Source organism: Faecalibacterium sp. 7 (assembly GCF_049562865.1).
GTDB classification, from domain to species: Bacteria; Bacillota; Clostridia; order Oscillospirales; family Ruminococcaceae; genus Faecalibacterium; species Faecalibacterium wellingii.
On the sequence record NZ_CP186911.1, the window covers coordinates 163,913 to 219,796 of the forward strand.

The window sequence follows — 55,884 nt, forward strand, 5'->3', positions numbered from 1 at the left end:
TTTTTCGTCATGCCGCAGCTGCATCACCATATAAACATCGCACCCTGCGTTCAGAAACTTCTGCGGGATGTCTGTCATGGGTTCACCGTCAAAATTCTGGTTCCATTTTTGCTGCATCGTCCACCTCACAGTTCCGGTACAGAATGTGCAGAAGATTTTGGCGCAGACGTATCACTTGCCAGTTCTGCCAGCTTTTCCAGTGTGGAAGGGCGATGGTCTGCACTCAGTTCCTCGGCTTCCGCAACTTTATCCATGACTGCATCGTAGTCCTGCAGTAGCCGCCGGCCCTTTTCCATGTGGTGTGCTTCCAGAATCTGCTCACGGGCTTCCTGAATGGTCAGTTCCGGGGCATCCAGCTGCCCACCGTCCATCACAGAATAATCGCTGTGGTAGAGGGTGTAGTCCCATCCATCCTCATAGGACTGGATTGCAAGGTAGCCTTTGCCGCCCAGTTCCCACGCCGCCTGCTCGTCCTGTGTCTGAATCTCCGGGTAGAAGTCGGCATGGTTCCGCTCCATGACCTCGGCAAACTGGCAGATGTGGAACACATTGCCCAAACCGCCCATGTCAAAGTGGTAATCATCCAGATGTTCCACCCGTGCCGTAAAACTGCGCCCATCCGGGTAATCCACCTGAATCACGCCGCCATCTGGAATGCGATAGAGGTCATCATAGTGGCTGTTGATGAGACGAATATCCTTCGGCAGCGTTTCCGGCTCCCAGATGCGCCGCCTGCCAATGCCCGCCTGCGGGATGTTTTCGAGGATCTTTACGCTTTCCTGTTGGATGGCCTTGCGGTCATCGTCCGAAAGTTCGAACAGATACCAGTTCCGGGCAGCAGGAATGGCGTTCCTGCCATCGGGCGGCAGGTTCTTTTCGGAAATCTGCCCACTTTCCAGCGGCTCGCCGGTCACCTTGTTGTAGGTGGCAAAGCCGACTCCTGCACCGTTTTCCCGGAGGTGGAGATAGCGTTCATCGTTGATAAGGTAGACCGCTTCTTTTATCTGCTCCATCAGCAACCACCCTCAAACTCCAGCGAAAACTTGCTGCGGCCATCGGATTCGGCAGACAGCAGAACCGTTGCATTGTAGGTCTTGCCCTTGGCACTCTTGCAGTCCTTCAGGCGCACCCGGCCATCCCGCAGCAGCTTGTCCACCACACGGCCATCCAGATGCTTACCCAGCCGCTTGAAGTAGGCGTTGTCTTTCCAGAGCGCAAAGCGGCACTCGCGGTTCTCACAGAACCAGCCCTTTTCCCTCTCCACAACATTCGTGCCGCAGTTCGGGCAGGCACCAATCACTTTGTTTTTCATAAGCGCATTTGCTCCTTTCACTGCCTCGGTGGTATTCACCAGCGAGGAAACCATTTCTTTGATCTCAGTCATAAATTCTTCCGGCTCCATTTCACCGCGTTCGATGCGCAGCAGCTTGTTTTCCCAGTCTGCAGTCATTTCCGGCGATTGGATTTCTTCGGGCATCACGGTGATGAGGGCTTTGCCCTTATCCGTGGGCAGCAGCACCTTGGTTTTCTTGGTGCCCTTCCGTTCCAGAAAGCCCTTCTGCACCAGTTTTTCAATAGTTGCGGCACGGGTAGCCGGAGTGCCGATGCCCTGACGCTCCACGCCCTCCGGCATACTGTCCGCACTGGCGGTTTCCATCGCATGAAGTAGAAGATCCTCGGTGAAATGCTTTGGCGGGGACGTTTGCCCCTCCTTCAGTTCGGCGTTGAGAATGCCACACTCGTTTTCCGCTGCATTGGGCAGGGCAGTGAGTTCTTGTTTCCGGTTCAGGATGTCTGCCAGCACCTTGCGCTCCACTGCTTTCCAGCCTTCCTCCAGAATCTCCTTGCCCTTGGCAGTAAATTCCTCCCCGGCACATTCGGTGGTCAGCAGGGTTTCCAGATAACGGAAGGGCTTGCTTACCGCCACCAGCGTCCGGGCGATGATGAGCTTCAGGACGTTCTGCTCCCCCTTGGGCAGTGCGTCCAGATTTGCTTGCAGCATACTGCGAGTGGGCAGAATGGCGTGGTGATCGGTGACTTTTTCCCGGTTGACGGTGCGCCGTGTCCGGGGCACAGCCTCGTCCACATCTGCCGAGGTAATGTCGAGAAAATCCTCCAACTCCTCAGTCAGTTCCTCCAGCATTTCCTCGTCATCGTCAGTGATATAGCAGCTATCAGTTCTGGGATAAGTGGTAAGTTTCTTCTCATACAGGCTCTGTACATAGTCCAAAGTCTGCTGTGCGCTGTACCCCAGCAAGCGGTTAGCGTCCCGCTGAAGGGTGGTCAGATCATACAGCGATGGTGGATTCTCGGACTTTTCCTTGCGGGTGATGCGCTGGATCGTTGCTACCATCTCCTTTCGGCAGGCTTTCAACAGGTTTTCAGCAACGGATTTTTCAGGAATGCGGCGACTGGATGCCGTGCAACCGCTGGTCAGTTCCAGATCCACCGTGTAAAATTTTTCCGGGGTAAAGGCCGCAATGGCGGCTTCTCTCACCACCGTCATGGCAAGCACCGGGGTCATAACACGCCCTACCGCCAGCGGTTGACCGTACAGGCACGAAAAAAGCCGGGACGCATTGATGCCGACCATCCAGTCGGCACGTTCCCGGCAGAGTGCTGCGTTGTACAGCGCATCGTATTCAGTTGACGGTTTGAGGTGGGCAAAGCCCTCCCGGATGGCAGATTCCTCCATGCTGGACAGCCACAGACGGGAAAAGGGCTTTTTGCACCCAGCCTGCTGGTACACCAAGCGGAAGATCAGTTCTCCCTCGCGTCCGGAATCGCAACTGTTCACAATGCTGTCTACATCCGGGCGGTGCATCAGTTTTTGCAGGATGCCAAACTGCTTTTTGGTGGACGTAGACACCAGATACTGCCACTTTTGCGGCAGAATGGGCAAATCTGCGATACTCCACTTGACGTATTTGGCATCGTAGACATTAGGCGGAGCCAGTTCCACCAGATGACCCACACACCAGCTCACCAGATAGCCGTTGCCCTCAAGGTAGCCGTCCTGACGGCTGGTGGCACCGAGGACTTTGGCATAGGACATGGCGACGGACGGTTTCTCCGCCACGATCAATTTTGCGATAAGAATCCCTCCAATCTGTTTCGGATTGCAATATGTAAGGCGGCAAACGCCGCCAATAGAATTATTCTTCTGCGTTATCCTCCTCGCCGGTCTCCTCCGGCTCATCCTCCACAGGGATTTCAAAGTCGCCCTTGTCCTCAGTGTAGTTTGCATCGGGGTCAAGGGCTTCTTTTTCTGCCTGCTTTTTCTGCTTCTGCTTCATAAAGGTGTAAATGCCACCGCCAGCAACCAAACCGACCAGTGCCAGTACGCCTAAGAACGTAGCAGCATACTTCGTAACTTTGTTGCCACCAGTCTGTTCAGAACCGGATGCCACCGCTTCTTCCGCAGCCTTTTTCGCATCCTCCTCGGCCTGTTTGCGCTCCTGTTCTGCCTGCGTCGCCGCTTCTTTTTCAGCGGTGTAGGCATCGGCATCTTCATCTTCCATCAGGGAAAGAAGGTCGGCTTCGTCCACAAGATTCATGAAATGAACGGTGTTTTCCCCCTTGTCGTTACGGTCGATGACCAGATAGAATGTGTTGCCAGACTTCGACACCAGCGTGATGAACTGCTGGCCAGAGCCATCCGAATAACTGGTGTGGTAATCGTCCACCATCGTCAGATTGCCCTCCGGGGTCAGAGCACCGGTTTCCTCATCGGTCACGGTGACCACATCTTCTTCATCGGTGGTAGAAGTCAGGACGGGCTGTTCCACTTCCTCCACAGGCTCACCGCCATAGGCAAAAGCAGGAGCCGCCATGCCAGCGCACAGTGCCACCGACAACATCAGGGCACAGAACTTATTCATCATCTTCATTATCAGATTCCTCCTTGTTGAACGTAGCACCGACTGCGGACAGCGCAGCCGGGGTCGGGGTGGAAGTTGCAGACTGGCGCAGCAGGGCGGCAAGCTGTTCCGGCGTGACCTTGGCGGTGCGCACCATCTCGTTGACCTCGGCAGCTTCTGCTTCCTGAATCCGCCGCTCAAGGCTTTCAATGCGAGTGTTGATCTTAATGCGACGCTCCCTTTCCTTTTCCAGAGAAGCGCGCAGTTTATCGAGTTTTTCGCTCATTTCTTCCTCCAATCATTTTGAAAGCCGTCCAAAACCGGACAGGTATTTCTGCCAGTAGGACGAGTGAATATCAGCATACTTTATGGGGTCTCCGGCAGACACCATCTTGCCGTTTCCAAGGTAGTAGAGTAGGAAAGTGCCGCCTTATCGTATTTCTACGACAGGTTTGCACAGACCTCTCCCAGAACCGTGCTTGCGCCTCTCAACGCACACGGCTCCCCATTTTTTGCTCCATTTCAAAAGTTATTCCGTTTTAGTTCCATGATGAATTCTCATGTGGCATTTGTGGCACACAACGATTGTCTTGCGCCTCTTTGCCAGCATGACTTTTTCCCAATCAGCTTTACCTTTCAGGTTTTTGACCTTGTTTACATGGTGGATTTCATAGCTATCGCTGTCTGTACAGCCGCAGACTTCACAGACTTTGGCCTTCAGACGTTCCTCGAAGGATGTTGTGTTGTGCGAATAGCGATACGCCAAATCGGGCACTTTTTCCGTCAAATCTTTGCCTTTGCAATCGCTGTACTTAGCGAACATCATACGGCGTTTTCCCTTTTTGGTTTCATACGGAACACCCCATGCGCCAGTCCCATCTCTGTATTCATAACGAACCTTAGCAATTCGGGAGCGATGCTTGTTTGCGAGTGTTTTCAGACAGCTGTATTCCATCAGATAACCAAAGTAAACGAGCTTGTTGAAGTTGCTTGCAATGGCATAATAGTTACAGAGTCCTCGGAGTTCCGCATTATAAATCATTACGATTTCCAAATCCGTGCGGTTCAGCAGAATTGGGCGATGAATAGGAATCAACCTCTTACCATCCCTTTTAGCGATGCTATGGGACAGCAAATAGGTCTCCACCTTATCTTTCAGTGGAATATTGAGTTCCACTTTGTTGTTCATAGTGCGCATTTTTCGTTTTCCAGAGCGTTTGACACTGGCATCCCTGCGCACCCGAACATCAAAACCAAGGAATCGGGCAGGAGTATTGCTGTGCGTAATAAGGGTCTTTTCTTGACTCAACTCCATTTTCAGAGTGTCCCGGACAAAATCCGCGAGTTTTGCCTTAATCGCTTCGCATTCCTCTCTTGTCCCATTGACTGCAATCAGAAAGTCATCTGCATAGCGAACATATTTCAATCGCTTATCGGTACACGCTTTTGCAGGTGTCCGAAACAACTGCTTTGTCAGTTGCTTGTGCTGAGCAATCAGCTGCTCCCGCATTGTTCCTTCAGCTTTCTTGATTTTCTCATGCAGTGCATCTCGTTTGCGCCTTATCGTGTTGTATTCTTCCGTAAAGTTTCTCGGATTGTATCCGTGGTCAAATTCCTTCTTCAGCTGCATGATATACCTGTCTAGTTCGTTCAGGTAGACATTCGCAAGAATCGGGGAGATGATTCCACCCTGCGGGCATCCGCTATAGGTTTCATGGAAATCCCAGTCTTCCATATAGCCGGATTTGAGAAACAGACGAATCAAGTTCAAAAAGCGAGCATCCTTGATTTTTCGGTTCAGCACACCAATCAGCGTGGAATGGTCGATGTTATCAAAACATCCCTTGATGTCGCCCTCAATGAACCACTTTGCTCCGGTAAACTCATGCTTGATCATGGCAAGTGCTGTGTGGCAGCTCCTGCCCGGTCGAAAGCCGTGGGAATAGATAGAGAAAATTGGCTCGTAGATGGCTTCCAGAATCATACGGATAGCTTCTTGCACCAGCTTGTCAGCGAATACAGGAAGTCCCAGCGGGCGCAGCTTGCCGTTCTTCTTTTGAATATAGGTTCTGCGTACCGGCTTGGGTTCATATGACCCTGTTCTCAATGCTTCAATGATGGCTGTCACATACTGCTCGCTAAATCCATCAGCCGTATCATTATTCACGCCCTTCGTTCCTGCACCCTTATTGGAGTAAAGATGCTGGTAGGCGATGAAGTAAATATCCGGCCTCAAAAGATAGCGGTACAGTCGTGTGAACACTTCATCTTGGTTCTTTTGGGAATTCTCTTGTAATTTGGTTAAAATCTCCATTGTTGACTTCATTGAGGCTTTCCTCTCTAATCAATTTCTGATTTTAATGCGCAATAAAACTGCTTCTCTTCGCCATGTGAGCGGCTTTCCCGCATCCGATTTTACGGCTTTTCCTGTCAATTCAGGATTCTCGGACTACTACAGAAGCTCCGTTGTCATGCCGGATTTTCAGTGTCATCTTTCTAGCATAGCTTTGAAATTTATCACATTGCTGCATTACACATAGCTTTTTCAAGCGCTCCGGTTTAGACAATCTCCAGTTGACGATAGTAGTAGGTCAATGTGAATTATCGGATATGCTTTTGTTCCGTTACTATCGGTTCTCCGACGTGCCGTACAGGGGATTAGCAACCCATAGGAAGGAATTTATTTCCTATGGTCCCTGTACCAAAGGTTTCAGACAATTTTCCTTTGCCCACACGTAACAAGGGCTTGGAACTCACCTTAAACAATTCAGTTTTATCCTTGTATTCACTTATCCTTGCGGTTCAGTCGTGCCCGATTGTCTTTAGGCAACTTGCCGCTTTCCTGCCGTGCTCTTTTCCCGTACATCTTTCGATTTTCGGTAAAGCAGGTGGATTCCCGCGTTGCTTTGCGGGGTAGTACCTTAGCCACAGCCTCCTTTCTCTACTTCTACTATCGTCCTTACTGGACGCACGATGCCCACATGACTTTTCCCCGGCGTATCATACGTTCCTTCAAAGAAAACAAGGTCGCCGGGCTTTGCTTCGGCTTCGGAAATGTGCTGGCTCTTGTTCCACAGACCGTTGGCGGTGGTGCGCCCCACATTGTAGCCGTTCTGGTTGTAGACCCAGCAAACGTAGCCGGAGCAATCAAACCCGGTTTCCGGGGTAGAACCGCCCCAGACGTAGGGCGTGCCCACATACTTTTGCGCCTCCTTGTAGATAGCGGCAAACTCGCTGTCCGTCAGGGCTTCCGCAGGAACCTGATAGTCGATGCCGGGTGTGCCGGAGCCATCGGAGCCACCGGGCGGCAGACCGCCGTTGAACAGATAAGGCCGACCACCCAGCGTATCCTGAAAGATCTCATAGCGTTTCCACTGGTCGTTGTCCAGTTCCTCCCGGATAACCACTTCCAGCCCTCTGTTCACCAATTTGGTGTGGAAGATGCGGTACTCATAGGGCACCTGCGTAGGGACTGGGATTCCTGCCGGACTGATGACCCAGACGGTCTTATACCGTATCTGCACCTCCACCCATGTGGTCAGCTTGTACTGCTTTTTGAAGGTCTCCTTCAACTTGCCCTGCACCTCTGACCGGGTGTAATCGTCATAGAGAGTCGTGAGAAAAGAGGTCAACTGCCATGGGTCATGCTCGATGGGTTCAAGGTGATACTGGTACTCGTTGTAGCCGGGGTGGTCGGTGGGGGTGCGCTTGATCTTTTTGTCCAGCTCCTTTTCCAGCTTCTTGTAGTCGGTTTCGGCTCCCCGGATGTCCCGGTCCTCTGCGGTATAGATGGTCTGCCCGGATACCTGCGTCGTGCCGGAAAACAGAATGGTACAGGACGAAAATGCTGACATGACCAGCAGCAAGAGCAAAAGAAAAACGCCCACGATCAAAAGAACGTGCGCGTTGTTTTTTGCAAAATTGGCAATGCCGTTGACTGCGGTGCTGACCACCGATTTTCCTTTGTCGATGACCTGCTCCATACTGGACTTTGCAGCAGGAACACCACTGGATGCAGCTTTCTGACCGCCTGCGGTCTGCGCCGCTGTGCCCGAACGGGCGGCGGCATAGTGACTTTTACGGATTTCTTGCCGCTGTTTCCAGCGTGAAAGCCAGTTGGAACTGCCCTCGCCGGTGCCGGATGCGCCTGCATCTTGTGCCGCAGTCGGCTTCTGCGGGGAAGATTTTGCGGTTTTGGCACCCTTCTTGCCCTGCATCTTGGCTTTCTTTTTCAGTTTTCTGGCGTATCTGCTCTTGGAAATATCACGGACATTTCCTGCCGCTTTTTCGCCTTCGCTTAACGCCTGTGTGCCCACATTGTCGTCCTCGTACTGGTCAACCTCCCGATGCACCGCAGACCGGGCGGCAGCGGCGGCATACATAGCACGTTTCTGCTGCTTTGTCATGCGGGATGCTTCATCCGGGGTAATTTCAGCTTTACCAAAACGCAGGTGCTGCGCCTTTTCCGCAGCTTTATCTGCGTCCAGTTTCAGCTTCTGCTTTTGGGTCTTAGACTGCTCCACTTTGGACTTTTTCGGAGGGGAGCGCGTGGCCGTGCGCTCCTTGTCCTCCTCAAATTTCAGCTTTGGCTGTTTCTCACTCATGCTTTTGAGCCTCCGCAACTTCGGAAAGGCGGGTCGTGAGGATGCGGTAGAGTTCAAGGTTTTTCGGGAAGTGGTCAACAAAGGGCAGGATCACGTTACCGAAAAACAGCAGCCCTTCACCTTCGCCGGAGTGGGTCACATAGGAAAGCTGATGGGGCGAGATGTTGAGCTGCTTTGCGAGAATCTGTCGGTCTCCGTTGGCCTGATTGAGCATATACACAAAGTCCGAGTTCTCAAAAATGTTCGATACTTCAGGGCTTGCCAGCAAATCTTTGACGTTCTGCGTCAGGGCTGTCGGGATGCCGCCCCACTTACGGAAACGCTTCCAAATCTCCACGGAATAAGCAGCAGTCTGCTCTTCCTTCAAGAGCAAATGGAACTCGTCTGCATAGTACCGGGTGGATTTTCCGGCACTGCGGTTGGCGGTCACACGCCCCCATACGGCATCCTGCACGATGAGCATACCCAGCTTTTTGAGCTGCTTGCCCAGCTGCTTGATGTCAAAGCAGACGATGCGGTTATTGATATCCACGTTGGTGTGGTGGTTAAAAATGTTCAGACTGCCCTTAACGTAGATTTCCAGCGCAGCCGCCACATGGCGGGCTTCCGGTTCGTCTTGCGTCAGCAGGGCGTTGTACAGATCTTCCAACAGCGGCATATTTTCCGGGGTGGGATTCTCGAAATACTTGCGATAGATCACATGGACGCAGCGGTCAATGACCGTCTTTTCCACTGGCTGCAAGCCCTCCTTGCCGCCCACCACCAGTTCGCACAGGGACAGTACAAAGTCGGCTTTCAAAGCCAGCGGGTTATCCTCTTCCGAATAGTTGCTGTTGATGTCCATCGGGTTGATATACTGGGTGCTGGCAGGGCTGATGTGGATGACCTGCCCATGCAGACGCTCCACCAGCGGAGCGTACTCACATTCCGGGTCACAGATGATGATATCATCGTCCGTCACGAGGAACGCATTACAGATCTCACGCTTTGCGCTAAAGGATTTACCGGAACCGGGAGTGCCCAGAATCAGACCGTTGGGGTTCTTCAGCTTTTTGCGGTCAACCATAATCAGGTTGTTGGACAGGGCGTTCAAGCCATAATACAGGCTTTCCTTGCCGTTGTCGAACAGCTCCTGTGTGGTAAACGGCACAAAAATCGCTGTGCTGCTGGTGGTCAGACCGCGCTGGATCTCAATCTGGCAGTCTGCCAGTGGCAGGCTGCTCATCAGCCCCTGCTCCTGCTGGAAGTCAAGACGGCACAGTTCGCAGTTGTGCTTCTGCGCAATGCTGACCGCCTGAAACACGTTGGTTTCCAGTTCCTGCTCGGTTTTTCCGGTGTTCAGCACCAGAAAAGTGACAAGGAACATCCGCTCGTTCTGGCTCTGCAATTCCTTCAAAAGTGCCTTGGCATCCCTGCCATAAGTCGCCAAATCAGACGGCAGAACGTCCATATCATATCCGGCGCGGACGGCTTTCTTCTGCTCTTCGATTTTGCTGCGGTCGAGTTCGGTAATGGTGTGCTTGATGGTTTTGATGGCCTTGTTCTGGTCAACGGACTGGATGTGCATGGTAACGATCTGGCTGGAATCCATATCAAGGAAATCCTTCAAAAGCTGGTCGCTCAGGTCAGAAGCCGTAATATTCAGGAAGCTGACCGCCCCGAAGATGCCGCCCATCTGAAAGGTACGGCTGTTCTTAAACGCCAGCGCAGTGGGGGCAATGGCATCCTTTACGGACAGACCACTGGGCACAAGGTCTTTCCAGTTGAAGTGGAACTTGTTGGCTCCATCCATGTTCAGCATCCCATGCATCAGCCGCAGACGCTCCGTACCGTCCAGCGGCTTTGCCAGAACGCCTAACCTGTGAAAGTTGTTCATCAGGTCGTTCTGGATGTGCTCCAACCGGGGTTTGACCTGTTCCATGCTGTCGCCCTCGATGCCGTAGGTCAGGAATTTGGTCTTGGTCAAGCCGTTGTTGCCCTTGGAAAGCTGCTGCCGCAACATCTGGCTGTACTCGGCGCGCACATCGTCAAAGCCATCCTGCTGGTACGGGATGCGGATGGACTTCTCGAAGTCTGCGGAATCGGTGGCGGTGTTCACAAAGGACAGTTCAAAGTGGATAGAGCTGTCGAAAAAGTTGAGAAAACTGCACCATTCCTCAAAGATGGCGGTCTTGTCCTCCTGCTGCGCAAGCTGATAGTTGATATCCTGATACTGGATGGTGCGGGTGTAGTAGCCGGGACGGACACGGCAGGTGCCGTCCTCAAACATCCGCTGGAACGGGATGCTCTCTTGCGCCGTGCGGGGCACCGTGGGCTTGGGCGGCTTCTTGCCGTCCTTATTCTTTTTCAGAAACGGAATCATGGGCGTCATCTCCCTTCATAAGCAGTGCATAGTAATTGCGGGTCTGGTACGGACGCACCTTCGGGCGAACAAAGCGCGCCTGAAGGTAGTACCACAGGATCTTTTCGGCGGGCTGGCCGTTCTTCTGGTACATCGCCAGAAAGAACATGGGCAGCATGACTGCCATCATGCCGAGGGTAGCACCGGAATTGCCTGCGGTATCCCGCAGAACAAAGAACAGCGGCACGCCCACGACTGCCGCTGCACCAAAACAGATAAGCTGCCGAGCGGTCAGATTGAAAGCCACTTTGGACTTCACCTTGCTGAAATCGCGCGGCACGGAAATATAAGCTGCCAAATTTTCACCCCCTCAGTGTGCGCCCAGAATGCTCCGGGCAACGGAACCAGTCTTGAACAGCGTAAAACACAGCAGCACCGTGTACCCCACGATGCTCCAGATCGAGTTGATGGCATCCCCGGATATGGCAACATTCTGAAGCAGAACAGCGTAAATCGCCACGCAGATCAGGATCAGGAAGCCCTGAAATCCCAGCGCAAACAGAGAACGAAGGTAGTTCTGTCCCACATGGGATTGCTCGTGGTTGCCGAAAGTTGCCATAGGGATGGGTGCAAGGCTTACCATGCAATATATCTCAATCATTCTTCCGTAGACGATGACAAAAATCACGATAGAGAGGATGCGCATGGTGATGCCGATGAAGAAGGACTGCAAGAACAGCCCAAACAGGGGTCCTACGTCCATCTGCATCATGCTGGATTGCAGCATGGAAAGCCCGATGTCGTTGACCCTTGTGTTGCCGGAAATAATGCCGCTGGAATTTGCCACCACCTGCTGCGTCACGTCGAACACCGCCATGATGATGTCAAACGTATTCGAGATCATCCAAACCGAAATGGCAGTTTTGAAGATCCATTTCATCAGCAGCGCAGGTTCAAATTGTGCCATGTTGTTGTGCTGGGTGATCATCTCTATCAGCTCATAACAGGCTATAAAAGTCAGAATCACGCCTGCAATGGGCAGCACCACATTCCGGGAGAGTGCTTCGATCATAGCGAAAACGCGCGGTTCAAAACTGGATGGTTTGGTGCCGACCTGCTGTGCAATGTTGCCCACTTGGGTGTTCACATCATCAAACAAGCCGGAGAGATTGGACATGATCGCCGCTGTCAGCAGCGACTTGATCCAATCAGAGATTGCTTTGAGAACGGTTTCCACTCAGCGCCACCACCCATCAAGAAAAATGGTTGATCAGGGTCTTGAGCAGGTTGAGCAAAAAAATAAGGTGAGTCAAAATCTGCATAAAAATCGCCTTCCTTTCAGGTAACAGTGAATATTCGTTTTGCAATGCGCTTCCTTTATAATAATAAATCCGTTTGCCACGGAGGGGCTGGAAATGCTTGCAAGTAAATATGTACGGGGCGGCAATCGCCGCCCGGAAAAGATTAGCCGAAAAGACCGCTCAGCAGGGGGATCAGGGTGATGCCAATCAGGGCAACACCGCCGCCAGCCATGAGCTGTTTTATCCCCAATTAGGTGTAAAACTCTGCTCGATGGCGGGCGGCGGCGTACAAAAAATCTATATGGTGTTTTTAAGAGAACCGTCCCGGCGGGACAGGTCAGGCAGTGACCTGTTCCACCTCTGGGATGGGTTTGAGATTAAAATGAATTTCGATAGAAATGTGTCTTGTTTTATCTTCGTCAATGCGCTCATGCACGACGATTTCTTTGATTAAGCGGTTGAGGGTGGCTGCGTCCAGCTCTGTGATATTGGCGTATTCCTGAATGGCTTCCACCCATTGTTTTGCGTCATTGGCAAGCTGGACTTCATCGGACAGCCGCTTTCTGCCCTCGGACACTTTTGCTTTAAGCTCCGCTTGCTCGGTCTGTGTCTTTTCCAGCATGGTGTTGAAATTCTGTTCACTGATACGCCCTGCAATCATATCCTCATAAAGCCGCATTACCATTTTGTCCAGAACCTCAATCCGTTCCTCGTCCCTTGTGAGGGAGCGTTCCATTGCTTCCCGCTGTTCCCGCTGCTCGGCTTCACAGGTATTGGTCAAGCGGTCGGCAACCGCTTCCCCGTCCATCAGGGCGGCTCTGGCACATTCCCGGATTTTCCGCAGCACATGGCTGTAAAGGGTGTCATAATCAATCCGGTGCTGGGTGCAGTGGTTCTTTCCAAAGGCATTGTAGGTTTTGCAGGAGTAAATCTGCTGGGGATGTTTTGCGTTTGTGTAGCGTATCGTCAGTGACTTCCCACACTCACCGCATTTTATCAGTCCGGCAAACAGGCTGATTTCATTGGTCTGCCCCGGACGCTGGCGGGATTTCAGCTTGTTCTGCACAATGTCAAAGCTCATGCGGTCAATCAGCGGTTCATGCTGTCCCTCCACCACAATCCAGTCCTCCGGCTTCTTTTCCCCAATCGTGCCGATTTTGAAACGGTAGTCCTTTTTCTGGGAAGCAATCGCCCCGGTGTAGACGGGATTCATCAAAAGGTCTTTGATAACGGAGAAGTCCCACATATACCGCCCGTTTTCCGGGTCTTTCTTTTCCCATTTGGTGCGGGTATTGCGAAGCCCCCGTTCCCGGTTCCACCATGTGGGGCAGGGGATTTTTTCTTCCTCCAGCCGTCTGCGGATATAGTTCGGACCATGACCGTTCAGGGCATATCCGAAAATCAGTCGCACAATCGGGGCGGTTTCCTCGTCAATGAGCAGATGGTTTTTGTCCTCCGGGTCTTTCCGATACCCAAACGGGGCAAGACACCCGGTAAACTGTCCTTTCTGCGCTTTCAGAAGATAAGAGGAATGGACTTTCTTGGAAATATCCTTGCTGTACATCTCGTTCAGGATATTCTTGAACGGGGCAATATCGTTGTTATCCCGCAGGGTGTCGATACCGTCATTCATGGCGATATAGCGGACACCGTTTCTTGGGAAAAAGTCCTCAATCAAATGCCCGGTTTGCAGATAGTTCCGCCCCAGTCGGCTGAGGTCTTTCGTGATGACAAGGTTGATTTGCCTGCGCTCAATGGCTCTCAACATTCTCTGTAAATCAGGACGCTCCATATTAAGACCTGTGAAGCCATCGTCCTGATAGACTGCCACAACCTCCCATCCCTGCTTTTCGCAGTATTTTTCCAGCATATCACGCTGGTTTGCGATACTGGCACTTTCGCCTTGCAGGTCATCGTCCTTTGACAGCCTGCAATAGACCGCTGCACGATAGCCCCCGGCAAGTGCCGAACCGATTGTTCTGTATTCCATTTCGTTCATCATAGCCATTTACCCACACAATCCAGACGGTATCTGGCTCTTTTGAACCTCATCTTCATTATACTTCAAATCTTTCTTTTTAGCAAGATATTCTTTTGCATTTGTCTTTCCATATTTCTGGGAAATCAGGCTGACGAACACATCGGTTGCGTCAAGCTCCCCGTCAAACACAGTAGTCACATGAATCTCTGTTTTGTTTTTTGCCATAGGCAGTTATCCTCCATACATGAAAATAGCCAGACAGAGGGTGTCGGCAACGAAGTCCGGCAACGGGCTTCAAAAGACCTTGCAAACAATCTCAATCTGGCGATGATTACTATTTATACTTTTCTTTTATTTTTCTGTTGTTTTGGTTGTTATAAGGGAGAAAAGCCCGGAAATAAGGGGTTTTCCCCGGCAACCGGCTCGGCAACGGGATAGCAACAGGGGGTGCAACGGGCTGTCATTTTCAGAATGGAAGCTCCATCTGTTCTGTGACCTCCACAAAGCCATCCATTGCTTTTTCAGACGGGTTGCATAAGTCCGTTGCCGGGTTTTCACGCTCCCAGCCCTTTTGTCTGCCATATTCGGAAAACATTCTTGGATTCGGGAAGTACCGCCAGCGGTCAATGCATTGGTTCATAATCTCGTTGATTTCCCGTATTTCCCATTGCTTCGGCTCGTCAAAGGCATGGTTCAAAGCTTCCTTGTAGAGCTGCTTGGAGCAGACCATGCTCCCGGTGTACCTATCAAGATACGCCTGTATCATTCCGGCTTTGGTGTCCTCCGGCATAAAATCCCGCTGGTGTTCTTTGAGATACCGCTGCATGTCGGGGCTGAAAGCCAGCTTGAACCTGCCGCTTCGGTAAATCTCCATCGCTTCCGCCCACATCTGCTCGATATAGGCTCTGGAAGCAGCTTCGTCCTCCAAAATGTGAACCTCGGCTTGCTCCGGGTACACCATGACGGGGATAAAGCGGCGGTTGCCGGAACGGTCAAGGGGAAGAAAATCAAGGGCATTGGAAGTGCCGCCAAACACGCACTGACGGGGGCGGTCTGCCGGGTGGGTTTCATAGGGTATCTTGTAAACCTCTTTCTGCCGGCTTAAAAATGACTTGATTTCCTCAATGCTCTTGGCGTTGGCGGTTGCCATCATTTCCGACATTTCGATAATCCAGTGACCTTGCAGCTTGCGGTACACATTGTCATCGTCCAACTTCCGCAAATCATCGGAGAACCACTCGTCCCGGACTGCCAGCAGACGGAAGAAGGTGGACTTGCCAGCCCCCTGACCGCCTACCAGACAGAGCATGATTTCAAATTTGCATCCCGGCTGAAAGGCTCGTGAGATTGCACCCAGCAGGAACAGCTTCAACGCTTCATAGGTGTAATCGTCTGTGTCAGCCCCCAGAAAGTGCCGCAGGCAGAAGCGGATTCGCTCTGTCCCGTCCCACACAAGGGAACTTAAATAGTCCCGGATGGGATGGTACTTGTTTTCATTCGCCACAATCCCGATGGCGTTATCAATCTTTTTCTCATTGGTAAGCCCATAGGTTTCTTCCAGATAAAGAAGCAGATACTTCATATCCGTATCGTTCAGGGCGGTGCTTTCCCTGTGGAAGCCGATGGGCTTTATGATGTCCTTGCGGTCGGTCAGGATGTTGTATGCGATAGTCCCGGAAAGCAGCGGGTCACGCTGGAATACGGTCAGGCAGTTCCGTATGCTCTGACGGACACCGCCTTTCTCGGTAGTTTCCAGCCCCGCCTTGATTTCCTCAATGCTCTGGGGCGGCTGCATGGCGTTCATGGTGTTTTTTAGTTCTTGCTGCGTTTGCGGCGGCAAGCTCTGCCATTCGCTTTTCAAGCTGTATCACATCCTTTCCGTAGTCCGTAATCAAAGCTGCTTTTTCCTCTGTCTCCCCAAAGAGCAGCACATCCAGCAGATATTCCACATGGTCTTGCTTCTGTAAGGCTTCCACAAACCGGGGATGAAAGGCTTCCTCCGGGGAGTGCGGGGCATATTCCTTTCTCCATGCCCGAAGCAGATGGAGATAATCGGCAAGAATACGGAAGCAGCGGTTCTTTGCTTCCTGAAACTGTTCTTCCGGGGATTTCTGCCGGGGCTTGGGCTTTTTTGCCTTTCCCGGCGGTTTCCAGTCCTCATAGGAAAGCCCGAAGTCCTGTGCCAGCTGTACGGCGGCTTCTTTCTTTCCCAGCCCATACAGGGCGGCGGCAAAATCAATCACATCCCCATCCGCACCGCAGCCGAAGCAGTGGTAACGCCGATCCAGCTTCATGCTTGGGGTTTTATCGTTATGGAACGGGCAACAAGCCATCCCGTTCCGGTCTACACGGATTCCATAATGCTCCGCAGCCTGTCTTGTTGTGACGGACTGCTTCACAGCTTCAAATACATTCAAATCTATCCCTCCTTGAAAAAAAGAAAAGCACCTGACATTCTCAATCTGAAAATGGCAAGTGCCTGTTAAAGTTCCATATCCTGTTGTTTGTGTTTTGTCTGCACCGGGGCAGTTCTTTGTGCTTTTTTCTCGTCCGCCTTATCCTGCAAGACTTCTTTGATAGGCTGCTTCTTGGGCGGCTCTTTGCTTTCTTCTGTGCCGGGGGTGGCTTTCCGTACCCAGTAGCGGATGTCCCGCAGCTTCTTCAAATCCTCCTGTACCTCGGTCAACGGTATTTTCAGGGCTGCAATTTCTTCCAGAAGCGTTTCCTGCTCCTCTTGCAGTTCCTTTTGGGTGCTGTCCTTATCGTCCGGGTGCTTGGCAAGGTAGGCGGTGGCTTTCGCATACCGGGCAACCTCCGGGTGTTCCTGTTTGAATTTTTCCTTTGTTTTCTTAAAAAATATCTTCTGGTACTTCTCATAGACAGCCTTACATTCTTTGCAGTCTGTCCGGCTGGCAAGAATCCCGTCAATCACTTTGCTGCGAGCTTCCTTTGGCTTCATCTGATTGCGGTAATCTGCGGCTGATTTCCCGGATGCTTCCAGAAATGCTTCTAAGTCCTCCACAGTGGAAAGCTCCTTTTGCCGGAGATAGGACAGGGCTTCGCTGACTGCCTTTAAGTCCTGTGAAGTCCCCCGGTTCTGTCCAGCCCTTGTCCAGTCCTTCCGTTCTTCCTTTCGTATCTCCATATACTTCATCAGCAGATTGGGAAGAAGTGTTGCTTCCTCCGCCGCTTTTTGTGCAAGCAGCTCTTTCCGTTTTTCTCCCAGCTCGGTAATCCAGCCTTTGAGGTTTTGGATAAGCTGCCGGATGGACTTCATCAGACTGTTGGCGGCTCTGATTTCCCGGTTCAGGTTTCCGATATTCGTCTGGATACCACGCTTTTCCATCTGCCGGACAGCAGCCCCCTCATGGACAGTGGGGACTATATCAAGCCCCTGTCTGGCATAGGAACGCAAGTCCACACGCTCCGGGCGGTCATTGGCTTCCAGATAGCGGTTCTGGATGACTTCCCATTCATGCCGCCAGATTTCACAATATTTCTGGTCGTTCCAGTCCACCGTATCTTCCTTGTGGCTTTTCCACCTGCCGGATGGCAGTTTTATCCGTTCCCCATTCTCATCAAGGTCATAAACCTTGCGGCTTTTGGGAAGCCATTTCCCATGTTCGTCCATTGCCCGCATGGTCAGCAGGACATGGGCGTGGGGATTGTGCCCAGGCGGATGGGGGTCATGGATGGCAAAGTCAACAATCATCCCTTTGGAAACAAACTGCTGTTCACAAAACTCCCGGACAAGGGCGGCGTACTGGTCGGGCGGTATCTCTCTGGGGATGGAAAGCACCCACCTCCTTGCAAGCTGGGAGTTCCATTGTTTCTCAATAGCTTCGGCGGCGTTCCAGAGGGTACTGCGGTCTGCGTACTCCGGCGGAGCGTTTGCCGGAAGCAGGATTTCGTTGTGAACGATACCACGCTTTTCCGGGTAATGCTTTACTTCTTGATCGTATTCACAAAACAGCTTTTCGCCGCTTTGGTAGGCAGCGGCGGCAACCGCAGACTGCCGCTGGCTGCGCTGAACAATCGTGATTTCGTTGTGTGGACAGGGCATTTCGTGTCCCTCCTTTCGGTAATTGGTGGATGGGGTGGCGTTTTACCACCTCATTTTGGGCAGAAAAAAAGCAGGAGATCTTTTTTCAGATTTCCTGCTCGGTGTGCCGCTGTGTGGGCGGCGGGTATTTAGTTGTAAAAGTTCGGGACAAGTTGACCCGATGTGAAGCTGACAAATTGGAAGTTATTTTACTTGCGTTCCATAAATCCTATGATTGAAAAAATCAATCCTACAATCCCAATCCCGATAACGAGCAGCCCCATTCCTGATGAGCAAAGAGAAATTATAATGGCAAAGAGTAGTATTGCAATACCTAATCCAATTTTCTTCATTGTAAATCCTCCTTTACAAATGTCGATTTGTTGTCATCTTCATTATACTTCACTGCCTATCAAAAAGATAGCATATTTTATGAAACTTGTCGGCTGGGAACAGCTTGCAGCGCAAGGTGTCCCCAGAGGGCAAGTCCACAAAAGGGTAGCTGGCGGCAGCCAGCGCAGGGGAAGCGTAGCGTCCCCTGTATGATTTGGAGCAGACTATGACTGCGGAAAATCACAGCCCTCCGGCGAGGAGCCTTCGGAGAACGCAATGCACCAACTTTTGGGTGGTGTATAATTGCGCCCTTAGTAAACTAAGGGGTTTCCGGCTTCTCCCGTTCCAGCATTTTTTTCAATAGTTCCTGCGTGTCCTGCCTGTGAAAAATGAGTTTCAACAACAGCATGACATCATCATCTGTTAGGCGTTCCGGCTCTTGCAGAAAACTTTCCAGCATACCGCCACGAGTGCAGAGCCGGTGCGTCCGTTCCTTTCGGGTAAGCTGCTTTAACTGGTGCTGCAATGCCTTTTCATCATTGATGGCTTTCCGCAGTTTCTTTTCGCTTTTCTCCAGCTCCCGGTTGAGCTTTTCCAGCTTCGAGGTATCAGGCAAGGGCAGCGTCCTCCTTTCCCGGTATCAGCACATAAATCCTATTCGGTTCTCCCACGCCCTGACGCACCCGCATGATAAGTCCGGCGTTTTCCAGTTCATTCAGAGAACGCTTGACCGTCATGGGACTGCGGGACAGGACTGCGGCAATGGCTGTGACAGGGAAGCAGACAAACAGGATTCCGTTCTCGTCCTCCTGCTCTTTGGATAGCATAGCGTCCAGCATCCGGCAGTACATGACCTTTGCGGTGCTGCTGACTGGAAATCCTGTCAACGCTCTGGGAAATGGCATACAGGGCGGCAATGGTGTGTCTATCGTCATAAATTCAAAATTCATTCGGTGTGTTCCTCCTTTTTCTTTGATCGTTTGGATAAATAACGGGGGCAGTCAATCACAACCGCCCGGAAGCTCTGCTTGCACCCATGCTGGCATTTCCGGCATAATTCGTTGTAAGTGACACGCCCCCGGTCATTGAGGTAAAAGGAAAGCTCATGCTTCCTCTTTTTGCTCATTCTCGACATATTGTATTTCCTCCCGTTTTAGTGTATGGTTTCGGGGCGATTTTCGGCAAAATTACGGTCATAGAGCCGATTAAAATCTCCCGAAGTATCAGCGATAGGGTAGACTATCCCCCTATCAGATTGTCGTGTTTCGGTATCATTTCGGTGTCAGTTCGCCAGTTCTCCCCGGTGTCGTTCCTCCCCTGAATCTCACAGCGGCGTATCGCTCCCTTTGGTACGCTCGTTTCGGTCAGGGTTCCTCCACATCCCTGCCAAAAGTCATGGCGCTACATCGCCGGGGAAGCATATCCCACACAGGCTGGTCATTCGATTGGAATAATCCATCGATGAACTACCTGTATCATAGAACATTTTTGTGCCCTGTGCCGTATGTCCACAAAGTAGGAATTAGGGGTAAAAATCAGAAATTTCCACGATTGCGGAAAGTGTGATATAATCCAGATAAGCGGCAGCAATGAAACCATTGGAAAGGAGCGTGCGCCCATGAAAGGAGCAACAAGCATACAGGAACGCCTTTGGGAACTCCGCAAGGACAAAGGCTTAAATCTGGAAGAACTATCAAAGCTGACAGGCATTTCCAAATCAGCTCTTGGAAGTTATGAAAAAGAGGATTTTAAGGAAATCAATCATGGCAACCTTATCACGCTGGCAGACTTCTATGGGGTCTCTGTTGATTATCTACTGTGCCGGATAGAGAACAGGGAGCAGATCAACACACCATTGACGGAGTTGCATTTGAATGATGAGATGGTGGCACTGCTGAAAAGCGGTCGGATTAACAACCGTCTGCTCTGTGAGCTTGCTACACATAAAGATTTTATCAAGTTTCTTGCAGACATTGAGATTTATGTGGACGGGATTGCTACCATGCAGATTCAAAACCTCAATGCACTTGTCGATACCGTCCGGCATGAAATCATTGAACGGTATCGCCCAGGCGAAGATGACCCGCATTTGAAAGTGCTGCAAGCCGCCCATATCAGTGATGATGAGTATTTCAGTCACATGGTTCTGGATGACCTCAACCTGATTATCCGGGATATTCGGGAAGCCCACAAAAAGGACAGCGAGAGTGCGCCCCAGACCACCGTTGCTGATGAACTGAAAGAAAATCTGGAAGCAGTCAAAAATTTCAAGGGCAGTCGGGATGAAAAGCTGGTTGTCCTTTACTGTAAACAGCTCGGTATCAACTATAAAAATCTGTCAGACGAAGAATTTCGCTGGCTGATTCGGATTCTCAAAAAATCAAAGAAAATGGGAACGCCTATCAGCCAGAGGAAAAAACGGTAAAAAAAACCGCTGTTGCATGGTTGGGGTGCCTTCCATGTAGCAGCGGTTCTTGCTGTGGTTATTATTTCATTCGTTTTCTTAATATCCGGCGATAATTTGTTTCTCCCTTTGGTGCGTCCTGTATAATTTCCAACACACCATCTTCAAGCATTTTATCAATGCGATTAGAAATCCATACATCACTAATTCCAAGTTGATATTTTCCTAAAACATTACCTATAACAATAGCCATTTTGAATTGCTCTGGCTGTTCCGCAATTTCACGAAGAATGAAACTATCATATATATCTTCTGAAACACTTTGCAATTTACCATTTAGCATTGCACGCAAAGGTGCATTTTCATTTTGAAGTTGATTCCATTTCATAGCACAAGCTGAAAGAAATACAGGCTTAGCTTTTTCTTGTAGAGTTATATATTTTCCCCATTCGCCAGGAGAAACCTCACCCCATGCTATTTTGGATGTCATAGTATTTTCTTTTCCATATTCCCAGGCAGGTAACTTAACCAAATAAATTGTTGTCTGACAGTTTAATGGTCGAAGTTGTTTCATAAGCCAGTACATACCGCAAAGTTCATCCGGATTATAGCTATACCAAATACGAACTTCTTCCCCAGCTACATATCGTTCAATAACCGAAGACAATGTAGTTTTAATTTTCTGTATTTTTTCTTCAACCTGATAGTCTAAATCCTCTACAAACCAGACAGACAGCATTTTCTTGAGAACATTTTTCCGCTGTTCGCCAATTCCATTATCAGAAATATCTCCCACACTAAGAGCCATATCAAAACAATAAACATCACTGCTCTTGCCTCCCAATGGAATAGCATTCTCCCAAGCAATATGTTCTTGTTCCTGTGCTTGAATTTGTGCTTCTTTCATTTCATCTGAAGATGGAACACTCCCATCTTCGTGCCTCATAAAGACCGAAACTGCACTTCCTCTATACTTTCCCTTACCGTAAGTTTGGGCAATTTTCAAACTTCCACAGGCACTTTCACCAAATACAATTTCAATCATCTTATATGCCTCCGATTTAATTACTCCCGTATGAATAAATTATATCATGCAAAACAATTTCTTCTGCCCGGTTGTGAATGTTATTACAACGCTGCACCCATTCCATTTGTTGAGTTCGCTTCAATTCAATTCCTCTGTCACGCCCTCGGTGGCTTTCATCTGCTCCATGATAGTGTCTAACCGTTCCTGTGCCTGTTCGTTCAGGTCTGCAAGATATGTCCACAATTCTCCGGTCAGTATCAATGTATTCAATCTGGCTGGGTGGACTTCCCTTAAATATTCCCGGTGCATCCGTCCGTACTTTCCGATAGGGCGGTGTTCCTCCGGCAGTTTCAAGTCCGGGATGTAGTAATCTCCGACAAGGATATAATCAATTCCGTTTTCCGTTATTCTTGGTTTCAATTCTCTCATGTTCCTTACCTCCTGTGGAAGCAGGCTCGTCTGGTACTAACTCAATCACATCGGTAATCTCACAATTCAGCGTTTCGCAGATACGGGCTAATGTATCCATGCTGATGTGCTTTCCCTCTTTGCTCATGTTGGCAATCATATTTGTTGTCATACCAGCAGCAAGCCTTAAATCCTCTTTCCTCATATCACGCTCTAACAGTGTGTGCCAGAGTGGTTTATAGCTGATGTGCATATTGTTTTCCTGCCTTTCTATCCATACCACCGGGGCGGCTGCCCCGGCAGGAGCTTTTCTCTTATTATAGCACCAATCTTGTGAAATCACAATTTATTCTTGTATCCTGCCGCTGATACCGTCTGGATTGGTTTTTCCTTTCTTTTTGTTCCCTTTAATTAGCCATGAACTGCTTCATGCCCTGACTCTTGGCGGAGGGGTTATCGCCGCCGTAACCTTCCAGCAGGTTGACAGCACCCCACACGCCGAGACCGGCACCCAGAGCCACAACCAGAGTCTGAAGAACTTCGATAGCAGAGTTAAAGAATTCCATAGTCGTTTCTCCTTTATAAATGAAAGTTGTAGACCGTCCGTACACACCTGAAGCCGTTGTTGTTAAGTCGTAAACTGCGGCGGAAGTGGACTTGCTGGTGTACCTCTCCGGTCAAAAACAAAACCGCCTACCGGGTCAGGCAGACGGGAGCGAATCAGCATCCACCATGACGAAGGCATCGTCCGGGTGAATTTTTTCTTTTCGGTTCAAGAACTTCTCGATATCGAGTGCGTTCTTGGGGTCATAGTCGGAGGTGTACTTGTAGTTCGGGTGCTGGGTCAGGTCGTACTTGTCGCTCAAAAATGGGCGCACACCACGAAGCTGCAGGATGCACTTGCCTCCATCCAGCACCGCCAGTTCATCCCGGCTCATAAGCTCGTGGCCGAGTTTTTGGTAGTTGGTGCCATAGCTTGGGCTATTGCCACGGGTATCAGAATTGTTGTAGCTGTCGATAGTTTCTTTTCCTAGTGCTTCGGCAAGATCTTTCAGGGTGGTAGGCTCGCTGCCGCCGAGGAAGATCTGCGAATCCATATTGCCGACAATGGTGTCGGCGTTGTCCTTGTAGATGGCTTTCAGCTGGCTGCGGGTCTGCAAAACTAGACACGCCGAGATCTCACGGCTGCGAATGGTAGCCACCAGCTTTTCCAGCTGCGGAATCTGACCGATGTTAGCACACTCATCAATGAGGCACCGCACATGGATGGGCAGCTTACCGCCGTACACATCATCGGCTTTGTCGCACAGCAAGTTGAAAAGCTGGGTGTAGATCATGGAGATCAGAAAGTTAAAGGTGCTGTCCGTATCGCTCATGATAAGGAACAGCGCCGTTTTCCGGTCACCCAGCTTGTCCAGTTCCAGCTCATCGTACATGGTGGCATCCCGGACTTCCTGAATATCGAAGGGTGCGAGTCGGGCACCGCAGGAAATAAGAATCGACTTGGCCGTTTTGCCGGCAGCTAGCTTGTAAAGTTTGTACTGCCGCACGGCAAAGGATTTTGGCTTCTTCTTGCCCAGATCCTCAAACAGTAGGTCAACTGGATTCTGATAGGTTTCATCATCTTCCGAAACCTGCATAGTGTTTAGCATTTCCAGCAATGTTGCGAAGTTTTGCTCCTCGACAGGGGCTTCGTAGTGGAGGTACGCGATCAGTGAAACCAGCAAAAGCCGTTCAGCCTTGTCCCAGAAAGGGTCGCCACCTTGACCCTCACCCTTGGTGTTGGTCATCAGTGCGGTGACAAGTTTCAAAATATCCTTTTCGCTGTGGATATAGGCCATCGGATTGTATTTCATACTCTTGGAAAAGTTGATGGTGTTGAAAATCTTTAGCTTATAGCCCTTTTGTAACAGGGCATTACCGCACTCGATCACGATACTACCTTTCGGATCGGTGACCACATAGGAACTGTGACATTGTAAAAGGTTGGGCTTGAGCCAAAACCGGGTCTTGCCGCTGCCGGAGCCGCCGACTACCAGCACGTTTTTGTTCCGGGCATTCTTCGGATCAGGTGGGCGGTTGGACATCATCAGCCGTTCTGTTTTGGTCAGGATGATATTGTCCTCGAACTTTGGAGCCATAAATGGCTCTATATCCTTCGGAGTGCCCCACCGGGCGGAGCCGTACTCCATGCCGTGACGGTACTTCTTGGCGTTTTTGCCTTTCAGATACACCGCCAGCCGCATCGCGGCTCCGCAGCATAAACCCACTAGCAGATCCAGCGGATGCAGGCTGGGCAGCGGATTGGCAAACGCTGCCGGGATAGTTCCCATCAGCGACATGATCTTATCGCCCAGTTCCTTGCCCACAGCCAGCCGCCATGCTTCACCAAAGTTGGTCGCTACAAGCCCCATCAGGATATAGGGCAGATAGAGCGCCAGCAGCTTGGAAAGCTTCTTTTTACTCATAGGCCGCGCTCCTCCTGCTTGTGCCGCACTTTGTCCGGCAGATTTGCAACGGACTGCGCCAGATCATGCAGCTTTGCCAGCACGGAAGGACGCTTGGTTTTATCCAGCACCGATGCCGAATATTCCTTGAACGCTGCGCTCAAGGCATCCGTGTCCTGTGCCTTGAAGTAGACCAGATACCGGGGCGGCTTGCAGGACAGGTCTTTCTGGATGGAGTAGTCGATGTGATACCGCTTAGCATAGCGGTCAAAATCCTTGATGCCGGTTTTCTGGATCTCCACATTGGTCACGCCACGGTTCTGTCGCACTAGCCGCTTCATGGACTGCTTGCCCTGCGAAGCGTGCTTGTCGTACTGCCGCAGCAGAAACTGCATCCCACGCAGCAGGGTGCGGGCAGACAGTTTTGTGGTCGAGATGGCAAGGTTGACCGTCTTATGCTCGATTTCTTCCTGCATCGTTACCACCTCCTGTGCAGAAAATCGCCTTAACGGTCATGTTCCACCGGGGGCTTACTCACAGCCTTTTTTGCATCACTCTGAACTGATTCATCCGAAACCGGAATGACCATCAGGCGACGCCCCAGAGGGAGAAAGGCTTCGGGTTGATGGAATTCTTCTTCATACTTCTGCGCCAGCTCCGGGGAGAGCGATACAAAATCTTCCTCGCCCAGACCTACCACCAGAAAGGTTCCGGCAATAACATCGTACATCAGCCCGTCCTCGTCCCATAAAGCCCGGTTCAGCGGCAGACCCATGAGCTTGCCGTCATCGTTATAGACGATGGCAACAGGATCTTGAAAAGGGTAGCTTGCGCCGATGGAGCCGCCCACCGCCTGCTGCAAGGCTTTCAGGTCGTTATCGATCTCGACCTGCTGCGGATACTGTCCCGGTGCAATTTTCAGCACCGACAGAGTGTTCTCGTTCTGTTCCATTATCTTCCTCCTCGAATTTGATAGTGATTTCCTGCCCAGCACGGGCGGCGTTCAACAGAGCTGCCACAAAGAAGCCGAAAAAAGCGCCGGCTTCAAACAGCATAAACTCAAAGACAACTCGCATCAGTCAACCTCCGACAGTTCCACACCGATATACCGTTTTCCGTCTTTGTCGTAGAAAAACAGGTGGGCCAGAAGCCAGTCGTCCAAATCCAGCTTCTCATAAACGCTCGGCAGAATAAGGAAGTGGTCATTATCTTTCCGACAGAGAAAGGCAGTATCCTCTAGGATGCGTTTGCCATCCACAATGCGAATCTGCTCCGGCTGATAGCGGATCTGGAAATCCGTAAAAGGAATATTGCAGGCTTCGTAGGTGCCTCCATAATACGGAAGCTTTTTCTGCATTTCCACATCGTAAGGCACATAATGGATGCCCTCTGCGGCACTGATGGTCACAACCTCCGGGCCGTGTTCAAAACCGTATATGCTGGCTTTGATAAGTTCATCAATGACTTCACCATTGGACAGCCCCGGATACATACTCTGGAAAAATTCCGCTCTCGTTGACATAGCGGTACCTCAGTCGATGCAGATGCAGGGCAACTTCTGGTCGTCTGCCATCAGGGTGATGCTGTGGCTTGCCAGATACTTCTGGAACAGGTAGACCTCATCAATGGTCAGCGAGATGACCTCGCCGTCCATGTTGGTGCGGACCAGAATCACCGGGCCGGTCAGGTAGTGCTTGCCGCCCATCTTCAGCACCTGCGCCGGGTTGTAGCAGAGCAGCAGTGAGGTATCAGGGAGGTTCAGGCAAACATCGTCCTCGTCAAAGCAGGGCAGGATGCCGGGAGCCTCGTCCAGCGTGATGACGGTCAGCTCCATATCCGGGGCAATGGCTGCGAGGTAGACCTCGCAGCCCCGGTTTGCCGCCAGTGCAGCGCAGATACGCACGTCAATGGTGATCTCCTCGGAGCGGATGGTACAGGTAGCGTTGTTTTTCATAGGCTTTTCTCCTTTTGATTGCAAAAGAAAAGACCCCATCGGGTCTTTCGTTACGGTATAAGTCAGCGTTCATTCTGCCGCTGCTGTTTGCGTTGCCACTGATCCAGCAGCTTGATGATAGTGTCCTCCATCTGTTTCGGGGTGAAGCTGCGCGGGAAATATTTCCGCAGGGTGTCGTTTTTGATGACAACCTTGTCCAGCTCGTCCTTTTTCTCTTCTCCCATGACCGCAAAGGCAACGTCATACGAGAAGTGCCCTTCCTGCGCCAGCTTTTTAAGCCGCTGCGCTTGGGATAAAGATGGTGCATTCTGGGTGTCGTTCATCGCTTCTAAAAAATCCCGCTGTTGGTTCGTGTCGAGATGCGACAACTCCACAGCGGGATTAAAGGCAATTTTCTTTTCGTCTACCATGTCCAGCAGTTCGGGGATGAGGTTGGTCAGGCGGATGAATCGGTGCACCTGACGTTCACTTTCGTTTGCGTCTGCGCTCACTTGCGATACGCTCCACAACTTCTCGCCAACTTGGCGAGAAGTTAAATCTGACCTAGCACCTTGATTTTTTAGAGCCTCCAGCTTCATTTTGTAAGCAAACGCCCTCTCGCTGGGCAAGATGTTCTCACGTTGGAGATTGCTATCCACCATGAGCAAAACTGCGGCATCATCATCCATGTTGCGGACAATGACCGGCAGGGTGTCCAGTCCGGCAAGCTGTGCAGCGTGCTGACGGCGGTGCCCGGAGATGATTTCATAGCCACCCTCCGGGCGTGGGCGGGCGATCAGCGGAGATAGTACACCGTACTGTTCTACACTTTCCACCGTGCGCTGCATGGACTCGTCATCCAAGACCTTAAAGGGATGGTCTTTGAAGGGGAACAGTTCTCCAATGGGAATCTGCTGCACCTGCTCCCGCTGCTGTTCCTGCCGGGATTCCTCGGTGGAGAAAATGTCATCTGCCCCTTTCAGCGACACGTTTAAGCTGTTTTTCGGCATTCGCCATCACCTCCCTTGTCAGAGATTTATAGGCTTCTGCCACCTTGCCTTTGGGGTCGTGCTGGAAAATGCTTTTGCCCACTGCGCTGATTTCCGCAGCACGGACAGACCGGGGAATGGTCTGGTCGAACACCTTGATCTTGCTGCCATAGGCACCTCGAATCAGGTTGTCAATCTGCTGCCCGTAGTTGGTGCGGCTGTCGGTCATAGTCAGCAGGATGCCCTCAATTTTCAGCTTGGGGTTGATCTGCCGCCGGACTTTCTGCACAGTCTGCAAAAGCTGCTCCAGACCCTTTGCAGACAGGTACTGCGCCTGCACCGGAATCAGGGTGGTGTCTGCCGCCGCCAGTGCATTTACGGTCAGCATCCCAAGGGAAGGGGTGCAATCCAGCAGAATGAAATCGTAGTCGCGCTTTGCGCCTTCCAGCACCTGTTTGAGCATCTTCTCCCGGTTCATGCAGTTAACGAGAGACACTTCCATCCCTGCCAGTTCGATGTTTGCCGGAATCAGGTCAACGCCCTCCGCATGGTGCAGGATACCTTCGCCGGGCGGAATACTTTGGTCGTTCATGGCTTTCTGCATCAGGGTGGAAAGGGTTGTGGGCAATTCATCGGGCTGCTGCCAGCCCATGCTGATGGTCAAGCTGCCCTGCGGGTCAGCGTCCACCAACAGGACCTTCTTGCCCTCCATCGCCAGACCGATGCCCAGATTTTCACAGGTCGTGGTCTTACCGGTGCCGCCTTTCTGGTTGACGATGGCAATCGTAGTTGCTTTCTTTGAAATTTTTATCACCTCCGCATCGCTAAGTCGTGGTTGGTTTGGTTCTGGTAGGAAAGCTGCATCGTGGTGGGTGCGTTGTACAGAGAAGCGAGCAGGTATTGTTTCATGTTTCGGATCGGGCTGCTGTTCTCTGCAAGGCACTTCAGCACAAAGCGGATATGGTCAGCGTTCAGCTTCATAAAGCGGCTGCGTACCACCTCGGCAGGCTTATCGTCCCCGGCAATGCGCAGCAGCTTGCGGTTGGTGACACAGGTATCCACCAGCAAATCTACGATTTGATAGATGGTATCCTCATCGTCCGGGCAAAGCCGGAGCAGAAGGTCTATCTCTAAAGACTGAGAAAAATATTCTTCCAGTTGGGTGCGTTTGCTCATCCCATCCGCTTCTTCAGAATAGAATGGATCAGTCTCACTCATTTCAGTATCATTCTCTTTAGTCTTATTACATCGTGATTTTGAAGGGTCTTGACTTGCGTTTTTGAAGCCTCCAGAATCGTGAAAATCACGATTCTGGAATATTGATTTTGACGATTCTGCTGAAAAGTTCTTCACATACACCAAACTTGGCTTTCCCAGACCTCTGCGTTTTCGTTCAATCAGACCAAACTTTTCGAGTTCCCGGAGCAGCTTGGTCGCTTTGTTGTCTGCGCAACACAACGCCCTCTTGACATCCTCTATCGTGAAGATAATGAACACCCGGTTCTGCTCGTCCAGCCAGCCGTTTTTCACGGACAGGCTCATGCGGTCCAGCAGGATACCGTACAGGGTCTTGGCATCGGTTGACAGGTTCTGGAACCGTGGCTCCTGAAACAGAGCCTTTGGAATGCGGTAGAAGGAGAACAGCTCTCCGGCTTGTCCGTAGAAGTAGTCAAGGGTCATGTGGCTTTTTCAACGTTTTGCTCCAGCTTGTGTTCAAAAAATCGACCGCCTTTCGTTTGAAAATAAAAAGCGCACTCTTTTCTTGTTGAAAAGTGGTGCGCTATGTAATATAATGGCTGTATAATTTAGCTATCCAAAAGATAGTCGATGAGATATTCTTTCGGAATCATGAAAGATCGTCCGACTTTCAGGCAGCGAATTCTATGTTGATGGATTCTTCTGATGATGGCAGTCTGGCTTTTGAAACCGAGTAAGGTTGTTGCTTCTTCGACAGACAGTACATCAGGATAGTTCACAAATAATTTTTTATAATACTCTTTTGCTTGATTTTGATTCATTATCCTTGACTTTCCTTTCGTTTTGTGCCTAAGCAGAGGAGCGTTTTGCCCTGCATCCCTCCTGAACATCCCTCCAATTTCCATTTGGGCGGTCCAAACCGAAAAAACAGAGTAGAGGAAAAACGCATCGAAAAATCGTGGATATTTCAAATTATTGTTCGTTGAGGCGTGAATTTTTCCTTTGCACAGTGGGAACCAGATATCACTAGATATCACTGGATGACACCAGATGGAAGATGAGGATAAAAACTCAAAATCTATTGGTAGCAATACCGTGTGGGTTCGACCCCCACCATCGGCACTCGATAAACCAAAATGATCCGAACCGGATCTCCTTTATGGGGTGACCGGTTCGGATCATTTGTTTTTTCCGGGAGAGCCGCGGATAGGCCGGCCCTTCTCTTACAGCATCTTCACCGCCAGCGCTTCGCTGGTGCGGTCCTGTGCATCCATGACGTTCTGGGGGTCATCCATGGTGTAGCGCAGCACAAGCACCTCTGCTACGTACAGCAGTGCCACCTTGATGGGGATGTTGCCGGAATCCAGCGGGCTTTCCTGTGCACCGCACAGCAGCACGACATCTGCCAGCTTTGCGCCGGGCGAGTCCTCGTAATGGGTCAGCAGGATGATCTTTGCGCCTGCCGCCTTGGCTGTACGCAGGGTCTCCAGCATATCCCGGGTAGCACCGGAATAGGAGACGAACAGCACCACATCCTCCGGCGTCATCAGGCTGGCCGTGACCAGCTGCAGATGGCTGTCGCCCGCCGTGCGGAACTTGGTGGAAATGCAGGCGAACCGTGCGCAGATATCGTTGGCGATCAGCATGCTTCCGCCCTGCCCCAGACAGTACACCTGCCGCGCCTTGCGCAGCAGCTCCGAGGCTCTGTCCACCGCTTCCGGAGAGAGCGCATTCTGTGTGCCGTTGATGGTGGTCATCAGCAGGGCACTGGCGTGCTCACACAGGGTGGCCGTGTCGGCGTCCGGTTCCGGCACACGCTGGTTGACCAGCGCACCGGTGGCATTGGCCTGTGCCAGCGCAATGCGCATTTCGTGGTAGCCCTCAAACCCCAGCGCCCGGCAGAAGCGGAATACGGTGGCCTCTGCCACGCAGCATTCCTTTGCCAGTGAGGAAATGGACAGGTACTGCGCTTCCCCCGCATGCTGCAGGAGGTACTCTGCCACGGTGCGGCCCGATTTTGTCAGGTCGCCTTGATGCTGCTGCAGCAGCTCCCAAAAATTCGTTGCCATTTTTTCTTTTTCCTCTTTTCCGGCGCAGCAGTCCACAGACCCGGAACCGCTGCCGACCGTTTCATTCACCTTCTATAAAAAGTATAAAAGAATCACCCCCGCTTCGCAAGAGACGCATTGCCCACATTTTGGCCCGCAGTTCTGTGCAGAGCACACAGTTTTGATGGAAAAAAAGGCCATTTTATGAAAAACCTTTTCAATTTTACATTTTTGTTTGGAAATTCTTTTTCGCCACAGAAGTGATGGGTTTGTACCATTTTGTAATAAATTCAGGAGAGTAAAGGGAGTTTTCTTTGCATTTTATCATATATCCCACATTTTTGTGCATCATGCATATTGCTGTTCTGAAAATTTATGAAACCCGTGAATGGACAAAATGAAAATATTTTTCTATAATGGAGCCATCAAGAGCGGCCGCTGGCACGGCAGGCCGCCATCAACGTGAAGCATCTTGAATGCGAAGGAGAAACTACTATGAAAAACTGCATTTCCCGCCGTTCGTTCCTGAAGGCCGCTGGCATTCTGGGAGCAGCCGGCGCTCTGGCCGCCTGCGGCGGTTCTTCCAGCTCTACCACCACTGCTTCTTCTGCACCCGCAAGCTCCGCTGCAGGCGCAGCCGCTTCCTCCACCAGCATCAAGCTGTGGACATACCCCATCGGCGGCTGGGGCAATGACGAGACCGTTCAGAACCTCGTTTCCAGCTTCAACGCCAAGTATCCTGACATCAAGGTCACTGTGGAGTATCTGGACTACACCAACGGCGACGATCAGGTGAACACCGCCATCGAGGGCGGCAGCGCACCCGACCTGATCATGGAAGGTCCCGAGCGTCTGGTTGCAAACTGGGGCGCAAAGGGCGTCATGGCTCCGCTGAACGACCTGTGGACCGACGATGCCAAGAAGGACATCTACGAGTCCGTTGAGTCTGCCTGCAAGGATACCGCCGGCAACTACTACGAGTACCCCCTGTGCATGACCGCACACTGCATGGCCGTGAACATGACCAAGGTCAAGGAAGTGGGCGCTGACCAGTACATCGATACCGACAAGCACACCTGGAGCACCGACGGCTTCCTGAAGACCGTTGACGCCCTGTACAACGGCGGTTACGAGAACGTTGCAGCCATCTACTGCGCAGGTCAGGGCGGCGACCAGGGCACCCGCGCCATCATCAACAACATGTACGGCGGCACCTTTACCGATGCAGCCCACACCAAGTACACTGCCGACTCCGCCGAGAACATCAAGGCCATCCAGACCCTGCACGACACCAAGGGCATCAACTTTGACGCTTCCATCGCAGGCGGCGACGAGATCACCCTGTTCCGCAACGGCACCCTGCAGATGGCTTTCTGCTGGAACATTGCACAGCAGGCCAACAGCGACAACAACGACGCCGGTCTGACCAACGATGGCGACGAGATCTTCCCCATGGCCTTCCCCACCGAAAGCGGCGACCCGAAGCTGTGCGGCGGCATCTGGGGCTTCGGCATCTTTGATAACGGCGACGAGACCAAGATCGAAGCAGCCAAGACCTTCATCGACTTCATCGCGGCCGACCCCGATCAGGTCAAGGACAGCGTGCTGGCTTCCACCTACTTCCCGGTCCGCACCAGCGTGGGCGATATCTACGCCGACAACGAGATCATGAGCGAGTACAGCAAGTTCATGGCTTATCTGGGCGACTACTACCAGATCACTCCGGGCTGGGCAACTGCTCGTACCGAGTGGTGGAACATGCTGCAGCGCGTCGGTTCCGGTGAGGACGTTGAATCTGCCGTCAAGACCTTTGTTGATAACGCAAACGCAGCTGCTCAGGCATAAGCCCATCCACTCTGCCGGGGGCAGATAATTACTGATTCTTCGCCCCTTCCTCGAAGATCCCGACGAGGGAGGGGCTTTATTTGTAAAAAATGCAAAATAACATCTCGACCGGAAAGGAACGGTGATTCTTTTGGCTGCAAAAACGGCGATCAAAGAGCCCAAGCGCAGCAGTGCGCTGGTACGGCGCGAGACCTTTGCCTCCTACTGTTTCCTGCTGCCCAGCCTGATCTTCTTCCTGGGCTTCGTCATCTATCCCATGGTGCTGTGCGTGGTGACCAGTTTCTTCGATTCCACCATGAACCGTGCCGACATCTTTGTGGGGCTTGCAAACTATAAGGAACTGTTCACAGACCCCATCTTTCTGGGTGCCTTAAAGAACACCTTCATCATCGTGGTGGTGTCGGTGCCCGTCACCTGCGCCTTCTCGCTGTGGGTCTCCTCTGCCATCGTAGACCTGCCCGAGTGGGCTACCAGCCTCTTCCGCTGCGTGTTCTACCTGCCCGTTGTCACCGGCTCCGTGGCTGTTACCGTGGTGTGGAAGTGGATGTACAACAACTACTACGGCATCTTCAACTATCTGGGCAAGACTCTGGGCCTCATTGACAAGAACATCAACTGGCTGGGCGATGAGCGCTTTGCTCTGGGCTGCATCATCCTGATCCTGCTCACCACCTCTGTGGGCCAGCCCATCGTGCTGTACGTTTCCGCTCTGGGCAATGTGGACCAGTCCATCGTGGAAGCCGCAGAAGTGGATGGTGCCACCGATTTCCAGTGCTTCTGGAAGATCAAGTGGCCCGCCATCATGCCCACCACCCTGTACATTCTGGTCATTACCACCATCAACTCCTTCCAGTGCTTTGCGCTGATCCAGCTGCTGACTTCCGGCGGCCCCAACCACAGCACCGATACCATCATGTACTACATCTACTACACCGCCTTCAAGCTGTACCGCTACGGCTACGGCAACGCAATGGGTGTGGTGCTGGCAGTCATCATCGCCATTCTGTCGGCTGTTCAGTTCAAGCTGGGCAACCAGGATAATTAAAGGAGGTGCCGGACAATGAGTGCAAATGCCGCTGCAAAAAAGCAAAAACCGTTGAAGCGTCACCCCAGTAAGCTCAAGAAGATGAGCGCCTACATGATCCTGACGCTGATCCTCATCAGCATCGTCGCGGTGCTGTTCGCCTTCCCGCTGTACTGGATCATCACCGGCTCCTTCAAGACCGGTGCCGCCATCAACGCCACCACCCCCGAATGGTGGCCCAGCCAGTGGGTGCTGACCAACTATCAGAAGCTGTTCTCCGGCAAGAGCGCCCCGCTGTGGCAGCTGGCTGTGCCCTTTGGCTCCAAGTTCAGCGCTAACGGCGAACCCATCTACTTCTCGGTAGGCCCCACCGCTCCCGCTGCCATCCGCTGGATGATCAACACCGTGTTCATGGCCGTCATGTCCATGATCCTCACCTGCATCACCGCCGCCATGGCCGGCTATGCACTGGCAAAAAAGCGCTTTGTAGGCCGTAAGCTGTTGTTCACCCTTATCGTGTGTGCAATGGCTCTGCCCAAGCAGGTCATCCTGATCCCCCTGCTGCGCGAAATGAGCTCTTTGAATCTGTACAACACCATCTGGGCCGTCATCTTCCCCATCGTGGGCTGGCCCTTTGGCGTGTTCCTGATGAAGCAGTTCAGTGAGGGCATCCCCACTGAGATGCTGGAAGCGGCCCGCATCGACGGCGCAAGCGAGGCCAAGACCTTTATCGACATCGTGCTGCCCATGGTCAAGCCGGGCATCGGTGCACTGGCCATCTTCACCTTCATCAACAGCTGGAACGACTACTTCATGCAGTTGATCATGCTGTCCAGCACCAGCAACCTGACCATTTCTCTGGGCATTGCAAAGCTGCAGGCTGAGAACAGCACCGACTTTGGCCTGATCATGGCAGGTGCCGCACTGGCTGCTGTGCCTATCATCATCATCTTCCTCATTTTCCAGAAGTACTTTACCAAGGGCATCGCAATGGGTGCTGTTAAGGGCTAAAATTTCGACCGCGGCCGGTGGCCGAAACAGGGAGAAATTTTTGGCGCAGCGGTCTGCAAGACGCGAGGCCCGCACCAAGGGCCGAAGCGGATGCAGGGCACCGCAAGAGGGCATTGAACCCGTTACCCGAAACAGAAAGCGTACGAGCTTGATGCAAAATCATTTCATCTGTATTTATTACTATTTTTAAAGAAGGGTTTGGAACATGAAAGATATCAAAAAATATCAGGGTGTCATCCCCGCCTTTTACGCCTGCTACGACGCAGAGGGCAATATTTCTACCGAGGGCGTCAAGGCCCTCACCCGCCATCTGATCGCCAAGGGCGTCAAGGGCGTGTATGTGGGCGGCTCCTCCGGCGAGTGCATCTACCAGCATGTGGATGAGCGCAAGGCCGTTCTGGAAGCCGTGATGAGCGAAGCCAAAGGCAAGCTGACCGTTATTGCGCATGTCGGCTGCAACAATACCGCCGACAGCGTGGAGCTGGCCCGCCATGCCGAAAGTGTGGGTGTGGACGCCATTGCATCCATTCCCCCCATCTACTTCCACCTGCCGGAGTACGCCATTGCAAAGTACTGGAACGATATGTCCGCTGCTGCTCCCAACACCGAGTTCGTCATCTATAACATCCCGCAGCTGGCAGGCACCGGCCTGACCATGAGCCTGCTGAAGGAAATGCTGAAGAACCCCAACGTGATTGCAGTGAAGAACAGCTCCATGCCCACCCAGGACATCCAGATGTTCAAGGATGCCGGTATCGCCGCCCGCGGCGAGGGGAACTTTGTGGTATTCAACGGCCCCGATGAGCAGTTTGTTTCCGGCCGCGTCATCGGCGCAGACGGCGGCATCGGCGGCACCTACGCCGTCATGCCCGAGCTGTATCTGGCCATGAACGATCACATCAACAAGGGCGAGATCAAGCAGGCTCAGGAGATCCAGTACGAGGCCGACCGCATCATCTACAAGATGTGCGAAGCCCACGGCAACCTGTACGCCGTGCAGAAGGAGATCCTGCGCCGGATGTACGGTCTGGAGCTGGGCGGCGTGCGCGAGCCGATGCCCGGCCTGATCCCGGAAGATGAAGCCATCGTGGCCGAAGCACAGGCCATGATCGAAGCTGCCATCGCAAAGCTGTAAAATTGAAGCAGCGCCCCTCTCCGTCTCTTTTCAGAGGGGAGAGCGGGCGCTTGTTTTTGGAGGGACGTTTTATGATCTGTGATACCCTGCAGCACCTGACGCGCTACAAGGGCCTTTGCAAAAATCTCGACACGGCCATTGATTACCTGCTGACCCACGACCCTGCCAGCCTGCCTCTGGGCCGCACCGAGGTGGATGGCGAGGAAGTTTTTATCAACACGATGGATGCCACGCTCCATTCGGACGATGGCTACCACCCGGAATATCACAAAAAGTATGCTGACCTGCAGCTCGACATCACCGGCAGCGAGGGCTGGGGCTTTACCACGAACCCCGGCAGGGAGATCGGCGATTTTACCGGCGACTGCGGTTTCCAGGACAGTGCCAGTGTCGTGACCGGTGCACTGGGTGAGGGACGCTTTGTGCTGTTCTTCCCCACAGAACTGCACAAACCCGGCCTTGTACAGCACGGCTGTGTGGGCGTGCGCAAGGCTGTTGTAAAGATTCGGATGGAGGATTGAACGATGGATAAGGAAAAGCTGTTTGCTCAGATCAAGGGCGGTCTGATCGTCTCCTGTCAGGCACTGGAGACCGAGCCCCTGTACACGAAAGAGGGCGGCGTGATGCCGCTGATGGCAAAAGCCGCCGCCATGAGCGGCGCTGTGGGCATCCGCGCCAACACCGTGCGAGACATCACCCAGATCAAGCAGGTGGTGGATCTGCCGGTCATCGGCATCATCAAAAAGGATTACCCCGGCACGCCCATGTACATCACCGTTACCATGAAGGAAGTGGACGAGCTGGTGGCCTGCGGGGTGGACATTCTTGCCGTGCAGGGTACCGGTGCCCTGCGCCCGGACGGCTCCACCTCTGCCCAGTTCATCCGCGCCATCAAGGCAAAGTATCCCGACCAGCTGGTGATGGCCGACTGCGACAACTTTGAGAACGCCATGGCCTGCGCCGAAGCCGGTGCCGACTTTGTGGGCACCACCATGCGCGGCTACACCCCGGAGACAAAAGGCATTGACGATATTGACTTTGATTTCGTCCATAAGCTGGCCGCAGAGTGCCCGGCAAAGGTCATTGCCGAGGGCCACATCCACTACCCGGAGCAGGCGGTCAAGGCGCTGGAAGCCGGTGCATTCGCACTGGTGGTGGGCGGTGCCATCACCCGCCCGGCAGAGATGACGGCCCGCTTTACCGGCGCCATCAACGCCGCAAAAAAGTAAAATGGAGTGTGCCGGATGAAACAGTATTTTGGCATTGATATCGGCGGCACTGCCGTCAAGCTGGGCATCGTGGACGAGACCGGCAGGGTGCTGCTCAAGGGCGAAGAGAGCGTCAGTTTTGACGGCTACCAGACGCCTGTTCTCACCACCGTGCGCAGGGCCGCAAAGGAGTTTTTGACTGCAAATTCCATCCCGGTGGAAAGTCTTGCGGGCATCGGCGTTTCGGCCACCGGTCAGATCGACAGCCGCAAGGGCATCGTGGCCGGTACCTGCGGCAACTTTCCCAATTACATCGGCAGTCCTATCAAGGCTGCGCTGGAAGAGGACTTCGGCCTGCCCGTCACTGTGGCCAACGACGCCAACTGCATGACGCTGGGTGAAGTGTGGGTCGGTGCCGCACAGGGCTGTACGGACGTCATCGGCGTGACACTGGGCACCGGCGTGGGCGGCGGCATCCTGACCGGGGGCCGTCTGCTGGAGGGCGCGCGGGGCCTTGGCGGTGAGCTGGGCCACTACCGCACCCACGCGCTGGACGGTGTGGACTGCACCTGCGGCGCAAAGGGCTGCTGGGAACGCTACGCCGCCACCACCGCGCTGGTGCGCGCCGCACAGGAAAAAGACCCGGCATGGAAGGATGGCCGCGCCATCTTTGCTGCTGCAGAAGCAGGCAACGAGACCGTACTGGCTCTGCTGGATGCATGGACGGACGAGATCGCACAGGGCCTTGCCGGCATGGTGCATATCTTCAACCCACAGCTCATTCTGATCGGCGGCGGCGTGAGCGCGCAGCAGAAACTGCTGATCGAACCCATTGCCGCAAAGGTGAAAGCATCGGTCATGCCCGCCTTTGCAGAGGGGCTGGAAGTGCGTGCCGCTCAGCTGCACAACGATGCCGGTATGGTGGGCGCAGTGTACTACTTCCGGCAGACCATGGAAAAGGAGTAATTGTATATGAAAACACATATTCTCTGTCTGGGTGATTCCAACACCCACGGCTACTGTGCCGACCCCAACGACTGCGCCGACCACGGCATCCGCTTCAATGAAGAGGAGCGCTGGACCTGCCGCCTGCAGAAGGCACTGGGCGAGGAATATCTTGTGACGGAAGAGGGCCTTTCCGGCCGCACCACCGTGTTCGTGGACCCCATCCACGAATCCATGGATGCCCTCAGCGTCATCTATGCCCTGCTCAAGAGCCATGAGGTCATCGACCTGCTTATCATCATGCTGGGCACGAATGACGTCAAAGAGCGCTTTGGTGCCAACGCCGCCTGCATCGCTGCGGGCATGGAGCGGCTGATCCTCAAAGCCAAGAGCGTGGACTGCTGGGGCACCAAGCAGCCCAATATTCTGGTGGTGGCACCTCCTCCCATCGGCGCAGGCTTCCACGACGCTGTGATGGGCGATGGCTGTGTGGAAAAATCTGCCGGTGTGGCCGGGCAGCTCCGCATCATCTGCGAGCGGCAGGGCGTGCACTTTCTGGACGCAAAGGACTGCGAGTTCAATCAGGTGGACTTCATGCACCTGACCCGCAAGGGCCACGCACAGCTGGCGGAGCTGCTGGCTGCAAAGGTTCCTGAGTTGGTTTAATTTCGTCTTTTGTCCCCTCGAAAGAGGGGACTTTTATTTTAATATTTTTTGTAGAGCACAGTCGTGTACTTAAAGTTTCGCTCCTTTTGCAAAGAACATCTCCGCCGAGTATGTACTCTTTTGCGCGCACAAAAGAGTACCAGAAAAGCGCCCGCTACTTTCGAGGCGCGGGAGGCGGCGGGTTGCGGCTCCCTGCGTTTGCTTCGTGCCTTGCGCGGCACTCGCATCCTGCAGGCCGCTGCCCCAACAGCTCCTCCCTGTTTCGGCCGCTGGCCGCGGTCGTCGCCGTTGCAAACTAGGGGCTACTCGCCCCTAGTAACCCCAAAGCAGTTGGGCTCCATACAAAAAATCCAAGTCGCTACGCTAGAGGATTTTTTGTGTTCCGCCGATTTAAATATTTCCCGCTTGTAAACAGCTATAAAATCGGCTATACTTTCCGCAGAAAGATCCATTGAAAGGAACTGTGCCATGCCTGAACTTTTAAAAGCACCTGTCACCCCTGCCCAGCAGGCAAGAGATGCCCTTCTCGGTGCCCTCGTGGGGCTTGCCCGGGCCACCACCAGCGAGCCCAAAACGGACGACACCGACGAGGTGCTGAACGCCGGTCTGCGTCTTGCCGCACAGCCGGATGCCCCGGAGGAAAAGCTGCACCGGATGCTGGAGACCGTACGCACCGAAAAGCACCGCGTTGCCCCGGGCTGTGCCTCCTGCGCCATGCCCTGCGGCAACACAAACGATTACGACCTTGCCCGCCTGTGGGCCGCACCGGAAACGATCCGCACCCTCAAACTGCAAATGCTTTCCGCCGCATTCGCGCTGGCCCAAAGGCACCCGCAGGGGCAGGCGCAGACCGCCGTTTATCAGCTGCTGTTCACCCTTGCAGAGGACTGGGATGCGGAGCTTCTTCTGCCCGTAGTGCAGCACGCGCAAAAGCTTTGCCGGGAGTAAATCGGCACCCGGAAACCGCGTTTTTAACCCGAAAGGTTTGTACTTTTCGGCTTCCTCGGAAGTGCTGTGAAAAGTCTGCCTTTTTCTGTGCTTTGGCGGCATTTGCACGGCACTGCGTCCGCAAAAAGCATTCCGGACAGTTTGTTTCCCGATTTCCTGCCTTTTTCCGAAAATTTTTTGCAAAAAAGACTTTACAAACCATTTCCAAAAACATATTATATAAGTAATATATTTCATGGAGCCAATGCTGCGCAACCCATTGTGCAGCATCCAAATACGATCAAGGAGGGGTTCATCTATGCCCGAAAAGAAAAAGACCGCAGCGGCTGCTCCTGCTGTGGAAGCTCCTGCCGCTGAGGCCAAGGAGACGAAGGAGACCAAGACCCGCAAATCCGCCAAGGCCTCTGCACGCCGCGGCCGTCCCCCGCTTGCACCGGAGCTGTACGTGGAGTTCAGCGGCAAGCAGTACAACGTGACCGATATCATTGACCGCGCCAAGGCCGATTACCGTGCCACCCACAAGGTGGGCGTGCAGTCCTGCAAGGTCTATATCAAGCCTGAGGAAGGTGCCGCCTACTACGTCATCAATAAAGTTTCCGGCAAGCTGGAACTGTAATTTTCGCCTTGTTTTCCGGCCTGCGGCGATGCACTCCGCACCTATTCCGCTGCGGGCCTTCCGTTCCCACAAATGGCTCCATTTCAATTGCAAAAGCAGCCCTGCACCATCACGATGCAGGGCTGCTTTTTTGATGTATTATACCCCAAACCACTTTTTCCAGAACGGGTGGTTCCGGATCTCAGGGTCCGGGTCCGGGATCTCAAACACATAGCGCTCCGTGGCATTGATGACCGTCGTCCCGCCGCGGGTGCACACGCGCGGCAGCTTGGCATCATAGTTCAGGTGCACATGCCCGTGCACGAACCACTGCGGCTCGTATTCATCCATCAGATCGTTGAAGCATTCAAACCCCTTGTGGGCGCGGTCTGTATCATCATTCAGACCCGCTGCCGGCGAATGGGTCAGCAGCAGATCGATGCCGCCCACCTGATGAGCCCTGCGCGAGAGCTTGTGCGCACGGCGGCGCATTTCCCGTTCTGTATACTGAAAGCTGTCCTCCCGGTTGTTGTAGCGGATGCTGCCGCCCAGCCCCATGATGCGCAGGCCCTTCCACACATAAACGCTGTCGTCTACACAGATGCAGCCGCCGGGCTCATTTTCGCGGTAGCTGCCGTCGTGGTTGCCGTGGACATACAAAATAGGGGCCGCTGTAAAGTTTGTAAGGTATTCCAGATACTTCTGCGGCAGGTCTCCACAGGAAAGGATCAGGTCGATCCCCTCCAGATGTTCCCGGGTACCGTAATCCCACAGCGCTTTGGAGGGCACATCCGAAATTGCAAGAATTTTCACTTCAGGTTTGCTCCATTCTCTCTCGGCCGCGGGCCGCTTATTTTACAAATCCTTTCAGGGTATTGATGCCGTTGATGGACATCAGCGTATGGGTTTTGACATCCAGCTCATCGTAGTGGGGCAGTCCGCCTTCCACGCATTCGTCCAGCCAGTCCATCTCCATCAACTCCTTGGGGCTGTAGAGGGTGGCTTCCGGCGAGTGCAGCACATGCCCCTGCGCGAACAGATCTTCCGGGAAGATGCGCAGATCATCCTCGTGCAGCATCTTTTCCATCAGATCCAGCAGCTGCAGGGTGCCTGCGGGCAGGTCTTTGTTGTAATCGATCTCCTCTGCACCGCTGCGCATGCCCCACCAGTAATTCACCGCCCGGGCACCGGCAGCATCGCTGTCCCATGCACCGTCAAAAATGGAACGCACGATCTCGATATAAAACGTATCCCACCGCCACACGGGCAGGCCCAGCGGCTGCAAACTGCCGTCCGGCATGCGGCGCACAAGGCCGTAATCCCGGTGGGTGCCTTCCGGCTCGCGGTTATCGCGGGCATAGAAGATCTCCACATCCTGCCGGTCGGAGAAATCCAGCGGGTGCACCGGGTCCTGCAGGCAGGCCCAGCGCAAAACCACTTTTGCCTCCGGGCGCACGGTCTTCAGGCCCTGCGCAAAGGCATTTACCGCCGCCGGGATGCCATACACCGGGTTTGCCGCCACATAGCCCACGCGGTCGGTCCTTGCCATCACGCCGGCCAGCATTCCCAGCAGATAGGTAACTTCATACGTGCGGGGATAGTAGGTGCGCACCAGCGGATGCGGCGCGTTGAGCGAACAGTTCAGGATGCGGGTCTTGGGGTGCTGGGCCGCCACCTTCAGGCAGGCGGTATGCATCCGGGCACTTGAGGTGAACACCACATCGGCATTGTCGTGAGCCACATCCTCCAGCACCTGCTCCGCGTCCACCTCGGGCTCGATGTTCTCTTTGCGGGTGATGAATACCCGGTCCGGGAACGCCTGCTGCAGCGCTTCGATGCCCTTGTCGTGGGCGCGTACCCATGCGCTGTTTTCGGCGTTGTGCTCGTGCAGGAACACCACCTTCAGCTCGCTGGGCTTTGTAAAGATGTTCAGCTTTGCCAGCAGCGGTTCGCCGGGGCCCTGCTTCGGCTCCAGCGAAAGGGCCACGGCCTGCGGCTCGGTGAGCACCTTCACCTCATCCCACAGCTTTTCCAGATTCTGCTTCATCTGGCTGGGCGTGCTCTCGCAGGCGTCCGCGTAACGGTAGACCGACAGATACACCAGCATGGCATCGCCGGCAGTCAGATTCAGTCCGCCGCCGCCCAGAGCCAGAAACTGCTGGCGGAACATGGTATAGAAGGAGGAAAAGCTCAGCCGGTCATCATCCGTCCAGCTTTCACCGCTGGCCTTGCACACCAGCGTCTGCAGTTTTGCGTAACCCCCCAGACGGGAGAAATGCACATCGTTGACCTTGGAGAGCTTGTAAAAATCCAGAAATTCGTAGTAGATACGGTTTTCCAGACTGTCGTTTCGTTCCGGGACGAGCCGCGTGACCGTGCCCGCGATCCTGACCGCATCAAAATACTTGAGCACCGATACCCGCTTGTTGCCTTCCTGCACATAGAATTTGTTCAGGAACTCGTAGGCGATGATGGGGGTGTGGATGCCCTCGTCCAAATGTGCATCGCAGAGGTTCGACCACTTGCCTGCAAACTCGGTGTCCGGCTCCAGCAGGGGCATAAAGTTCGGTGCAAAGGCGGTGTGACGGCCGCTGGTCTTTGTGCCGACGATGCTTTCCGCCGGGATCTCCACAAGGCCCAGCGGCTCCTGCGCCACAATGTTCACATTGACCAGAATATCGTCCAGCACCGCCAGATACGGCGACTGGCCGCGCGCCACGCAGGCGCGGTAAGCACGCTGGCCGCTCTTCAGTGCGTTCTTGTAATCTTCCAGCATAGTTGCTCCTTTTTTTCAGCTGCAATGCGCTGCAGCCAGCTGCCGCAGCGTCCTGCTTCAGTATACCATGAAATTTGATTTTATGGGAGGATTTTCCGCACAAAAGAGTTGATTTATCCTGCACTTTCAGGTACGATAATAGAAAGTAATTGATGATAGGAGCAGCTCACCCATGCAGACCGAACAGATTCCCGTTCTCAAGGCCGACGAATATCCCGGCGGCATCTGGTATTACGAACCCCATACATACCAGCCCTATCGCTATGTGCTGGGCCGTGTGGGCCGGCACCCGCTGGTGTGTATCGGCATCAACCCCAGCACCGCACAGCCCGGCGCACTGGACCCTACCCTGAAAAGTGTGGAGCGTCTTGCCGCCGCCAACGGCTTTGACAGCTGGATCATGTTCAATGTATATCCCCAGCGCGCCACCGACCCAAATGATATGGACCGCGTGCCGGACCGTGCCCTGTGTGACGAAAATCTGCGCTGGCTCCGGGCAGTTCTGGCCCAGACCGAGCCCACCATGTGGGCGGCATGGGGCACCCTGATCGAAAAGCGGGACTACCTGCCCGGCCTGATGCGGGAAATGGTCGCCCTGACCCGGGAAAGGGAGATTCCATGGGTCACCTTTGGCCGACGCAGCAAAAAGGGACATCCCCATCATCCGCTGTATCTGCGCAAAGATTCCACCCCGGAGCCCTTTGATGTGGAAAACTATCTGGATACCTGTTTTTGACCTGTTGCCTGTTGTAAAAATTCCGACCTGATGCGGAGGGATCTGTTTTGACTGCAGAACATTATCACGCCCTGCACAGCTGGATGGATGCCCACCCCGCTGTCAGCCGCTGTGTGGTGGCGCTGGACCGCTGGCTGCCGCTCATCCCCTTTGTATGCTACCCCGTGCTGCTCTGCCTGCTGAATGTCCGGCTGTTCCATCTGCTGGGCAGTCAGGCTGCACTGGACTTTATGGTGACCATTGCGCGCGCGGTGTTCGTACCGGGGTTCACCTTCTGGGGCGGCACCATCCTGCGCGATAAGCTCAATCTGCCCCGCCCCTATGAGCAGCCCGGCTTTGAGCCCTTGCGCCGCAAGGAAACAAAGGGACACTCCTTTCCCTCCCGTCATGCGCTGAGCGCCGCCGTGCTGGCCATGGTGTGGATGTACTTCTACCCGAAAGCCGGCTGGGCGATGGTGGGCATCACCGTGCTCATCTGCATCGGCCGGGTGCTGACCGGCGTGCATCACATCCGGGATGTCGTCGGCGGAGCCGTGCTGGGTTTTGCACTGGGCTATGCGGGCATGTGGCTGCTGTAAAGGCCGGGTCTGGCAGGTTTTGAAAAAAGAAAAAAGAATTTTGCATTTTATGCTTGACAGAATGGGGACCATATGGTATTATACTTCTCGCAGCGTGTGCCGACACACAGCTGCCGCCATAAAGGAACCCAATGGGATAACAACGTGCGCCCGTAGCTCAGGTGGATAGAGCAACTGCCTTCTAAGCAGTGGGCCGGGGGTTCGAGTCCCTTCGGGCGCATCTATGTGGTGCCCATAGCGTAGTCGGTTAACGCGCCAGATTGTGGATCTGGAGACCGTGGGTTCGAGTCCCACTGGGCACCCCACCAAAAAGTCCGCTGTTTAACACAGCGGACTTTTTTTGTTGGTGGGGTGCCCAGTGGGACTCGAACAGGGCGGCGGCGCGCAGCGACGCAGTCAAAGCCATAGTATGGCTTTGACTAGCCCGCGGGTCCCAATTAGTAGGAATGTCTACCAAGACAAATGCTGTGCTGATGCTTTGCATCGGCGGATTTTTTATTTGGTGGGGTGCCCAGTGGGGCTCTGCCCCCGTGCCATTATTTTCTGCTAAAAAAGCATGTGCAGGCCCTTTGGAAAACTGTGGTTTCCCGGGGTCTGCACATGCTTTTTTGTTCAGCGCTTTTTCTTTATTGCAGTCAGCGCTTCATCTGCTGCAGGATCTGTGCGATCTCTGCACTGGAATAGCCATCCCTGCGCAGCGCACTGCTGATGCTGGTATCGTTTTTGCCCTGACTGCGCATCAGCATCGCCATGTAGGGCACCGTCACGTTCCGAGAGGTGTCGCTGCCCAGACGGGTGGCGCTGCTTGTGCTGCGGTTGGCCGTACCGGAAGAGCTGCCGCTGCCCGCGCTGCCGGAAGCCGCCGTGCCGGATGCTGCACTGCCCGCCCGGCTGGCCTTCTGGGCCGCATTGTTCTTTTTCAGATTCCACTCGCCCATTGCAATGTTCAGCTTCTGGCTGGTGACGTCGTTGTTGAACTTCTGCTGATTGAGCTTGTCCTGATATTCCCGCTCGCTGGCCTCATTTTCATAGAGCTGCTGCTTCAGGCTGTCCTGATACTGCCGCTCCTGCAGCTGCTGGTTCCACTGGGTGTCGGCACGGTCTGCCTCGTACTGGCGGTTGCCGGAATAGATGTTGTAGCCGGTGTTCAGCAGTCCACTGACCATGGAACCCAGACCCGTGGTGCCGCTGAGGGCGATCTGCACCGCATCGCCCAGTACGCCCAGTACAGTCACCACATTGTTGAACGCCTGCTGGCGCCGTGCTGCCTGCTGCTGTTCCTGTGCGCTGTAGTAGTCGTGCAGCGTGCCCAGCTGGTTCAGGTAGTCCTGATACTGTCCGTAGTCCTGCGCATATGCATTGTTGTAGGCTTCGCCCTTCTGCCGCAGCTGGGTGTAGTAGTCCGACAGCCGGTCGTTGTACAGCTGCTGCGCATCCTGCTCACTGCTGTTCAGCTGGTCCAGCTGGCTCACCAGCTCGTTGCCGCCGCTGGTATAGGTGTCCAGCGCCAGACTGTACAGCGTAGGGATGGCACTGCTCAGCGCGCCGATCTGCTGCTGGTATGCCTGCTGCGCCACACTTGCGGCATAGCTGGAGCCGTAGCCTCCGGTCAGTGCTGCCGCCTGTGCCGCAGCATCCGCACTGGCGTTGTGGGCGTTCTGCAGATAGTTCTGCTCGTACTGACGGTAGAGCGGGTCTTTGGTGTAGCTGTACTGGAAGCTCCCGCGCTGCAGCAGCTGGCCCAGAAGCTGATCGATCTTATCCTGATAGCGGCTCTCGTAGTCGTCGGGGCGGTTCGTCTGCCATTCCTTCAGGGCATTCTCTGCACTCGTCACCGTCTGACTGGGCTTATAGCTGGCATTTGCCAGTGCATTTTCCACCTCCGAGCGGCTGCCCAGTCCCGCAGCCGAATAACCGCTCTGCGCCGCCGACAGACCATTTTCCTCCGTCTGTGCCTGCACCGCAGCAAGCGCTTCGTCCTGTTTCTTTTTGTTTGCCATAAAAACTCCTTTTCTTACAGAGCCTGCAGTCTGGTACGCAGTTCCTCTGACATGTTTTCGGTATCCAGATTGCTCAGCACATACTGCAGCTGTTCCTGCAGCTGGTACAGGTAGCTGCGCAGTGCGCGGGCGTCCTCCGGGTCCATGTTCTCACTGAGCTTGGGCAGACCGATCTTATTGATGCCCATTACGCTTGCCATTTTTCACACCTCCCCGCCTGTAATGCCGCCTTTGGCAGCGGCCACTGTTTTTGCAATGCTGCGCAGGGTGATCTGTCCCCTGCCCTTCAGGCGCAGCCGCAACGTACCGTGCCGCCGGGGAACGAACGGCATATCGTAGCTCCGGCGCACATTCTGCGCCGCCAGCTCCGCCACCGTTTCCCAGGGGCCTCCGTCATAGCTTGCCGCCACCGTCACCGTGCTGCCGCATTCGGCATCCAGCCGCAGCGTCAGCCGGGAAAGATACCGGTCCTCTGCACCGTCCAGACCAATGTCTCCTGTGACCAGTTCAAAGTTCAGCTTTTCCTCCACGCCGTCCGTGCTCTGCCAGTCGGTCTCACGGCTGGGGTCTGCGGCCCACAGGGCCTGACCGTCCCACAGGTAAAGCTGTCCGCCGGTGCTGGTCATTTCGTAGGAGCAGACATCCTCCTCGCTCCAGAGTGCACGCTCGGTATCATAGACCAGCAGCCTTGCCATACCTTCCCCCGCTGCCGCGCGGGCAATGTGCAGGTAATACCGGCCATCCAGCGCGCCACCCACTGCGCTCTGTACATTGGAAAGGCGTCCCGAATCCAGCACACCAGACACCTTGGTGGGGATGCTGCCGTCCCATGCCATCACGCCGTCCGGTGAAAGATAATACAGCGTCTCATTCAGCACGCACAGGCTGCGGGCTGCGTTTTTGGCCACACCCCTGCAGCGCAGGGATGTGAGCTGAAAGTCCGAGGGCTTGGAGCCGTAGAGCTTGTGCAGGGTGTTCTCCTTAAAAAACAGCGCATAACCCATGCAGGTGGCCGCTCCGGTAAACGCCCCGTCGCTGCCCACCGTGACGGCATAGCTGTCCGCTGCGATGCCCCGGTAGGAGAACCAGTTGGTGGGGTCGCCCAGTTTACAGGCATAGATCACGTTTTCCTTGCTGCTGCAGCCCCACACCCGGTTGTCACACTCGGTGATGTAGTCCAGAATCCGGCACGCGGCGTTCCATCCGCACCGGCGTGCTCACCGCAAAGCTGCGGGTCTCTTTGCCGTCCAGACTGGTCCACCGGGCACTGTCCGCGCCCTGCACCAGTGTGCCGTAAAAGCATTCACCCTTCGGTGTCACCTTCACCCGCAGGCCGTTTTCCAGCAGATCATACACCACCAGATCGCCGTTCAGTTCTTCCCACATCCCTGCCTGCTGCGCCGCCGTGCCCGACACCGTCACGGTGTCCCACTGGGCAAACAGCTTCTGTGCGCCTGCTGCCGTGATGCGGCAATAGTCCAGCGGCACTGCTGTCCAGTTGCCGGAGGATGCGCTGTATACCTCCAGCGTGCTGGTGCTGCTCCACGGGTGCTCCTCATCCTCCACCTTTAAAAACAGCTGCCCATCTGCGGGCTTTTCCGGTTCCTCCCTGCCATAGCTGTCTGGCTGATAGGTCTTGCCCGCAGCATCACAGGGCGTAAACTGCACGCTCTGGTCCTCTGCCTTCCATGCTGCGCCCAGCGCAGAAACGCTGCCGTCCGCCGTATCAAAGGCCAGCTTGTCCGGAAATTCAGGTCTTTGTGCCGATGCCTACCAGCGCCTTGCGGCTGTCGGATACTGCATCCGTACAGCTCACCGTGTCGGCCCCGGCATCGTCCGGGGTATAAATGATATCCTTCCCGCAGATGGTCAGCAGACCGTTCAGGTGGTACATGCCGTTCAGGCCGGTCAGTGCGCGCAGCTTCCGGCGGGGCTTGCGGGTGCTCAGGGCGGGAAAATCCCTTGCCGAAAAATTCACACCCGCGCTGTACTCTGCTTCCGAGCAGGCGTAGGTCTCATTCAGCCCGCCGAACACCCGCACGAGGCTGCGGCTGTTTGCAAGCTTTGTCCGGTTTGCAAGGACCATATCCACCACCTCCTTACCAGCGCCACTGAACGGCGGTCAGCGGCGGATAGGTGCGCCGCAGCCACGCCGCAAGGTCGGCCAGAATGCTGTTGTACTGCGCCTGTTCCCCGGCATAGCGGTCGGTCTCCCCAAGGGCCGCATCGGTCATGGCACACAGATAGTGGGGATACATTGCGTCAAAGGGTGCCGGAGCCAGCAGGACATCCTCATCCTGCAGGCTGTCATCCCATGCAAGGTCTGCGCCCACATCGTCGTAGGCATCCGTGATGCTGTGTTTGAAAAAGCGTTCCCGCAGCATGGCATCTGCCTCCCGCAGCCACGCCTGCCGGGTGGCCAGTGCAATGCGGCTGCCCGGGCGCAGCTCTTCGGCGCGCTCCAGCGCCTGTCCTACAGTCATAGATCTCACTCCTTTTCTGAAAAAGCCCGGCCGGGCAGCTGCTCCCAGCCGGGCTTTCTTTCTTCAGATTACTGTGCGGCGTTTTCCGCTGCCGCGATGCGGGCGGCGGTCAGCTCGTCCTGCATCTGGCTGTGCTCCAGCACCTCGGCCACCTCGGGCGGCACTTCCACCTCCACGCCCCGGCGGATCTTATAGTTCACGCCGTTGACGCTGACGAACAGGTCGCCCTTGTAGCGGCTGTTGTCCTTGAACAGCCGGATACGCACATTTTTCTTTTCAGCCATGGTTCACACCTCCTCAGTTGGCAGCAGCCGAAGCGGAATAGCTGGATACGCTCTCGATGCGCACCATGTACTGCTCCACCAGACGCTCTGCCGCACGCATGCCCTTCCAGCCCACGGAAGCACGCTGGTTCAGCGGGTCGTCGCCGTAGCCCAGCTGCTTGACGATGTGCTCCAGACCGCCGCCCTCCAGCTCGGTAACACCGTAGGCATGGGCACCCAGCACCAGCGTACCGAACACAGCCAGACCGGTGGGGCAGGTGTCATCCTTCCAGATCTTGGCCTCGCTGGTCTCGATAAAGCGGATATTGCCCAGCTTGCCGATCTCGCCACGGAACATGGTGTCCGGGTCGGCGTACTTGTGCACCTCAATGAACTCCTTGCTGGTCTTGAGGTCGTAGGCGGCATAGGGGTGGATGATGGCGATGTAGCTGTCGCCGATGGGGTCCGCATTCATGGCACCCAGCTGTGCCGCCGCCTGGAAGAACAGCTTCGGGGTCAGGGTGCAGGTCTTGTCCAGCGCCTTGCGGCTGGTCACAGCAGTCTCGGCACCGTCTGCACCCAGCTTGGGCGCATAGATGACATTGGTGCCGCCTGCCAGCACATCGCGGGTGATGCTGTCCATGGTGCGGCCCGCCTGACTTGCCAGCACACGGGTGGCCTGCACCACATTGTTGTCGATGGCAGTCATCTGCAGCACATCGGTCAGCGGGGTCCAGCCGCCGTACTGGTGCAGGTCGCTGGTGATGGTGGTCACGTTCAGGGTCTGACCATTGGGGGTCACGCCCTCAGTCAGCGGAGTGGACGCCTTGGGCAGGCTGTCATACTTGCGGAACTCGATGGTCTTGCCGCCGTTCTGGGGCACCGGGTAGTAGTCCGCAAACTGGTCGTGCACCAGACGCGGCTCTGCCTGATCGATGAGACGCTTCTCATAGAAGGTCTTCATTTCCTGCGACATGGTCGCGGTGGTGTTCAGGTTCTCGGCAAACAGCTGGATGTTGAAAGTGTGGTTCATAGTCTGGTTCCTTTCTCTTGTCAAAACGTTACAGTTCGATCTGTGCTCCGTGGAGCACACGGCGTTCCAGTGCTTCGCGCTGGGCGCGGGTCATGCTGGCAACATCCGGGCGGACGGTGGCCGCACCGCCGGGACGGATGCCGTTTTCGGTGGGCCGTGCGGCGCGCTGCTGGATCCGCTCCACCACGCCCTGTTCCACCGCCTGTGCAGCGGTGCGCAGGTTTTCGTCGTAATGGGCCAGACGGTAAGCGTCCTGCACCCGCATCCCGGGCAGCTGCATCAGACGGCGCATTTCCGGGCTGCGCAGTTCCTTCTGCAAATTGAAGTCCGGCTGGCTGCGGCGTATGGCCGCTTCTTCTGCCGCCCAGCGGGCGTGCAGGCCCTGCACTGCCGTCCGGGTGCTGCAGGCAAGGCCGGACAGCGTTGGCAGTTCCGGGCGCTGAACGGGCGGCTCAGGCCGGGCTTCCGGTTCCGGCTGGGGCGCAGCGGGCACGGCAGGGGCGGCTTCACCGGGCTTCATGGTGCCGGAAGCGACTGCCTGCCGGGTCTGTGCTTCGCTCAGGGCCGGGGGAGCAGGGGCGGTATCGCCGCCTTCATTTGCAAACAGCTGCAGGTCCATCATGCTCTTCTCGCCCCGGCGGCTCACATCCGCAAAGCGGACATTCTCCGGATAGCGTTCAGCCAGCAGTGCAAAGCAGGCCTTGGCCAGTTCAAAGGCACCCTGCACCCATTCTGCGCAGGGCGCGTCTGCCTGCACCGCCAGACGCGGGCCGTCCGGCTCGTCAAAGGCATCGCTGCGGGCACTCTCTTCGCCTGCCAGCAGACACACAAGCCCCTGCATCACGGTGCTGGCACCGGCGCACACGATGTCCTGCCCGGCAGGCGCATAGCCTGCGTGACCGGCAGCTTCCAACCGGCAGTTGATCCCGGCCGGGGTATCCATTTCGCTGTAAACAACCTTCATCATAAAAATTCACCTCCTTTTCAATGTAGATCCATGGCTCTTGCAGCAGCGGCCACCGGCAGTGCGCTGCCAAGACCCGCCAGTTTTGTGGCTGCAGCCTGCCCGTTTTTCTGCGTGAACGCGCTGCTCACGCTGCGGGTCAGGCCATCGGCATCGCTTTGGCCGCTGCCCTGCATCTCGATCACTGCCGCCATCCGCACCATCTGGTCCTGCAGCTGTGCCAGCTGCTGGGCAAGGGTGCCGTTCTGCCGCACCCGCTGGCGCACCTTCTCGATGCCTTCAAAATCCATCATGTCCAGTGCCGCAAGGGCGGCATCGGAATTTTCCGGCTTGAAAAAGCCCAGCTGATAGCATTCTTTTGCGGTCTCGTTCTGGGAAAGGCGGCTGAAGGTGCTCTTCTTGGCGGCGCTGACCACGATATCAAAGACCGGTTCCCGGCTGCCCAGCTCCACGCCGCCCACGCTGCCGCCGGGCACAGCCCGCAGTGCCTGCGCCGAGAAGGGCACGAACCGGTTCTCGCCGCTCTCGCCCACGATGCGGAACACCCGCTGCTCGTCGTAGAACTGGCGCATCAGCTCGATGATCAGGTAGCACTGCTTGGCAAAGGCGCGGTAGGCACTCTTGAGCATATCGCGGGAAAGCTTTGAGCCTGCCTCCTGCAAGGCCGCAATGGCGCTGGCTGCGGTCACACCGCCGGCGGTGCCGCCCTGCGTCATATCCCGGTTGCCGCTGATCTCCTTCAGCTCCTCAATGCGGCTCTGGCGGTAGCTCAGGCTGTTGCCCTGCAGGCCGGCCGTCTGCAGGGGACGGAAGCTGTCGTCGTTCAGACGGCCCACCACATGCACGATGTCCCGGCTGAAATCGGCCAGCTCTTCCTCGTTGACCCCTGCCGTGTCGCTGAGCACGTACCGCTGCTTTGCGCTCAGCAGCACGTTCTCGTCCATGGCATGGTTCATCTTGTCAATGGCCGTCTGGCAGTCCTTCATCACATCGATGTATCCAAAGCCCGCCGGGCTGTCCTCCTCCACGAACAGCGGGTCAAATACAAAGGGGTACTGTCCGTGGTCGTACAGGCCCCTTTCTGCCAGCGCCGGGTCGTTCTGGCTGGCGTACAGCACCACGCCGTTGCAGAACTTGCAGTAGTGCAGCACCATGCGGCCACTGGCATCCGGCCGCTTATAGTACCAGTCCACCACCACGCTCTTGGTGCTGGTGTCCTGCCCTTCATCGTGGATGTACCGAGGCACATCCAGCACACTGGCGGTGCGGCCCCGCAGCTGCGGATACCGGGCGCTCAGCTGGGCCGTATCCTCCAGGCTCAGGCTGAAAAAGTCCGGCGACGCCTGAATATCTGCTGCGCCCGGCTCCCAGTAGAGCATCAGCAGGTTCACGCTGCGCACCGCAATGTCGCCGATGCCGCCGCGCATTGCCGGGTCCCAGAAGATGCCGGTCACGCCGGTGCCTGTCTTGAGCTTGCGCCACCAGCAGTCGCTGTACACCTGCTCGTAGTCGGCCTGTTCCAGCACCACCGGCAATACGCTGGAAAGTGCCCGTGCGGTGTCCTCGTCATCTGCCGACCGGGGCAGCACGTTGGGCTCCGGGTAGTTGTCCATGGCGTCCGCATGCTTGTTGGCAATGCTGTTGAACAGCCATCCGCTGGAGGGCTGGGCCTTGCCGGGCATCATGGGGTTCTGGTAATTCTTCCAGTGGCCCATGCGGAACCACAGCTCGTTGTCCACAATGCGCTTGTCCAGCGCGGCCTTGCCCGCCTTGTAGCGCTGCAGCGTCTGCATGGCCTCGGCCACCTGTGCTTCGCCCACCGGCAGGCTCTCGTTCTCATAATCGTCCATCGCGTTTCTCCTTTAAATTCTGTAAAATCTTGCCTGTTTGTGCAGCTCCAGCGGGTCGTCCTGCAGGGGCGGCGCAGCACAGCGGCAGGGCGGACTGATGGGGTTTTCCATCAGCACATAGCGGCACTCGTCATAAATGTGATCCTCCTGCCGGGTGTCGATGTCCTCCACATTGCTCTCATCGTACACAAGGTTCGGGATGGTGCGGATGAAGTGTTTGCAGGTGTTGAAGACCTGCAGCATCGGCCTGCCGTCCGTGTCAAAGTTCAGCCGGTAGTGGAACTGCATCTTTCCGGCCAGACGGGTGTGGTCGCCGGGGGCCCAGTGCAAAAAGCAGGGTGCCCGCTCCATCATGGCAGCAATGCTCTCGCCGCGGCTCTCATCAAAGATGGCCGGGTCGGCAATGCCGTGGATCACCCTGCCCCGCAGCAGAGGGTCGTTCTGCTCTGCCTCCCGGATGCGCCGGGCCTGTTCCACCGGGTCGATGCGCAGGCCCTCGTTGGGGCGGCCCGTGCAGCCGTACAGCTCCCGGATACGGTAGAGCCGCCCGTCCTCATCCGCAGCGTACCACCCCACCGAGAAGGGCTTCGAGAAACCAAAATCGAACCCCCGGTAGATGGTCCAGTGCTTCGGGATGGTGAAGGGTGCGATCACATGCGTCCAGCGCTGATCCTGATAATGGGCCGGGTCGTTGCGCCACTCGGTGAACACCTGACCGCTGAAGCTGTCCCAGCTGCCATAGAGCAGGGCCTGCTTTTCCGCTTCCGGCATGCTGGCAAGGCTTGCAAGGTAGCCGGGATCGTTGGCCAGCAGGGCGGGGTTATCAAAGATGCTGGACGGGATGAACACCCGCGAGCGCTGCAGCTTCTGCTCGGTGCCGTCCGGCAGCCTGACTGTGTGTTCCTCCACAATGGGCGTACCGGGCGGTGCCGGCGTGATGAACCTTGCCTTCACCCACCCGTGGCCGATGCCGCCGGGATTGGTGGTGGCCCGCATGTACACCCGGGTGCCCGGGCCGGTGGGACGGTTGCGGCTCATCATGTAGCTGTACTCTTCCCATTCAAAGTGGGTCAGCTCGTCAAAGCCGATAAAATCAAAGGCTTTGCCCTGATAGTTGGTGCGGTCCTTGGTGTACTGCATGGAGCCAAAATAGATCTTTGCCCCGCTGGGGAAGTTCCACACATGGGTGGTGGCGTTGTACTGCGCCTGCGGAAAAGCCCTGCGGTAGTACATCTGGCTTTTGTCCACCAGATCGGAAAGCTGCGGGTAGGTCTTGCGCAGGATCAGCGCCCGGTAGTGTGGGATGTGCACCTGCCGCAGCGCTTCAATGATGAGCGCATCGCTTTTTCCGCCGCCTGCCGCACCGCCATACAATGCTTCCGGCTCCGGACGGCGCATGAACTCGGCCTGTCTGGGCTGAGGCCGCCAGACCACCGGCGCTCTTGCTTCCTGTGTGCTCATGTTTCTTCCTCCACGGGTGGCAGGATCAACCACGCCGCATCCTGTGCCCTCTGTCTGCGTGCCCTGATCGTTCAGGGTCTTGGCCACAGCGGCCAGTAGATCCTTGAGCACCGCCGTGGCCTCCTTGAGGCCCTTGATGGTGCTGCCGTCTGCCGCGCCGGTTTTCTTTGCTGCCTTTTGGCGGGCATTCAGCTCCCGTACCTCCTGCGCCAGCAGGGTGCTCAGGGTGTCGGTGGCCCGGCTCAGGCTTTCCAGCCCTTTGGCCTGTTTTATCTGCCCCATGGTGTAGGTATCAGCTCCTTTCTGCCCCGATGTGCTGGGCTATGGCAAAAGGATACCACCGTCTGCCGCATTCCGACAGGGTGTACTTTTTCAGGGCCAAACAGTATATTCAATTCGCAAAAATCCATGCAGTATAACAAAGTTGTATTTTAAACAACGTTATACTGTCATTTTTTGAAAGCAGTGTATTTTTCCACGCGAAACCTGTGGCAAATCTCCCGGAAACGTTTAAAGTCATACTCATTTGCGATTTTTGGACAAAAAATGAAAAAAGTGTGTTTATTTTGTGGACAAATCCAAGCGGAACATGCTACAATAGATTTTGTTCTTTCCCGCCGCACGCACCGGCGGGATGTTTTGGGAGCTGTGTTTATAAGCAGGGTGTGCCGAACGGATGCGGGCAACCCCCTTCAGGCGGTGTGCTGTGTTTATGAAAACGGCTTCTTATTTAAAATCAGGAGGTTCTTCATGTTAGAAAACATCTTTCATCTGAAAGAAAACCACACCGATGCCAAGACCGAGATCATGGCTGGTATCACCACCTTCATGACCATGGCCTACATCCTTGCGGTCAACCCCAATATCCTGTCCGCCTCGGGCATGGATTCCGAGGCTGTTCTGATTGCCACCGCGCTGGCATCCTTTGTTGGAACTGCGCTTATGGCGCTGCTTGCCAACTATCCGTTTGCACTGGCACCCGGCATGGGCCTGAACGCCTACTTCTCCTACACGGTCGTTCTCACCATGGGTTACAGCTGGCAGCTGGCCCTGATGGCCGTCTTTGTGGAGGGCATCATCTTCATCGTGCTGTCCCTGACCAATGTCCGTGAGGGCATCTTCAACGCCATTCCCATGACCCTGAAGAGCGCCGTCAGCGTGGGCATTGGCCTGTTCGTTGCTTTTGTCGGTCTGCAGAACGCAAAGCTGATCGTCAACAGCGATTCCACCCTCGTCACCTACCAGCACTTCAAGGGCGAGACCTTTTCCAGCGTGGGCATGGGCGCGATCCTTGCCCTGTTGGGTATCGTGATCACCGCCATCCTGCTGGTAAAGAAGGTCAAGGGCGGCATCCTGTACGGCATCCTTATCACATGGGTGCTGGGCATCCTCTGCGAGATCGCCGGCATCTATGTTCCCAACCCCGACGCAGGCATGTACTCCGTCAT

General features: G+C 54.6%; 60 protein-coding genes, 2 tRNA genes and 3 pseudogenes (2 of these 65 only partly in view). 17 read left to right on the plus strand and 48 right to left on the minus strand.

Going from position 1 to position 55,884, the window contains the following annotated elements:
• From ACKXF7_RS00960 to ACKXF7_RS01025, 14 genes and pseudogenes are all read right to left on the minus strand, one after another.
• Positions 1–117 carry the 5' end (the start) of a YodL domain-containing protein gene (locus ACKXF7_RS00960; RefSeq protein ID WP_423741888.1) on the minus strand. The gene continues 399 nt to the left of window position 1, outside the view, so the window shows 117 of its 516 coding nt (coding positions 1–117); the start codon lies at positions 115–117; its stop codon lies beyond the left edge, outside the window.
• An 8-nt stretch (positions 118–125) separates the two neighbouring features.
• The gene (locus ACKXF7_RS00965; RefSeq protein WP_423741889.1) at positions 126–1,013 is read right to left on the minus strand and encodes an LPD16 domain-containing protein; all 888 of its coding nucleotides are present in this window, start codon (positions 1,011–1,013) and stop codon (positions 126–128) included.
• Positions 1,013–3,055 carry a DNA topoisomerase 3 gene (locus ACKXF7_RS00970; protein WP_423741890.1) on the minus strand — a complete coding sequence of 681 codons (2,043 nt, stop codon included), beginning with the start codon at positions 3,053–3,055 and terminating at the stop codon, positions 1,013–1,015. Before ACKXF7_RS00970 ends, ACKXF7_RS00965 begins: the two co-directional genes overlap by 1 nt.
• Before the next feature lie 100 nt (positions 3,056–3,155).
• Positions 3,156–3,890 (minus strand): DUF4366 domain-containing protein, encoded by a 735-nt coding sequence (locus ACKXF7_RS00975; RefSeq protein ID WP_423741891.1) that lies wholly within the window; start codon positions 3,888–3,890, stop codon positions 3,156–3,158.
• Positions 3,874–4,146, minus strand: coding sequence for a DUF4315 family protein (locus tag ACKXF7_RS00980; protein ID WP_015536499.1), 273 nt, complete (start codon positions 4,144–4,146; stop codon positions 3,874–3,876). Before ACKXF7_RS00980 ends, ACKXF7_RS00975 begins: the two co-directional genes overlap by 17 nt.
• A gap of 12 nt (positions 4,147–4,158) precedes the next feature.
• Positions 4,159–4,269 (minus strand): annotated as a pseudogene (locus tag ACKXF7_RS00985) (peptidase P60); the annotation flags it as partial.
• A gap of 120 nt (positions 4,270–4,389) precedes the next feature.
• Positions 4,390–6,186 (minus strand): reverse transcriptase domain-containing protein, encoded by a 1,797-nt coding sequence (locus ACKXF7_RS00990; RefSeq protein ID WP_423741892.1) that lies wholly within the window; start codon positions 6,184–6,186, stop codon positions 4,390–4,392.
• A gap of 595 nt (positions 6,187–6,781) precedes the next feature.
• On the minus strand, positions 6,782–8,464 hold the full coding sequence (locus ACKXF7_RS00995) for a C40 family peptidase (protein ID WP_423741893.1): 1,683 nt from the start codon (positions 8,462–8,464) through the stop codon (positions 6,782–6,784).
• The gene (locus tag ACKXF7_RS01000) at positions 8,457–10,826 is read right to left on the minus strand and encodes a VirB4-like conjugal transfer ATPase, CD1110 family (protein WP_423741894.1); all 2,370 of its coding nucleotides are present in this window, start codon (positions 10,824–10,826) and stop codon (positions 8,457–8,459) included. Before ACKXF7_RS01000 ends, ACKXF7_RS00995 begins: the two co-directional genes overlap by 8 nt.
• Complete coding sequence (locus ACKXF7_RS01005) at positions 10,801–11,163, minus strand: PrgI family protein (RefSeq protein WP_423741895.1); 363 nt, start codon at positions 11,161–11,163, stop codon at positions 10,801–10,803. Before ACKXF7_RS01005 ends, ACKXF7_RS01000 begins: the two co-directional genes overlap by 26 nt.
• A 12-nt stretch (positions 11,164–11,175) precedes the next feature.
• Positions 11,176–12,042 (minus strand): VirB6/TrbL-like conjugal transfer protein, CD1112 family, encoded by an 867-nt coding sequence (locus ACKXF7_RS01010; protein WP_423741896.1) that lies wholly within the window; start codon positions 12,040–12,042, stop codon positions 11,176–11,178.
• A 227-nt stretch (positions 12,043–12,269) separates the two neighbouring features.
• Positions 12,270–12,353: pseudogene (locus ACKXF7_RS01015) on the minus strand (Maff2 family mobile element protein); the annotation flags it as partial.
• 90 nt (positions 12,354–12,443) lie between these two features.
• Positions 12,444–14,114, minus strand: coding sequence for a recombinase family protein (locus ACKXF7_RS01020; RefSeq protein ID WP_006060475.1), 1,671 nt, complete (start codon positions 14,112–14,114; stop codon positions 12,444–12,446).
• Positions 14,115–14,312 (minus strand): hypothetical protein, encoded by a 198-nt coding sequence (locus tag ACKXF7_RS01025; protein WP_002596475.1) that lies wholly within the window; start codon positions 14,310–14,312, stop codon positions 14,115–14,117.
• Here ACKXF7_RS01025 and ACKXF7_RS01030 point away from each other — a divergent pair.
• Entirely contained in the window at positions 14,286–14,525 is a 240-nt protein-coding gene (locus ACKXF7_RS01030) for a hypothetical protein (RefSeq protein ID WP_004612762.1), read from the plus strand. The genes ACKXF7_RS01025 and ACKXF7_RS01030 overlap by 27 nt on opposite strands.
• 28 nt (positions 14,526–14,553) lie before the next feature.
• Here ACKXF7_RS01030 and ACKXF7_RS01035 read toward each other — a convergent pair whose 3' ends face one another.
• The 7 genes from ACKXF7_RS01035 to ACKXF7_RS01065 all read right to left on the minus strand — a co-directional run bounded on the left by ACKXF7_RS01035 (position 14,554) and on the right by ACKXF7_RS01065 (position 19,597).
• Positions 14,554–15,891: a VapE domain-containing protein gene (locus ACKXF7_RS01035; protein WP_423741897.1), complete on the minus strand. Its 1,338-nt coding sequence runs from the start codon at positions 15,889–15,891 to the stop codon at positions 14,554–14,556.
• Positions 15,860–16,504: a CHC2 zinc finger domain-containing protein gene (locus ACKXF7_RS01040; RefSeq protein WP_423741898.1), complete on the minus strand. Its 645-nt coding sequence runs from the start codon at positions 16,502–16,504 to the stop codon at positions 15,860–15,862. The genes ACKXF7_RS01035 and ACKXF7_RS01040 overlap by 32 nt, the downstream gene beginning before the upstream one ends.
• A 65-nt stretch (positions 16,505–16,569) precedes the next feature.
• The gene (gene mobQ / locus ACKXF7_RS01045) at positions 16,570–18,150 is read right to left on the minus strand and encodes a MobQ family relaxase (protein ID WP_423741899.1); all 1,581 of its coding nucleotides are present in this window, start codon (positions 18,148–18,150) and stop codon (positions 16,570–16,572) included.
• 188 nt (positions 18,151–18,338) lie between these two features.
• Positions 18,339–18,482: a hypothetical protein gene (locus ACKXF7_RS01050; protein ID WP_164979630.1), complete on the minus strand. Its 144-nt coding sequence runs from the start codon at positions 18,480–18,482 to the stop codon at positions 18,339–18,341.
• A gap of 299 nt (positions 18,483–18,781) precedes the next feature.
• Positions 18,782–19,078, minus strand: a complete 297-nt coding sequence (locus ACKXF7_RS01055; RefSeq protein WP_009296086.1) for a DUF3847 domain-containing protein — start codon at positions 19,076–19,078, stop codon at positions 18,782–18,784.
• Positions 19,071–19,412 carry a DeoR family transcriptional regulator gene (locus tag ACKXF7_RS01060; RefSeq protein ID WP_054328106.1) on the minus strand — a complete coding sequence of 114 codons (342 nt, stop codon included), beginning with the start codon at positions 19,410–19,412 and terminating at the stop codon, positions 19,071–19,073. The genes ACKXF7_RS01055 and ACKXF7_RS01060 overlap by 8 nt, the downstream gene beginning before the upstream one ends.
• Positions 19,409–19,597 carry a hypothetical protein gene (locus ACKXF7_RS01065; protein ID WP_118516998.1) on the minus strand — a complete coding sequence of 63 codons (189 nt, stop codon included), beginning with the start codon at positions 19,595–19,597 and terminating at the stop codon, positions 19,409–19,411. The genes ACKXF7_RS01060 and ACKXF7_RS01065 overlap by 4 nt, the downstream gene beginning before the upstream one ends.
• A 483-nt stretch (positions 19,598–20,080) precedes the next feature.
• On the opposite strand from ACKXF7_RS01065, the gene ACKXF7_RS01070 reads away from it, so the two are divergent.
• Complete coding sequence (locus tag ACKXF7_RS01070) at positions 20,081–20,887, plus strand: helix-turn-helix domain-containing protein (RefSeq protein ID WP_118516999.1); 807 nt, start codon at positions 20,081–20,083, stop codon at positions 20,885–20,887.
• A gap of 61 nt (positions 20,888–20,948) precedes the next feature.
• Here ACKXF7_RS01070 and ACKXF7_RS01075 read toward each other — a convergent pair whose 3' ends face one another.
• The 14 genes and pseudogenes from ACKXF7_RS01075 to ACKXF7_RS01140 form a co-directional block, all read right to left on the minus strand.
• On the minus strand, positions 20,949–21,911 hold the full coding sequence (locus ACKXF7_RS01075) for a DUF3658 domain-containing protein (protein WP_014078537.1): 963 nt from the start codon (positions 21,909–21,911) through the stop codon (positions 20,949–20,951).
• Positions 21,912–21,927: 16 nt separating this feature from the next.
• Positions 21,928–22,322, minus strand: a pseudogene (locus tag ACKXF7_RS01080) (TnpV protein).
• Positions 22,282–22,554 carry a helix-turn-helix domain-containing protein gene (locus tag ACKXF7_RS01085; protein ID WP_002593556.1) on the minus strand — a complete coding sequence of 91 codons (273 nt, stop codon included), beginning with the start codon at positions 22,552–22,554 and terminating at the stop codon, positions 22,282–22,284. The pseudogene ACKXF7_RS01080 and the gene ACKXF7_RS01085 overlap by 41 nt, the downstream one beginning before the upstream one ends.
• A gap of 154 nt (positions 22,555–22,708) precedes the next feature.
• Positions 22,709–22,867, minus strand: a complete 159-nt coding sequence (locus ACKXF7_RS01090) for a Maff2 family mobile element protein (protein WP_412289921.1) — start codon at positions 22,865–22,867, stop codon at positions 22,709–22,711.
• Between the two features lie 135 nt (positions 22,868–23,002).
• Positions 23,003–24,769 (minus strand): VirD4-like conjugal transfer protein, CD1115 family, encoded by a 1,767-nt coding sequence (locus tag ACKXF7_RS01095; RefSeq protein ID WP_423741900.1) that lies wholly within the window; start codon positions 24,767–24,769, stop codon positions 23,003–23,005.
• The gene (locus ACKXF7_RS01100) at positions 24,766–25,224 is read right to left on the minus strand and encodes a PcfB family protein (RefSeq protein WP_212792815.1); all 459 of its coding nucleotides are present in this window, start codon (positions 25,222–25,224) and stop codon (positions 24,766–24,768) included. Before ACKXF7_RS01100 ends, ACKXF7_RS01095 begins: the two co-directional genes overlap by 4 nt.
• A 29-nt stretch (positions 25,225–25,253) precedes the next feature.
• Positions 25,254–25,700, minus strand: coding sequence for a DUF3846 domain-containing protein (locus ACKXF7_RS01105; RefSeq protein WP_423741901.1), 447 nt, complete (start codon positions 25,698–25,700; stop codon positions 25,254–25,256).
• Positions 25,701–25,823: 123 nt separating this feature from the next.
• Positions 25,824–26,270, minus strand: a complete 447-nt coding sequence (locus ACKXF7_RS01110; RefSeq protein ID WP_423741902.1) for a hypothetical protein — start codon at positions 26,268–26,270, stop codon at positions 25,824–25,826.
• A gap of 9 nt (positions 26,271–26,279) precedes the next feature.
• The gene (locus tag ACKXF7_RS01115; protein WP_423741903.1) at positions 26,280–26,702 is read right to left on the minus strand and encodes a hypothetical protein; all 423 of its coding nucleotides are present in this window, start codon (positions 26,700–26,702) and stop codon (positions 26,280–26,282) included.
• A 62-nt stretch (positions 26,703–26,764) separates the two neighbouring features.
• Complete coding sequence (locus ACKXF7_RS01120) at positions 26,765–27,691, minus strand: ParB/RepB/Spo0J family partition protein (protein ID WP_423741904.1); 927 nt, start codon at positions 27,689–27,691, stop codon at positions 26,765–26,767.
• Positions 27,648–28,481: a ParA family protein gene (locus tag ACKXF7_RS01125; protein WP_423742591.1), complete on the minus strand. Its 834-nt coding sequence runs from the start codon at positions 28,479–28,481 to the stop codon at positions 27,648–27,650. Before ACKXF7_RS01125 ends, ACKXF7_RS01120 begins: the two co-directional genes overlap by 44 nt.
• Positions 28,481–29,350, minus strand: coding sequence for a DUF6017 domain-containing protein (locus ACKXF7_RS01130; protein ID WP_423741905.1), 870 nt, complete (start codon positions 29,348–29,350; stop codon positions 28,481–28,483). The genes ACKXF7_RS01125 and ACKXF7_RS01130 overlap by 1 nt, the downstream gene beginning before the upstream one ends.
• A 125-nt stretch (positions 29,351–29,475) precedes the next feature.
• The gene (locus ACKXF7_RS01135; protein ID WP_133303652.1) at positions 29,476–29,904 is read right to left on the minus strand and encodes a helix-turn-helix domain-containing protein; all 429 of its coding nucleotides are present in this window, start codon (positions 29,902–29,904) and stop codon (positions 29,476–29,478) included.
• A 186-nt stretch (positions 29,905–30,090) separates the two neighbouring features.
• A complete protein-coding gene (locus ACKXF7_RS01140) occupies positions 30,091–30,936 on the minus strand; it encodes a MurR/RpiR family transcriptional regulator (RefSeq protein WP_339395337.1) in 846 nt (281 codons plus the stop codon).
• A gap of 474 nt (positions 30,937–31,410) precedes the next feature.
• Between ACKXF7_RS01140 and ACKXF7_RS01145 the strand changes: the two genes are divergently transcribed.
• From ACKXF7_RS01145 to ACKXF7_RS01190, 10 genes are all read left to right on the plus strand, one after another.
• Entirely contained in the window at positions 31,411–32,760 is a 1,350-nt protein-coding gene (locus tag ACKXF7_RS01145) for an ABC transporter substrate-binding protein (protein ID WP_249238147.1), read from the plus strand.
• A 121-nt stretch (positions 32,761–32,881) separates the two neighbouring features.
• The gene (locus ACKXF7_RS01150; protein WP_005944588.1) at positions 32,882–33,805 is read left to right on the plus strand and encodes a carbohydrate ABC transporter permease; all 924 of its coding nucleotides are present in this window, start codon (positions 32,882–32,884) and stop codon (positions 33,803–33,805) included.
• Positions 33,806–33,820: 15 nt separating this feature from the next.
• The gene (locus ACKXF7_RS01155) at positions 33,821–34,795 is read left to right on the plus strand and encodes a carbohydrate ABC transporter permease (RefSeq protein ID WP_154256055.1); all 975 of its coding nucleotides are present in this window, start codon (positions 33,821–33,823) and stop codon (positions 34,793–34,795) included.
• 205 nt (positions 34,796–35,000) lie between these two features.
• The gene (locus ACKXF7_RS01160) at positions 35,001–35,930 is read left to right on the plus strand and encodes a dihydrodipicolinate synthase family protein (protein WP_418265572.1); all 930 of its coding nucleotides are present in this window, start codon (positions 35,001–35,003) and stop codon (positions 35,928–35,930) included.
• Between the two features lie 71 nt (positions 35,931–36,001).
• A complete protein-coding gene (locus ACKXF7_RS01165) occupies positions 36,002–36,451 on the plus strand; it encodes a YhcH/YjgK/YiaL family protein (protein WP_249238144.1) in 450 nt (149 codons plus the stop codon).
• Positions 36,452–36,454: 3 nt separating this feature from the next.
• The gene (locus ACKXF7_RS01170; protein WP_423741906.1) at positions 36,455–37,159 is read left to right on the plus strand and encodes an N-acetylmannosamine-6-phosphate 2-epimerase; all 705 of its coding nucleotides are present in this window, start codon (positions 36,455–36,457) and stop codon (positions 37,157–37,159) included.
• Positions 37,160–37,174: 15 nt separating this feature from the next.
• Entirely contained in the window at positions 37,175–38,104 is a 930-nt protein-coding gene (locus ACKXF7_RS01175) for an ROK family protein (protein WP_423741907.1), read from the plus strand.
• Positions 38,105–38,110: 6 nt separating this feature from the next.
• Complete coding sequence (locus tag ACKXF7_RS01180; RefSeq protein WP_339395341.1) at positions 38,111–38,749, plus strand: GDSL-type esterase/lipase family protein; 639 nt, start codon at positions 38,111–38,113, stop codon at positions 38,747–38,749.
• A 468-nt stretch (positions 38,750–39,217) separates the two neighbouring features.
• Positions 39,218–39,697, plus strand: coding sequence for a hypothetical protein (locus tag ACKXF7_RS01185; RefSeq protein WP_423741908.1), 480 nt, complete (start codon positions 39,218–39,220; stop codon positions 39,695–39,697).
• Between the two features lie 298 nt (positions 39,698–39,995).
• Entirely contained in the window at positions 39,996–40,313 is a 318-nt protein-coding gene (locus ACKXF7_RS01190) for a DUF6465 family protein (RefSeq protein ID WP_249238140.1), read from the plus strand.
• 138 nt (positions 40,314–40,451) lie between these two features.
• On the opposite strand, the gene ACKXF7_RS01195 is transcribed toward ACKXF7_RS01190, so the two are convergent.
• Together ACKXF7_RS01195 and ACKXF7_RS01200 are read right to left on the minus strand one after the other, a co-directional pair.
• Positions 40,452–41,105, minus strand: coding sequence for a metallophosphoesterase family protein (locus ACKXF7_RS01195; protein ID WP_339395343.1), 654 nt, complete (start codon positions 41,103–41,105; stop codon positions 40,452–40,454).
• 37 nt (positions 41,106–41,142) lie between these two features.
• Positions 41,143–43,068: a BMP family ABC transporter substrate-binding protein gene (locus ACKXF7_RS01200; protein ID WP_423741909.1), complete on the minus strand. Its 1,926-nt coding sequence runs from the start codon at positions 43,066–43,068 to the stop codon at positions 41,143–41,145.
• A gap of 172 nt (positions 43,069–43,240) precedes the next feature.
• Between ACKXF7_RS01200 and ACKXF7_RS01205 the strand changes: the two genes are divergently transcribed.
• The 4 genes from ACKXF7_RS01205 to ACKXF7_RS01220 all read left to right on the plus strand — a co-directional run bounded on the left by ACKXF7_RS01205 (position 43,241) and on the right by ACKXF7_RS01220 (position 44,687).
• Positions 43,241–43,804 carry a DUF1643 domain-containing protein gene (locus ACKXF7_RS01205; RefSeq protein ID WP_249238137.1) on the plus strand — a complete coding sequence of 188 codons (564 nt, stop codon included), beginning with the start codon at positions 43,241–43,243 and terminating at the stop codon, positions 43,802–43,804.
• A gap of 47 nt (positions 43,805–43,851) precedes the next feature.
• Positions 43,852–44,382, plus strand: coding sequence for a phosphatase PAP2 family protein (locus ACKXF7_RS01210; protein ID WP_249238136.1), 531 nt, complete (start codon positions 43,852–43,854; stop codon positions 44,380–44,382).
• 146 nt (positions 44,383–44,528) lie between these two features.
• Positions 44,529–44,602 (plus strand) — tRNA-Arg (locus ACKXF7_RS01215).
• 8 nt (positions 44,603–44,610) lie between these two features.
• A tRNA-His gene (locus ACKXF7_RS01220) sits at positions 44,611–44,687 on the plus strand.
• Positions 44,688–45,017: 330 nt separating this feature from the next.
• On the opposite strand, the gene ACKXF7_RS01225 is transcribed toward ACKXF7_RS01220, so the two are convergent.
• From ACKXF7_RS01225 to ACKXF7_RS01275, 11 genes are all read right to left on the minus strand, one after another.
• Entirely contained in the window at positions 45,018–46,382 is a 1,365-nt protein-coding gene (locus ACKXF7_RS01225) for a cell envelope biogenesis protein TolA (RefSeq protein WP_339395346.1), read from the minus strand.
• Between the two features lie 14 nt (positions 46,383–46,396).
• Positions 46,397–46,582, minus strand: coding sequence for a hypothetical protein (locus ACKXF7_RS01230; RefSeq protein ID WP_339395347.1), 186 nt, complete (start codon positions 46,580–46,582; stop codon positions 46,397–46,399).
• Between the two features lie 3 nt (positions 46,583–46,585).
• On the minus strand, positions 46,586–47,506 hold the full coding sequence (locus ACKXF7_RS01235; RefSeq protein WP_423741910.1) for a hypothetical protein: 921 nt from the start codon (positions 47,504–47,506) through the stop codon (positions 46,586–46,588).
• A 34-nt stretch (positions 47,507–47,540) separates the two neighbouring features.
• Positions 47,541–48,050 carry a hypothetical protein gene (locus ACKXF7_RS01240; RefSeq protein ID WP_423741911.1) on the minus strand — a complete coding sequence of 170 codons (510 nt, stop codon included), beginning with the start codon at positions 48,048–48,050 and terminating at the stop codon, positions 47,541–47,543.
• Positions 48,051–48,132: 82 nt separating this feature from the next.
• On the minus strand, positions 48,133–48,468 hold the full coding sequence (locus ACKXF7_RS01245) for a hypothetical protein (RefSeq protein WP_423741912.1): 336 nt from the start codon (positions 48,466–48,468) through the stop codon (positions 48,133–48,135).
• Positions 48,469–48,481: 13 nt separating this feature from the next.
• Positions 48,482–48,865, minus strand: a complete 384-nt coding sequence (locus tag ACKXF7_RS01250; protein WP_423741913.1) for a hypothetical protein — start codon at positions 48,863–48,865, stop codon at positions 48,482–48,484.
• Between the two features lie 68 nt (positions 48,866–48,933).
• The gene (locus tag ACKXF7_RS01255; RefSeq protein WP_097775085.1) at positions 48,934–49,149 is read right to left on the minus strand and encodes a hypothetical protein; all 216 of its coding nucleotides are present in this window, start codon (positions 49,147–49,149) and stop codon (positions 48,934–48,936) included.
• A gap of 13 nt (positions 49,150–49,162) precedes the next feature.
• A complete protein-coding gene (locus tag ACKXF7_RS01260; RefSeq protein WP_423741914.1) occupies positions 49,163–50,161 on the minus strand; it encodes a N4-gp56 family major capsid protein in 999 nt (332 codons plus the stop codon).
• Positions 50,162–50,189: 28 nt separating this feature from the next.
• A complete protein-coding gene (locus ACKXF7_RS01265) occupies positions 50,190–51,128 on the minus strand; it encodes a ribosomal-processing cysteine protease Prp (protein ID WP_423741915.1) in 939 nt (312 codons plus the stop codon).
• 17 nt (positions 51,129–51,145) lie between these two features.
• The gene (locus tag ACKXF7_RS01270) at positions 51,146–52,975 is read right to left on the minus strand and encodes a portal protein (protein ID WP_418265563.1); all 1,830 of its coding nucleotides are present in this window, start codon (positions 52,973–52,975) and stop codon (positions 51,146–51,148) included.
• Positions 52,976–52,987: 12 nt separating this feature from the next.
• On the minus strand, positions 52,988–54,436 hold the full coding sequence (locus ACKXF7_RS01275) for a phage terminase large subunit (RefSeq protein ID WP_423742593.1): 1,449 nt from the start codon (positions 54,434–54,436) through the stop codon (positions 52,988–52,990).
• A 750-nt stretch (positions 54,437–55,186) separates the two neighbouring features.
• Here ACKXF7_RS01275 and ACKXF7_RS01280 point away from each other — a divergent pair.
• A protein-coding gene (locus ACKXF7_RS01280) for an NCS2 family permease (RefSeq protein ID WP_348584693.1) crosses the window boundary here: on the plus strand, positions 55,187–55,884 show its 5' portion. Its footprint extends 673 nt past the window's final position; only the first 698 of its 1,371 coding nucleotides appear in the window; it begins with the start codon at positions 55,187–55,189; its stop codon lies beyond the right edge, outside the window.

Coding starts and splice junctions, on each gene's coding strand:
- ACKXF7_RS00965 (WP_423741889.1), bottom strand. CDS start 1,013: ATGGAGCAGATAAAAGAAGCGGTCTACCTTATCAACGATGAACGCTAT.
- ACKXF7_RS00970 (WP_423741890.1), bottom strand. CDS start 3,055: ATGTCCTATGCCAAAGTCCTCGGTGCCACCAGCCGTCAGGACGGCTAC.
- ACKXF7_RS00975 (WP_423741891.1), bottom strand. CDS start 3,890: ATGAAGATGATGAATAAGTTCTGTGCCCTGATGTTGTCGGTGGCACTG.
- ACKXF7_RS00980 (WP_015536499.1), bottom strand. CDS start 4,146: ATGAGCGAAAAACTCGATAAACTGCGCGCTTCTCTGGAAAAGGAAAGG.
- ACKXF7_RS00990 (WP_423741892.1), bottom strand. CDS start 6,186: ATGAAGTCAACAATGGAGATTTTAACCAAATTACAAGAGAATTCCCAA.
- ACKXF7_RS00995 (WP_423741893.1), bottom strand. CDS start 8,464: ATGAGTGAGAAACAGCCAAAGCTGAAATTTGAGGAGGACAAGGAGCGC.
- ACKXF7_RS01000 (WP_423741894.1), bottom strand. CDS start 10,826: ATGATTCCGTTTCTGAAAAAGAATAAGGACGGCAAGAAGCCGCCCAAG.
- ACKXF7_RS01020 (WP_006060475.1), bottom strand. CDS start 14,114: ATGGCTATGATGAACGAAATGGAATACAGAACAATCGGTTCGGCACTT.
- ACKXF7_RS01030 (WP_004612762.1), top strand. CDS start 14,286: ATGAATCTCTGTTTTGTTTTTTGCCATAGGCAGTTATCCTCCATACAT.
- ACKXF7_RS01025 (WP_002596475.1), bottom strand. CDS start 14,312: ATGGCAAAAAACAAAACAGAGATTCATGTGACTACTGTGTTTGACGGG.
- ACKXF7_RS01035 (WP_423741897.1), bottom strand. CDS start 15,891: ATGAACGCCATGCAGCCGCCCCAGAGCATTGAGGAAATCAAGGCGGGG.
- mobQ (WP_423741899.1), bottom strand. CDS start 18,150: ATGCCCTGTCCACACAACGAAATCACGATTGTTCAGCGCAGCCAGCGG.
- ACKXF7_RS01050 (WP_164979630.1), bottom strand. CDS start 18,482: ATGAAGAAAATTGGATTAGGTATTGCAATACTACTCTTTGCCATTATA.
- ACKXF7_RS01060 (WP_054328106.1), bottom strand. CDS start 19,412: ATGAATTTTGAATTTATGACGATAGACACACCATTGCCGCCCTGTATG.
- ACKXF7_RS01065 (WP_118516998.1), bottom strand. CDS start 19,597: ATGTCGAGAATGAGCAAAAAGAGGAAGCATGAGCTTTCCTTTTACCTC.
- ACKXF7_RS01070 (WP_118516999.1), top strand. CDS start 20,081: ATGAAAGGAGCAACAAGCATACAGGAACGCCTTTGGGAACTCCGCAAG.
- ACKXF7_RS01075 (WP_014078537.1), bottom strand. CDS start 21,911: ATGATTGAAATTGTATTTGGTGAAAGTGCCTGTGGAAGTTTGAAAATT.
- ACKXF7_RS01085 (WP_002593556.1), bottom strand. CDS start 22,554: ATGCACATCAGCTATAAACCACTCTGGCACACACTGTTAGAGCGTGAT.
- ACKXF7_RS01090 (WP_412289921.1), bottom strand. CDS start 22,867: ATGGAATTCTTTAACTCTGCTATCGAAGTTCTTCAGACTCTGGTTGTG.
- ACKXF7_RS01095 (WP_423741900.1), bottom strand. CDS start 24,769: ATGAGTAAAAAGAAGCTTTCCAAGCTGCTGGCGCTCTATCTGCCCTAT.
- ACKXF7_RS01100 (WP_212792815.1), bottom strand. CDS start 25,224: ATGCAGGAAGAAATCGAGCATAAGACGGTCAACCTTGCCATCTCGACC.
- ACKXF7_RS01105 (WP_423741901.1), bottom strand. CDS start 25,700: ATGGAACAGAACGAGAACACTCTGTCGGTGCTGAAAATTGCACCGGGA.
- ACKXF7_RS01110 (WP_423741902.1), bottom strand. CDS start 26,270: ATGTCAACGAGAGCGGAATTTTTCCAGAGTATGTATCCGGGGCTGTCC.
- ACKXF7_RS01115 (WP_423741903.1), bottom strand. CDS start 26,702: ATGAAAAACAACGCTACCTGTACCATCCGCTCCGAGGAGATCACCATT.
- ACKXF7_RS01120 (WP_423741904.1), bottom strand. CDS start 27,691: ATGCCGAAAAACAGCTTAAACGTGTCGCTGAAAGGGGCAGATGACATT.
- ACKXF7_RS01130 (WP_423741905.1), bottom strand. CDS start 29,350: ATGACCCTTGACTACTTCTACGGACAAGCCGGAGAGCTGTTCTCCTTC.
- ACKXF7_RS01140 (WP_339395337.1), bottom strand. CDS start 30,936: ATGGCAACGAATTTTTGGGAGCTGCTGCAGCAGCATCAAGGCGACCTG.
- ACKXF7_RS01145 (WP_249238147.1), top strand. CDS start 31,411: ATGAAAAACTGCATTTCCCGCCGTTCGTTCCTGAAGGCCGCTGGCATT.
- ACKXF7_RS01155 (WP_154256055.1), top strand. CDS start 33,821: ATGAGTGCAAATGCCGCTGCAAAAAAGCAAAAACCGTTGAAGCGTCAC.
- ACKXF7_RS01160 (WP_418265572.1), top strand. CDS start 35,001: ATGAAAGATATCAAAAAATATCAGGGTGTCATCCCCGCCTTTTACGCC.
- ACKXF7_RS01165 (WP_249238144.1), top strand. CDS start 36,002: ATGATCTGTGATACCCTGCAGCACCTGACGCGCTACAAGGGCCTTTGC.
- ACKXF7_RS01170 (WP_423741906.1), top strand. CDS start 36,455: ATGGATAAGGAAAAGCTGTTTGCTCAGATCAAGGGCGGTCTGATCGTC.
- ACKXF7_RS01175 (WP_423741907.1), top strand. CDS start 37,175: ATGAAACAGTATTTTGGCATTGATATCGGCGGCACTGCCGTCAAGCTG.
- ACKXF7_RS01180 (WP_339395341.1), top strand. CDS start 38,111: ATGAAAACACATATTCTCTGTCTGGGTGATTCCAACACCCACGGCTAC.
- ACKXF7_RS01185 (WP_423741908.1), top strand. CDS start 39,218: ATGCCTGAACTTTTAAAAGCACCTGTCACCCCTGCCCAGCAGGCAAGA.
- ACKXF7_RS01190 (WP_249238140.1), top strand. CDS start 39,996: ATGCCCGAAAAGAAAAAGACCGCAGCGGCTGCTCCTGCTGTGGAAGCT.
- ACKXF7_RS01200 (WP_423741909.1), bottom strand. CDS start 43,068: ATGCTGGAAGATTACAAGAACGCACTGAAGAGCGGCCAGCGTGCTTAC.
- ACKXF7_RS01205 (WP_249238137.1), top strand. CDS start 43,241: ATGCAGACCGAACAGATTCCCGTTCTCAAGGCCGACGAATATCCCGGC.
- ACKXF7_RS01225 (WP_339395346.1), bottom strand. CDS start 46,382: ATGGCAAACAAAAAGAAACAGGACGAAGCGCTTGCTGCGGTGCAGGCA.
- ACKXF7_RS01230 (WP_339395347.1), bottom strand. CDS start 46,582: ATGGCAAGCGTAATGGGCATCAATAAGATCGGTCTGCCCAAGCTCAGT.
- ACKXF7_RS01245 (WP_423741912.1), bottom strand. CDS start 48,468: ATGGTCCTTGCAAACCGGACAAAGCTTGCAAACAGCCGCAGCCTCGTG.
- ACKXF7_RS01250 (WP_423741913.1), bottom strand. CDS start 48,865: ATGACTGTAGGACAGGCGCTGGAGCGCGCCGAAGAGCTGCGCCCGGGC.
- ACKXF7_RS01255 (WP_097775085.1), bottom strand. CDS start 49,149: ATGGCTGAAAAGAAAAATGTGCGTATCCGGCTGTTCAAGGACAACAGC.
- ACKXF7_RS01260 (WP_423741914.1), bottom strand. CDS start 50,161: ATGAACCACACTTTCAACATCCAGCTGTTTGCCGAGAACCTGAACACC.
- ACKXF7_RS01265 (WP_423741915.1), bottom strand. CDS start 51,128: ATGATGAAGGTTGTTTACAGCGAAATGGATACCCCGGCCGGGATCAAC.
- ACKXF7_RS01270 (WP_418265563.1), bottom strand. CDS start 52,975: ATGGACGATTATGAGAACGAGAGCCTGCCGGTGGGCGAAGCACAGGTG.
- ACKXF7_RS01275 (WP_423742593.1), bottom strand. CDS start 54,436: ATGAGCACACAGGAAGCAAGAGCGCCGGTGGTCTGGCGGCCTCAGCCC.